The following is a 57671-nucleotide window of genomic DNA, read 5'->3' on the forward strand; positions in this document are numbered from 1 at the left end:
GTGCCATAAAATACTCCATATATTGATGTTTATAACATCATTTGAGGAGCAGAATATCACTTATAGGAGTTGTTCAAATTTACGGATCCATCTCTGAGCGTATGGTATAAATACGTGAAATTGGTCGCGAATTTACACTTTGCTCTACATCAATCCGTACCGCTAAATTGGCAGTACTCCACAATTCAATTTGATCCGTTTCAATTTTCCCACGTAGTCGTATGATTGAATCAAAGGGTTGAGTGAGTGAGGTAATCGTCATTTCGTGATGTTGCATCCCACTCATATGATCTTCTTTTTCTAGTAATTCAACGTTTTGAGTTTTCATAATCTATTACCTTTGGCTCTATTTTATCAATTCGTTATCTAAATTAGCTGTGTTGAAGTACCAGCTTTTTTAACCGATGTCTAAAACAATACCATAATAAATAATGATTATCATTTACAAAATCATAGAAAAGGCAAATTTCCCCCTTTAATAATACGTGAAAAATCTTTCTTTAAATTCAAATAGAATATTATGGTTCAACACGCTCTAAAATACGTGGACCAGAACCCTCTTGCCCCAGTACATCTTCTGGATTTCGCAGAGGACATTGTTTTAACGACAAACAACCACAACCAATACACCAATCCATCTCATCTCTTAAGCGTGTCAGTTTTTGAATTCGTTCATCTAAATCTTTACGCCAACGTGACGACAGTTCAGACCATTGCTCCGCACTTAATTTGCTGCCAATTGGATAAACACTCAATGCCGTTTTTATCTCCTCCAAAGAAATTCCCACTTTCTGTGCAACTTTAATAATTCCGATATAACGTAAAACAATTGCTGGAAAACGACGTTGATTACCATTGGTTCGAATGCTTTTGATTAAACCCTTAGATTCATAAAAATGTAAGGTTGACACAGCCACACCACTGCGTTTGGCAACTTCACCCACCGTCATCATTCGATCAAAATCAATTTTTATGTCTTTTTCCATTGCAATATTCCTCAACATTACTTGAGGTTTTATAGGTTAAGTCGCTTGATTTGTCAATTGATCTACTCACAATCATCCTCAAGCTTTCAAGAAGTTTTTGGTGTTTAAGACCACAGCTTTAGTCTACAAATTTAGCTCAAAACATCGAGATCGAACTATTCTTAAGCAACCTAGAGCAGCTCAATTTTATACTGAAAAAACCGTTGACCTCAATATAACTTGAGGTTTTAGACTGCTTGACACGGTGGTAAACAACACCAACAAGCTATTCTTTTTTAAGAATTTTAATCATTCAGTCTAATTTCTTCTGGAAATATTCTTATGCCTTATTTGGTTAAATTAAGTTTAGAAAGCCAGTGGCTGTGGGTCATTGTCAAATGTAGCCTCGCCTTTTTATTTTTAAGTTCGGGGCTGGGTAAAGTGATAGATGTTGAAGCTGGATATATGGAAATGCAGGCAGCAGGTTTAACACCTGTATGGTTTTTCAATTATGCTTCCGCACTGATTTTACTGGTTGGTGCTTACTGCATTTTATTTGAACGGCACATGTGGCTAGGTTCGTTGTTGCTTTCTATCTTTTTGCTCCTGACCATTTTTATCGTACATACTTTTTGGACAATGTCAGGGCTACAAGCCACAATTGCGTTTTACTTTGCGATTGAACATATTGCTGTGATCGGTGGGCTTTGGAGTATTACCATTGCCAGCCATTTTCGCCAGCAACTCCGTAGTCATGGAGTCATTGCATGAAAAGTAAAACACTGATTTTCACAATGAGCATGATTGTACTGTTAATCGGCTGCGGCAGTTATTTTTATATCAGCTCTAGTAAAGCAACTGAATCACCCTCCTCCCAATATCCACTTGTTAAAGTTGCCCTGAGTACCGTCACTGAACAAACGGTGCCACAAACACTTTCCAGTATTGGTGAATTGGAAGCAATTCGACAAGTTCAAGTCTCTTCTGAAAGTAGAGGAATGATTGAGAAAATTTATTTCCAATCAGGACAGTATGTACAGCAAGGACAGTTATTGGTACAACTCAAAAGTAATGTTGAACAAAGCGAATTAGGTCGTTTACAAGCCAAACTGAAACAGGCAGAAATGACCTATAAACGCAGCCAACTGCTCATCGATAGCCATGCGATTTCACGTGCGGAAATGGATAGTGCCTTGGCTGATCGAGATATGACACGTGCTGAAATACAACAACTTCAAGCCACAATTAAACAAAAATCCATTCGAGCACCATTTGCCGGTGTGATGGGCATCCGCCAAATACATCAAGGTCAATTTTTAGAAGCTGGAACAGGCATTGCCAATCTGGTCGATTCACAACAAATGCTGGCAAATTTCACACTGGATGAACAACTGGCATCAAAACTCAAATTGGGACAATCTGTACAGCTAAAAATTGATGCATATCCTGAAAAAACCTACACCGCGATTGTTAATGCTATCGAGCCCATCGTGAGTAAGTCTCGAACCATTTCAGGACAAGCGATTGTGAATAATCAAGATCGCCAACTCAGACCCGGAATGTACGCTAAATTAAGCATTCAAGAAGCTCAACGCTCAAGTTTGGTTATCCCTGAAACCGCAATCACCTATACCGCTTATGGCAATACTGTTTTTGTTGCCAAACATGACGCTCAAAAAATTACCGTACAACGCGTTACTGTCGAGGTGGGTGAACGCCAACAAGGACGTGTTGAAATCAAATCTGGGTTAAAAGCAGGTGATCAAGTTGTAGTTTCTGGGCAGTTAAAATTAAGTGATGGTATGCAAATTGAGCCTACGCTGAATACGCTCGAACACCTCACATCTTCAGTAAAACCTGAAGTTTAAGAGGGTCATGCCATGAAGTTTACCGATCTTTTTGTTAAACGCCCTGTACTTGCGTTGGTGGTAAGTACCTTAATTTTATTGGCAGGCTTATTTGCCTTAAATAAACTGCCGATCCGTCAATATCCACAACTTGAAAGCTCAACCATTAGTATCAGTACCGAATACCCCGGCGCATCTGCTGAACTACTACAAGGTTTTGTTACTCAACCGATTGCACAAGCCGTCTCTTCAGTTGAAGGGATTGATTATTTGAGCTCATCTACTGTCCAAGGGCGCAGTGTCATTACGCTTAGAATGCAATTGAACCGAGACTCGACTCAGGCATTAACCGAGATTATGGCTAAAGTGAATCAGGTTCGCTATAAACTGCCACAACAGGCTTTTGATCCTGTGATTGAACGTTCCTCAGGTGAATCAACGGATGTTGCTTATATTGGATTTTCCACAGAACAATTGTCATTGCCAGAGTTAAGTGATTATTTGTCCAGAGTTGTCGAGCCAATGCTCTCCACCATTGAGGGTGTTGCCAAAGTACAATCTTATGGCAGTCAACGTTTAGCCATGCGAATTTGGTTGGATGCAGATCGTCTAGCAAGTCGAGGGGTTACGGCTGCTGATGTTGCCAACGCCATTCGCCAAAATAATTATCAAGCTGCGCCAGGACAGGTTAAAGGTGAGTTGGTGATTTCCAATGTCAATGTCTCCACCAACCTCATCAGTATTCAAGATTTTAAAAATCTGGTGATTCAAAATAACGGACAGAATTTAATTCGACTTCAAGATGTCGCTACAGTTGAGTTAGGTGCAGCATCGACAGAAACCAGTGCATCTATGGATGGAAAGCCTGCGATATTTATCGGATTACAAGCCACGCCAACAGGAAATCCATTGGTCATTGTTCAAGGCATTAAAGACAAACTACCTGAAATTCAAAAGACCTTGCCTCCGGGTGTCAAAGTCAATTTGGCCTACGAAACAGCACGCTTTATCGATGCATCGATTGATGAAGTTTTACACACTTTTATCGAGGCACTGTTGATTGTCATTGCAGTGATCTATTTATGTTTAGGCTCTTTGCGTAGTGTATTGATTCCAGTGATTACTATACCTTTGTCCATGTTTGGTGCATTGGGACTGATGTTGCTTTGTGGCTTTAGCATTAACTTGTTGACTCTTTTGGCGATGGTCCTTGCGATTGGGCTGGTGGTGGATGATGCAATTGTGGTGGTGGAAAATGTCCATCGTCATATCGAAGAAGGCTTATCTCCAATAGCGGCTGCGATGATTGGTGCTCGAGAAGTTGTAGGTCCAGTGATTGCAATGACCATGACCCTTGCAGCAGTCTATGCGCCTATTGGTTTAATGGGAGGGCTCACAGGTTCTTTATTTAAAGAGTTTGCATTTACACTGGCTGGCGCTGTTTTAGTTTCAGGCATCATCGCCCTCACCTTATCCCCAGTCATGAGTTCATTTCTGCTTCAATCTAAACAGCAAGAAGGAAAAATGGCAAAGGCAGCTGAATGGTTTTTTGAACAGTTAACGCAAACCTATCGAAAAATATTGGATTTTTCATTGCATCACCGTTGGATCACTGTACTTTTTGCCATCGGTGTTTTTGCCAGTCTCCCCTTACTCTATCAATTGCCACAAAAAGAATTGGCGCCTCTTGAAGATCAAGCTAGTGTACTGACAGCCATTAAAGCGCCACAACATGCCAACCTAAAGTATGCTGAACATTTTAATCTTGAACTGGATAAAATCTTTTGGCGCTTTCCTGAAACCAGTACGACATGGATTATTAATGGGACTGATGGACCCGCTTCTAGTTTTGGTGGAACCACACTTTCCTCGTGGAATGAACGCACTCGCTCTGCTGATGAAATTCAACAAGGTCTACAAAGTCAGGTCGGCAGTGTTGAAGGTACCAGTATATTCGTGTTTCAAAACCCATCGCTACCCGGCTCTACTGGAGGCTTACCGGTACAGATGGTATTAAGGACTTCGCAAGACTATTCTACGCTTTACCAAACCATGCAGAACATCAAACAGAAAGCGCGTGACAGTGGGCTTTTCGTGGTGGTCGATAGTGATCTAGATTTTAATAATCCCATGACACGGATAGAGGTTGATCAATCCAAAGCCAATAGCTTAGGGATACGTATGCAAGATATTGGCGAAGCACTGGCAACATTAGTCGGTGAAAATTATGTCAATCGTTTCAGTATGCAAGGACGTGCTTATGATGTAATACCACAAAGTATTGGTCAGCAGCGCTTGACATCACAAGCATTAACCCAACAATTTGTCCGTACAGATCAAGGCTCACTGATCCCACTTTCGACTGTAGTACATTTGAGTGAACAGGTCGAACCGAATAAACTCACTCAGTTTAATCAGCAAAACTCAGCAACTTTTCAGGCAATTCCTGCTCCGGGTGTATCTTTAGGTCAAGCTTTGGCTTTTCTTGAACAGGTCGCTGTGGAATTGCCAACAGGTTTTAGTTATGACTGGCAAGCAGATGCACGTCAGTATATGCAAGAAGGCAACAGTTTAATGTTTGCATTTTTAGCGGCATTGATCGTCATTTATCTGGTGCTGGCTGCTCAATATGAAAGCCTGATGGATCCTTTTATTATTCTGATCACTGTACCTCTTTCGATTTGTGGTGCGCTGATTCCTTTGGCGTTTGGGCTTGCAACTGTCAATATCTATACCCAAATTGGTTTAGTCACACTGATTGGTTTGATCAGTAAACATGGTATTTTGATGGTTGAATTTGCCAATGAACTGCAAGTTCATGAAGGTTTAAATCGGCGAGAAGCCATTCTAAAAGCAGCTCAAATTCGTTTACGTCCGATTCTCATGACCACTGCGGCAATGGTGTTTGGTCTGATCCCTCTACTGTTCGCCACTGGTGCTGGCGCACATAGCCGTTTTGGCTTAGGGCTGGTGATTGTATGTGGCATGCTGATTGGAACATTCTTCACCCTATTTGTTTTGCCAACCATATACAGCCTGCTCGCACGTCGGCATAACCAAGATGCTGAGTCTGGTCGTTTTAAAGCACTTAAACAATTTGAAACTGTGGAATAATGGAATTTGAGTCAGTACTGAATTAACAAACGATTCAATTCGTATGATTTAATCAGTCAAATAGATACCTTAAAATCATTCATGATTTACTAGTGAATAATTGAATAGTGAATGATTCAGGTATGCAAAAAACTGGTGTTAAATAAGCGTTCACTGTTGTGGCTTTACAAATGGCTTGGGATGGCGACTTTTGTCGCCTCCCAATTCATCACAGCACGATCACGATCTAGTGAGAAGTCTAAAAGACATACGCTAATTTTTTTCAGTAAAAGTATCAATCGGAATTCAGCTTTATCAGAGTTGAATGACCCACGCTTGATTTAATCAATCCCCCTCAGCGACGTCTCTATATTTCAATTTCTTTGCTGACCATTGCTGAAGCTATCGCTTGTGTTGTGGACTTTACCCCCAAACGCTTACGAACATTTCTTAAATGATTTTCTACTGTTCGCTCTGAAATTTTTAAGATTTCCGCGATTTCAATCTGTTTATGTCCGATTGCAGCCCATTTCAGCACTTCTTTTTCTCGTTGGGTCAATTTACGCTGCTGTACCGAAGTATCAGGTCGATAGGATAAAATTTTTCGGAATGCAAACTGACATATCATTTGAACCATTAATTTAAAATCATCACTGACATCAGAGAGGTTTCCAGCAAAGGAAAAAGCACCTTCTAAACCAGTTCGACCAAAAATAGGGACTTGTATTCCGCTGAGCTCATCTTGATACAACGTATTTTTAATAACTCGATAGCTTTCTTTTCCGGTTTTTTTATTTAAAGTCTTTGTCCAAAAAAAGGGTTCATCATATTCAAAAATATGACGAGTGATGGGGCAACGACGTAAATAGATTTCACGCTCATCAATATTTTCAACATTCGACCAAGGTCCTGAAACAAAGAAAATTTCATCCACCCATTCACTTTGATTGTGAGGGAAAACACTACAAACAATAATACGATCAAAATTTAATGTTGCTGCAAAACTCACCAGAATCTGAAAAACCTGTTGCAGGTAATGCGCCTGATTCAATTGATACACTGTCTGAAACAATAGATCAGCCAATTGATGTGGTGCAAATCGTAGCGCTTTATTTGTCAATTTTAATCTCTTGGTTAAAAATCAGCATTAAATTTGTATTTATTATAAACTTTTCAATTAAATTTTTAGCATCGAAAGTAGTCTCTGCAGAGACTACTTTCCTCAAAGTTTAAACCAATTCAGGATCAGCCAGTAAAGTTTCAGCCGCTAATTTACCCAAATTATTTGAAGCTAAAGGACTATCCCCAGTCAGTAGTTTACGGTCTTTATGTACTTGCCCCGTGATACCTTTATTGAGAATTTTTACCCCCAATTTTTCTAGGTTTTCACCCACCAACCACGGTAAAGCACCCGGCATATAACCAATTTCAATATTTGCACCTTGATCTAAAGAATCTGGAAAAACACAAATCTCATAATCTTTAAAAATATAGTTTTCAGGCTTTTCATCTACAGCGGCAGCAAGTAATGATGCCGGACCATGACATAAGGTAATTACATACTTATCATGTTTTACCGCCCACGCTAGTAATTGTTTTACCGCTTTACTTTCTGGAATTTTTGCTAAAACACCATGCCCACCCGGGATAAATATACCAGCATAAGGCGAATTTTCACTGATCGCCTCAGTAAGAATATCGTCAAGCTGCAATGGATTTTTAAGTTTTTCAGCATACTTGTGATAAGTATCTAAAACAGCTTTATCCTCATTTGGCATTGCCCACATTTCAAGTTTGACAGGATTACCCGAAAGTGTAGCCACCTCCACTTCAAAACCAGCAGCATCAAAATGAAATACAGGAAGAAGCATTTCTACAGGATGATTCCCTGTTGAAAAAAACTTTCCATTTTGCATCAAGATATAACGCTCATCCGTTGCAATCATCAGTATTTTTTTATTGCCTGTATACGGTGTCGGATAAGTTGTCCCATCGTAATCAGTTTTTGAAGATGTATATTGACTTAAAGAGTATGGGGATGGGAAAAAAGCATTATCTTCAGCTAAATCTGGGGTTGGCAGTTTACTTAATTCAGTCATGTTACGCTCCAAAAAATCTTTTTGTGGTTAGGCTTAGGAACTAGAGTATATTCTTGAGTAAAACACGTTTTGAATGAGGGAAAACCCCTAGACATACAAATTTAAAACACAAATATGCAGTACATTTAAATCAGATATCATTCAGTGAAAATAGGTATCTGATTCATCTGATGAAATATGACAAACATGATTCAATTAAAAATGTAATTCTGTAGTTATATTTGATTTTTAATATTTAATTGAATAATTTAGACTCGCAGCATTTTTTTCTTTTATTCTTTTTGATCATAATAAGTAGCTACAAAACCAGAAACTTAACCTAAATAAATAGATTAAGTTTCAAGCGCATATCGTATCAATCATAGATCATTTTTACATGATCAAAACAAGGATTAAATTATTTCCATTCCATTTCGCCTGTGAGCACTTTAGAACTCAACTCCAAAGAACTTTCTTCAGCTAAATTTGGATATTTTTCCTTTAATGCAGCGATAACTGATGCAGAATCTTTATGATCCTTTAAAACTTTATCGACATCCACAAGATATTGGTAAGTGAAATCAATGACTTGTGTTGCCTTTGGAATATCACCGATATAATGCCCAGGAATAACAGCACTTGGGCTTAAACGCTTCATTTGTTTCAGTGTTTTCTTCCAAGCATCTCGTTGTTTTTCACTTTGTGTATCTGCTGTCCACAAATGAATTCCAGAAGATACCCCTACCCCACCAAGAATGGTACGGTTATGTGGTACCCAAAGATAAGATGCATATTTGCCAGGTGATTTAATTTCAATTTTTTCACCTTCTAATTCAATTGATTTTGCTTCAGTGGCATTCGGAACAATCACTTGAGTGGGTGCAGCATCTTTTAAAATCGGTCCCCAATAGGCGAATTTACCAACTTTTGTGGCTTCAATATGCTTAACCACTTCTGGCGTAGCGATCACTTTAGCATTTGGAAAAGCTTGAACCAAAGGTTCTAAACCAAAGTAATAATCTGGATCACCTGCGGTAATCACAATATATTGAAGATTTTTACCACTGTCTTGAATCAACTTGACCAAGTTTTTAGCATCATGCGTGCTAAATTGTGCATCAACTAATATTGCATCCTTCTCCCCCGAGATTAGAGTCGAAGTCACAGGAAAAATACCCTGAGTTTGAGGGTTATACACTTTATAGGTAAGTTCTGTCGCAAATGCTGAGGCGCTCAAAGCAACTGAACTGACTAGAATAGATTTTAAAAATAATTTCATTGCCTTATCTCTCTTTAGAATTAAATGAAGTTTTAAGTAATTGTTGCTCTACAAAACGTACCAAATCCTGTGGTTTATTATAAAAACCATGAATAGGAAGCTGACCAATCTCCGCATGTTGGTTTTCAAAAACCACTGTAGGAAAACCTTGTCCTCGTACACGTGATAACAGTTGACGTGTTTGATCTATGTGTTGATCTAGCTGATTTTGATCCACAGCTTCTAAGTATTTTGACCACTGTTCAGGGCTAATACCCAGTTCAGCAACGAGCTGAGCAAGCACACTATATTGTGTGACATTTAAGCCTTTCAGATAGTAAGCTTGTTGTATTAAATTTAATAACACCATCATCGAATCATGACCCAGCGCCTGCTTGATACTTAACAATGCATGTGTTGCAGGAATTGAGTTCATCTTCAAGGTGCTGTCTTTGAGCAAGCCATTTTTATAATCGTCACCAAAGTTTACGCCAGTGAGTTGATGGATTTGCTCATCATAATGAATAATTTGTGCACGCATTGCAGCCGTCATTTGTGGTTGATGATCTTCACTATATAAACCACCAAGATGTAAGCGTTGAAGATTTGGAAAACCTTCCTCAATTGCATTTATCAAAGGCAATGCACCATAACTCCAGCCACAAATCGGATCAATAATCCAGTGCAGAATCGGAGACGCCATAAACTTCCTCTTAGAAATAGATAGACTTTCGAAATATGCAAAACACATTTCAGCTGATATTTGTTATAGTAAAGAAGACAATTACTTTTTGTAAGTACTTACAAAAAAGTAAGTGACTTGATCTTGGAAAATCTATGAAAACTGACACGTCCTGTTTAGCTGCAAATGTTTTATCAAAAAATTGCCCGTCTCGAATGCAACTAATGCATTTAACTAATCGTTGGGGCGTACTGGTGATGTTTTGTTTGAGAAGAGGCACGCATCGTTTCAGTGAATTGAGACGTAGAATTGATGGTATCAGCGAAAAAATGCTGACCCAAACTTTACGTGATTTAGAAAATGATGGTTTTGTTGTGCGTAAAGAATTTCCTGTCATTCCACCGCATGTTGAATACTCATTATCTGAAAATAAAGGCATTGAAGTCGCTGAAAAAATTTATGACTTGGTGCATTGGATTGAGCAAAATAGCAATTAAGTTGCTTGCAGAATGATCCTAACGATCCTACCACGAGGATCGTTGATTCAAAATTATAAATTAATTTTAACAGCCGTGTTTTTCCCCATGGTTAAACGTGGCGAGATGACACACTTAACGTTCACATTCTTTAAGATCTCACATTCGATTTGAGGTCGAACATAAATTCATTTGCAAAATATAAGATTATTTTTTTGTGAAGCAAACAAACGCGCTTAAATTACACAGAAATTATGACGGCTTAATAGATCAACACGTTTAATACTACAGTGCAAATCAATTAGCATTAATCCATAGATTTCGCAGCATTAAAACTTTTAATTTCATAAGGTAAACCGACATAGTTTTCTGCCAATGTGGTTAATCCAGCATTTGAATCTAAAATATAACTCAATTCAGCCTGTTTAATTTTATGATCAAACTCGCTTTCTGTTTCAAAACGATGCAGTAAATGCGTCATCCACCATGAAAAACGTTCCGCTTTCCATACTCGCTTCAAGCATTTTTCAGAATATTCTTCAATGCCTTTCTCCGAGTCATTGTGATAAAAATCAATCAAAGCATGTGATAAATAAGCAATATCAGAGGCTGCTAAATTTAAACCTTTTGCACCTGTAGGAGGTACTATATGCGCGGCATCACCTGCCAAAAATAATTTTCCAAATCGCATTGGCTCTGTCACAAAACTACGTAAAGGTGCAATACTTTTTTCAAGGGAAGCCCCTGTTACTATTTTTTCACGGCTTTCTTCATCCAAACGATTTTTTAATTCATTCCAAAATCTTTCATCCGACCATTCATCAACATGATCTGTCACAGGGACTTGCAAATAATATCGACTCCGTGTTTGAGAGCGCATACTACATAAAGCAAAGCCCCGTTCTGACTGCACATAGATCAACTCATTTGATACAGGGGGTACATCTGCAAGTACACCTAACCAACCGAATGGGTAAATCTTTTCAAAAGTTTTGATTTTATCTTGAGGCACACTTGCACGACAAACCCCATGATAGCCATCACATCCTGCAATAAAATCACATCTAAGCTGGTACGATTGACCATTATGCTGAAAGCTAACATACGGGTTTTGCTCAAAATCATGAATTTGTACATGCTCAGCTTCATAGTAAGTAGGTAAACCTGCCGCTTCACGAGCATGCATTAAATCTTTTGTGACTTCCGTTTGTCCGTAAACCGTAACTTGCTTCCCCTGAGTTAATTTAGCTAAATCGACACGATGCTTTAAGCCATTGGTTAAAATTTCAATACCATCATGTGGCAGTCCAAGCTTTTTTAAGTTCTTGTCCACACCCGCTTGGGCTAATAAATCTACAGAGACCTGTTCAAGTATGCCTGCTCGAATGCGTGCAGCTACATATTCAGCACTACGTTGTTCAATAATCACATGGGAGATACCTGCTTTAAACAACAGTTGTCCAAGCAATAACCCTGCTGGTCCTGAGCCAATAATCGCAACTTGTGTGGTTAAATTTTCCATAATATTTTCTCCATATCCTGACACTTAAATTAATTTCTTTGCTGTACTTTTGATATGGTGAAAACTGGATAATCACCGTATAGTGGTAACAATGACCGTATATCGGTCAAATAGAATCGAGTAAGGATGAACGATGAGATACGATTTAATCGAAAATAAAATTTCAGGTGAAACCATTAAGCAAGACGACTACATCGCTGGACTTGCCAAAGGACTGAGTTTACTTGAAGCTTTTGGTATTGATCGTCAAAAACTCAATTCGACTCAAGTTGCTGAACGTACTGGATTAAGCCGCACAGCAGCTCGAAGATATTTAAGAACTTTAAAATATTTAGGTTATTTAGAAAGTGATGATCATTATTTCTGGTTAACACACAAAGTATTACGCTTATCGAGCTCTTATCTGAGTTCTGCTCATCTGCCTAAAGTTGTACAACCAATTTTAAATTTATTGAGTGCACAAACAGGTTTGACTTTTTCATTGGTGGTTTTAGATGAACACGAAGTTGTGCCAATTGCACGAAGTTATTTACCCCAACAAGATAATCTACGCGTAAGTCCGTACGGCATGCATTTGGGTAATCGCTTACCTGCTCATGCAACTTCAACAGGTAAGGTTTTACTGGCAGCACTGCGTCCAGAAGAGCAAAAACAATGGCTGAACAAATATGGTTTAAAAAGACTTACTGCTTATACCATCCAAGATGAAACTCAGTTTTATCAAATATTGAATCAAGTACAAAAACAAGATTATTGTTTATCAAAAGAAGAGCATGAATTCGGTGTTATTGCGATTGCCGTTCCTGTTTTAAATGGTCAAGGTGATGCGGTCGCAGCGCTAAACTGTATTGCAGAAACTCATCGGGTTACGGATGAACAACTGCTTCAGCAAATTTTGCCTTTACTGAGAAATACAGCTTATGAATTAAGATGTATGATTTAAAATCATGCTTATATTTTAGCCTAATCTGTATCATTATCCCTGCTCAATTGAATGAGATTGCTTCATATTCACCAAGCTTCGCCCGATTAAGCAATTCTCCATTTAATGGAAGAATATATTAATAATAAGCACTATTAACTGTTCGATCTTATTTGAAAAATATTGAGGCTCAATGACTTACCTCAATTAAATAAATTAAAAATTTAAAAAGAGCATAAATCTTTGTTGATTTTTACCCTTATTTTAAATGATAATAATTATCACTAACATCTTTATAAAAAATTTATTCCAATGAAACTTTCAACACTAAGCTTATCTGTACGTCATGTTCTTTTCAGCTCTCTCACCTTGATCAGTTGTACCGCAATCGCAGAAGACTTCTCAACACAATTGCCAACAATCGAAGTAAAAGCTGATACAGAAAAAAACACGGGATATACTGAAAGAAAATCTCGAGCAGCAACGAAGCTTGATCTGACCTTAAAAGAAACGCCACAATCCGTAACGGTGATGACCAGCCAACATATCGAAGATCAAAATTTAAATACCGTTGAAGAAGTTTTATCACAAACACCTGGCATTTATGTACAACGCTATGGTGCACAAGGTGCAGTTGGGAATGGTGGAGAATACACTTTCTATTATGCGCGGGGAAATCAAATCTTGAACTATCAGGTAGATGGTGTAATGACCTCTCCTGCAACCAGTGGCAAAAATGGTTCATCTCTCAGCAATTTAAATCCCATTATTTATGAAAATATTACCGTACTCAAAGGTGCTGCTGGACTCACCAATGGTGCAGGTTATCCAAGTGCCAGTATTAATCTCAATCGTAAACATGCAACCAGTACTACACCAACAGGTCAGATTCAACTCAATGTAGGATCAGATCAAGCGATTCGCTCAACGTTTGATGCGCAAAGTGCCTTAACATCGTCAGGAGAGGTCCGTGGACGAGTCGTCGCTGCTTATGGTCAAAGCAATTCATGGCGTGATTGGGGAGATCAACGTGATGCCACACTTTATGCAGTAGTTGATGCAGATCTCAGCGAAAAAACGCAGTTCAGTGTTGGTTCTCTACTCAGTCGCTCTCGTCTCAATGGACAAGGTGTACACGGGATTACTGTATTTGGTGATGATGGCACATTGATGCCGTTCAATCGTGAATTTAACCCCAATGCACGTTGGGCTTATAGCAATGTGGATACACTCAATTTATTTACTGAGTTAAAACATGAATTCAACAATCGTTGGAAAATTCAAGCCAATTATAATTATACCAAACAAGACATTAATGCTTTATATGGTGTCATTGGTGTTGCCCAAGTCGACTACACCAAAATGACTGCATCACTTGCAGCATCACAAAATGATTTCAGCCCAGAAGAACATAGCTTAGATCTTTCAGTCACTGGCGACTACTCTCTTTTGGGACGTGAACATGAATTAATGCTTGGTGCAAGTTATCAAAATCTAAAGAGTAATAACAATGCTTATGCAGGATATAGTAGTAAAGATACGATTAACTTAAACACATGGAATGGGCAAATTGCTCTCCCGCCAGAAGCTCGCATTGCGACTGGTGTAAGTAATAAAGACTATCAGCAAAGTGGCTACTATCTTGCAACTCGACTTAATCCGATTGATTCCTTACATATTATTGTGGGTGGGCGTTTGTCCAATTATGATTTAAAAACCCATTCTACAAATACAGTTAGAAATACAGTTTCAGATTCTAAAATCAAAGAATCCAATCAATTTACACCTTATGCAGGGATTACTTTTGATATCTCCTCATATCTTACTGCTTATGCGAGTTATACCAATATTTTCTTACCGCAAACCAACCGTGATTATGCATACAATATGTTAGCCCCACAGCAAGGTGACAATTATGAAGGTGGGTTTAAAGCAAGTTTTTATGATGACCGATTAAATATGAGTGCCGCTTATTTTCAAGCAAAAATGGATAATGTTGCTGAATCTGCTGGAAAATATAGTGATACAGATCAAGCTGTCATCAATGGATGGACAACAGCGGGATCAACTTATTATCACGGCGTCAAAGGTGCAAAAACGCAAGGTTTTGAACTTGAAATTTCAGGGCAAATTTTACCTGAATGGAATATTCAAGCAGGCTATACCCAAGCTGAAACGAAAGATAAAAATGGTCAACGTATCAATACCGATCGCCCTACACAACAATTTAAATTATTCACCACCTACAACTTACCCGTGATGGAAAATAAATTAACCGTTGGTGCAGGTGTAAATTGGCAAAATGAATTTTATGATAAAAGTAAAACAGGTCTAAATTATGAAGCTTTTCGTCAAAAATCCTTTGGCTTAGTTGATGTAATGGCTCGTTATGCAATCAACAAAGATCTTAATCTTGGACTAAATGTCAGTAATTTAACTGATGAAAAATACCGTCTAAATACGTGGGCAAATACTTATGGCGATCCACGACGTTATACCGCATCAATTCAATATAAATTTTAAAAATGAATTTGATTTAAAACGTCATTAAAGCACCATGCATGGGTCCAGTCCCATCATGGTCAATACTCTAAGTATTGATTTACATATAATACCTGCTGCTGATTGAGCAAGTGTTTACTTTTTAAATTGGTGTGATGACATCACAAATATAGAATGGATCTTTCTATGATCAAGAAAACTTTTCTCTACTTGGCTTTGGGCGTATTGTCTATGCAAATCTCAATACCAAGTTTTGCGGATAGCAGCATCAAAATTGGAGAAACACACAACTTCGTGTCCACTGTATTAAATGAAAAAAGAGCAATTCAGGTCTATCTACCAGCCAGCTATAATCAATATCCCAATCAAAAATACCCTGTTGTATACCTTTTAGACAGTGAAAGTAACTTCCATTATGTGACAGGGATTATTGAAAAATTATCTAAGTCTCCTTATCCCTCAATACCTGAAATGGTGGTTATCGGCATAGTCAATACAGATCGAGCACGTGACTTAACACCTACACCGCAAAAGCCTCAAATTAAAGAAGGACGGCTGATCGAAGGTAAAACTGGTGGAAATCTTGCTTTCTTTAATTTTTTAGAAACAGAGCTTATGCCTGACGTAGAAAAAAAATATCGTACTAATGGCTTAAATGTATTGATTGGTCATTCTTTTGGAGGAATCACTGCACTGAATCATATGCTCAACGGTCACAAAAATATTCAAGCTTATATTGTGCATGATCCCAGTATTTGGTGGGATGATGAAATCATGCTCAAGCGTTTTAAGGAAGTAAAGCACAAAGATTTTCAACATAAAAAACTATTCTTAACACAAGTCGGCAGCAGTGAAAATACCGCCAGTTTGGACAGCCATTACAATGGTATTCAAAAATTCAATCAATATTTAACTCAACAACCCTTTGCACATTTGAACTATAAATATATCCAATATGAAGGTGAAGATCACGGCACTGTACCATTGAAAGGTAACCTTGACGGTTTGCGTTATATTTTTGAAGGTATGCAGATCAATATTAAATCAATTCCTGAAAATCCAGATCTGGTCAAACAGCATTACACTCAACTCAGTCAAAATTTAGGCTTTGAATTACAACCGAGTGAAGTTTATTTAAATGCCGTTTTTGACTATTTAAAACGCTCAAATAATCCTAAAGTAACACAACAGTTTCAGCGCTATATTCTGTCGATTTACCCACAATGGCAATCCAAAAGCACATCCTAAAAGCTAGTTTTTCCTCATAGTATATGGCTGTCATTTTTATTCAATATAGGGTGGTATTTAGACCTCTACTACCACTCTGTCATTGCTTAAGTTGCTTATCTCTATAATTCAAAATTAATTAATTTTTATTAAATAAATCAGACTATTGTGAATTCACTTCACCCCAAGATTATTAATTAAAACGATATATCCATCATTTTATTCAGATCAGTATGCTTATCATAATTTAAACCTCTTACCATTCACTTTTTAAAATATACGATTCCACAAAAACAAAAATAAAATCACAAATTATTATTTTTACCTTATTAAAATCACAAATTATTCATATAATGACTACAATTTATAATTCCACGATTAAAATAAGTCATACGCATTACTACTAAATAAAAAAAATTGAAATATTCATATATTGGCTATAATTTACCTACGGATACACATTAGCAACAGCATTAAGACAAAAAATAAAACATAAATAAATTACCTAAATTTTCATATACTTAACAAAAATAAAAAGATAATAAAACTGCTTTAAAAGCAACAAAAAACTATTAAATTATTATAATAATTTTTTTAATTTAATTTAATTATTTAAATTTACTTATTAAAGATAGCCTCTAAATAATAAATTATTAGACAATTAAAACTGTAATCAATCATAAGAATGCAATCCCTTAAGAATAATTTTATATTCGCTGTATATTTAAATTCAACAAAAAATGATGATGAAATAATTTAAATATAAACCTAAAAATTTACAGCGCTTTAACTAAATAGTATTTTCATTGAAGGCAAAAATTTAAATATCTTATTTCATTATCAAATATAGATTAAATAATAAAGGTGGGCCGTAAAATGATTGAATGGCTACAAGGCGAGTTAAAACATAGTCCAGAAATCCTATTATTCTTATCTTTAGCAATAGGTTTTTGGATCGGTCAATTTCAATTCGGTAAGTTTCAATTTGGGGGGGTTGCAGGATCATTGCTTGTCGCAGTAATTCTGAGCTTGATTGGTGTTCCCATAGACAATGGCGTAAAAGCCATTCTTTTTGCTCTATTTATTTATGCAGTTGGCTTTGAAAGTGGTCCACAGTTTTTTAAATCACTCGGTCCACAATCGATTAAAGAAATTCTGTTAGCGATCTTTATGGCAGTATGTGGTCTGATCACTGTTTTAGCAATGGCAAAAATCTTTAATCTGGATAAAGGTTTAGCCGCTGGGCTTGCAGCAGGTGGAATGACTCAATCCGCAATCATCGGTACAGCAGGAGATGCAATTTCTCGTTTAGATTTACCACTTGCAGAAATCCAAAAGCTCCAAGCCAATGTTGCGATTGGATATGCTGTAACTTATATTTTTGGCTCATTGGGTGCCATTATTGTCTGTGTAAATCTTCTACCAAAATTCATGGGTCGAGAAATACATGATGATGCGTTGAAGGCACAAGCAGAACAGTTAAAAGGTGCTTTTGAACTTGCACCAGGTCAAGAACTGGCAATGCCTGAAATTGTTGGACGAATCTACAAAGTCAAACAAGCCGCGGGACAAACTATTGCAGAACTTGAAACCATTGCCCCAAGTGTGACCATTGAACGATTGAAACGTAAAGATCAGTTTATTGATGTTAGCCCTGACATCAGCTTACAAAAAGATGATGTTGTGCTCGTAGTGGGTCGACGAGCAAGTATTGTTTCCATCTCTGCGTCTATCGGATCTGAATTACAGTCCTCACAAGGCATGGAAATGATCATGGATACGACCGATGTTATTTTGAGAAATTCAAAATATGCCAACCGCACACTTGGTGATATTAAGACCAATACGCCAGATTATTTAAAACATGGCATTTATGTCCTTGCGATTAAACGTAACAGTGAAGCTCAAAGGTTGAGTGATGATACTGTACTTCACCAAGGTGATGTCGTGACTGTCTATGGAACAAAAAGTGATCTTGATCGTTTAGTCAAAGAAGCAGGAAAAGCCTTACCTGAGAGTTTAAAAACAGATTGGATTTTTCACGGTGCTGGCTTAGTCGTTGGTTTGGTCATTGGTTTATTTGTTATCCGAATTGGGGATGTACCTTTAACGCTTGGCGCAGGTGGTGGTGCTCTGCTTTCAGGTCTACTCTTCGGTTGGCTTCGTAGCCGAAATCAAGTGCATGGCAACATGCCCTTAGCCGCTTCACAACTACTTAAAGATCTCGGTCTTGCTGGTTTTGTTGCTGCTGTTGGACTGCAATCAGGGCTACAGGCTATTCAAACCATTAAAGAAAGTGGCTTATCGCTCTTTATGATTGGGGTTGTGGTTACCCTAGTCCCACTTATTCTTTCCATGCTCTTTGCCCGTTATGTCCTTCGTTATGACAATGTCGCCGTAATGGCAGGAGCATTAACAGGCTCACGAAGTGCCAATCCTGCTTTTGGTGGCGTACTAGACAAAGCTGGAAATTCGATTCCAACTGTTCCATTTGCAATTACCTATGCACTCGCAAATGTATTTTTGACCCTGCTCGGCCCACTGATTGTTGGTTTAGCATAAATAAATTTATAAATCCCAAACACATTGATATCAATATAATGAAGGAGACTTCCCATGGGGAACGTTGATTATTCAAAATACGCAAAACTCAGCCCATTTGAACTTAAAGATGAATTGATTGCTTTGGCGCAAAGCCATACTGACCGTATGATGCTCAATGCTGGACGAGGCAATCCCAATTTTCTCGCAACCATTCCACGTCGTGCCTTTTTCCAATTGGGTCTATTTTCAGCCACTGAATCAGAATTTTCTTTTTCCTATATGCCAGAAGGGCTTGGTGGATTTCCCCGTGCAGAAGGATTGCAATCACGCTTTGACCATTTCGTTTTAGAAAATCGCGACAAACCTGGTGTTGTTTTTCTTGGGAAAGCGATTTCTTATGTGCGTGATCAATTAGGACTAGATCCAGATGCTTTTTTACTTGAAATGGTCGAAGGTATTCTCGGCTGTAATTATCCAGTTCCTGATCGAATGCTCAAAGTCAGTGAAAAAATTATCAAAGAATACGTTTTACGTGAAATGGGCGTACAAGGTATGCCTAAAGAGGAACTCGATTTATTTGCAGTTGAAGGTGGGACGGCTGCAATGGCTTATATCTTTAACTCATTAAAAGAAAATAAGATTATTTCACATGGTGATCGTATTGCCATAGGTTCTCCTATCTTTACCCCTTATCTTGAAATTCCCAAACTTAACGATTATCAACTTGAAGAGGTGTTGATCGAGGCTGATCCAAATCTAGGTTGGCAATACCCTGAATCAGAGTTAAGAAAATTAGAAGATCCATCAATCAAAGCCTTTTTCTTGGTCAATCCAAGTAACCCACCTTCGGTTAAAATGAGTGATGAAGGCTTAGCGATTTTGGCTGATATTGTCAAAAAACGCCCTGATCTGATTATCTTAACTGATGACGTTTATGGAACATTTGCTGATAATTTTAAATCTTTGTTTGCGATTTGTCCTGACAATACCATTCTGGTTTATTCTTTCTCTAAATATTTTGGCGCGACAGGTTGGCGTTTGGGTGTCATTGCCTTGAGTAATCATAATATTTTAGATAAAAAAATTGCGGCACTTTCTAAAAAAGACAAGAAAGAACTCGAAGAACGTTACTCATCCCTCACCACAGATCCATCTAGTATTAAGTTTATTGACCGTCTGGTCGCAGATAGTCGAAACGTCGCATTGAATCATACAGCTGGTTTATCCACACCTCAACAAGTACAAATGGTCCTGTTTGCATTATTCAATATGATGGACTCTCGTCAAAGTTATAAAAAAGCAGTGAAATCTGTGGTAAGAGAACGTGATGCTGCCCTTTATAGACAGCTTGGCGTTGAAGTTCCACAAGATCCAAACGCTGTTGATTACTATACCTTGGTCAATTTAGAAAATACCTCAAGAAAACTATATGGTGATGCGTTTGCTGATTGGGTGATGAAAAATAAGAATCCAACAGAATTACTTTTCCGAGTTGCTGATGAAACAGGTGTAGTACTGCTTCCGGGTTCAGGTTTTGGTGTTCAACACCCGTCTGCACGTGCCTCGCTTGCCAATTTAAATGAGTTCCAATACGCTGCGATCGGAGCTTCATTACGCAAATTTGCTGAGGAGGCATATGAAGAATATAAAAAAATCAGCAAAAAGAATAAATAAGCATGGATAGCTTAAGTATTCGTTATAAAAGAAAAAGATCGCATGAATGCGATCTTTTTTGTTTATCAATGATATGAATTGAATAGCCACATATCACTTTATTGATCTGTTGCTATCAAATCTACAAATTAAATCAAACAGCATTAATTTTGCACTTTACATTTTATTGCCTTTACTGGAGTAATATTACTCGCTGAAACTAATTGAGTTGAATCAAAACCTTCAGTTTCCTCTATAAATAAATGATAGTCTTTAATTTGAATCGTTGCCTGTCCTTCATATTGGCAATAACCTTTTTTAATATTGTCTGGTAACTTAAAAGTCTTTTTTGCTGCATCAAAGTTGCTAAAGCAAAACCATACATCTCGTGTGTCACCTTTTGGACGTGGTATCAGTGCAGCCGAGGTTTTATTGGGTTCAAAGCAAATATCATCCCCCATATAATCCACATATTCAGGGTCTAAATTACGTGAAAATTTTCCTGTTAAAGTAGCTTGTCCCTGATAATTTTTAAAACCAGACTCGGTGTTTGTGTATTTGAAGCTTTGTGCTTGTGCAAATACTGGCAATACCGCTAAGGCAATCAGTAAAATTTTGTTCAACATGCTAATTTCCATTTTATAAAGTGCTAAATTTGCTGTAATTTTACCCAATCTTAACAAATAAAAGAACCACTTAGCTGTCTATTGCATTAGTCTTTTTCTCAACGGCTTAGCTTATTCTACTCATTGAGCTCTCACAACGATTTTTAGACTTTCGCCAAAACCCATGTATTGAAAATGGATTTTAACTTAGACGCTTACTGAACTCCCCCCTTAAGTAGAACATACTTAATCGAGGGAGTTTTATATCAAAACATTAGTCTTGTGAGTCAGGATACAAAGGACGATTTCCGGGGCTAATTCGATTGATATGTAAAAAGGTCATATGACGTTCGTACTTATCTAAAATATCATTAATCACCTGCTCTTTGGTGTATCCGACCAAGTCATTGTCCTGCGAACCTTCGTACAAGAAAGTTTCTAAACGATAGTAATATTGCATACCGCGTTTACCACGCTCACTAAAGGTCGGTGTGATATAACGCACAGGCCAGATCTGATAAATAAAATTAAACTCTTCTTCGATGTAGATGGTTAAATCAAGATGATACAAGGTATCACTATCTTCGACCTCTCCTTGCGTTACTTCGATACTCATGCCACGTTTAACCAACTCATCTGCAACCGTCTGAACCGCAGGTTTACACACGCTATCGAGCATACTCAGTGTTTCACGACTACCAGGATGAAACATGACACGAGACAAACGTTGCTTCCAGTTTAGAATATCAACATTCCCTACTACAGGTGCTGCATTTGGACTACGACTCGCTTTACGATAATCTTCCAAGCGCAAGGATTTATACAAACCTGCCATCACTAACAACATGACAAAACTGAAGGGTAATCCCATAATGACTGTTGCACTTTGCAAGGCGGTGATTCCGTTCGCCATAAGCATGGCTACCGTCAGTAAGCCAATTGCAGTAGCCCAGAAGATACGCAACCAACGTGGGGCATCATGATCAACACTAGAAAATTTGGTCGTGAAGTTCCCGAGTACCAAAGCGCCTGAATCTGCTGAAGTAACGTAGAAAAGTAAACCTGTAATGGTGGCAATACTGGCAATAAAGGCAAAGCCTGGATACTGAGCAAGTAAGTCATAAAAGCCATGTGCAGGATTGGTTAATACGGTTTGTGCCAGTGTGCTATTACCATCAAAGATCACACTATGTAAGGCACTATTACCGAAAATAGACAACCATGTGATAGTGAACAACAGAGGAATGATCAAAGTTCCACAAACGAATTCACGGATTGTACGACCGCGAGAAATCCTCGCCAGAAATAATCCGACAAATGGAGACCAAGCTACCCACCATGCCCAGAAGAACAAGGTCCAGCTATTCATCCAGTCTTTTGGTCGATCAAAGGCAAAACTTTCTAAAGCTAAACTCGGGAAGCGACTAATATAATCACCAAAGTTTTGTACCAGTGCATTGAGCAGAAATTCGGTATTCCCAAGGAACAATACGAACAGCATCAAGCCAATTGCGGCATAGATATTAATTTCAGACAAAACCTTGATGCCTTTATTTACACCAGCGGTGACTGAAATAATAGTCACAATCACAGCAACTAAAATCAGCGCAATCTGAATCCAGAGATTCTCTGGGATATCCAACAGCACATGAAGACCATAATTAATCTGAACTACTGCAATACCACAGGTGGTAGCAATACCAAAGATCGTTCCGATCACAGCAGCAATATCAACCGTATGCCCAATAGGACCATCAATTTTTTTACCAAAGATTGGATATAGTGCAGAACGAATCGTTAATGGCAAATTATAGCGGTAACTAAAATATCCCAATGCCATCCCCACCAAGGCGTACATCCCCCACCCTGTTAAGCCATAGTGGAATAATGTCCAAACCATGCCCTGACGTGCAGCTTCATAAGTCTGTCCTTCACCTATGGGTGGATTCATATAATGCGATAACGGTTCTGCAACCGAGAAGAACATTAAGTCGGTCCCAATTCCAGCAGCGAACAGCATCGCAGACCAACTTAATAGACTAAACTCAGGTTTCGAATGCTTTGGACCAAGTTTGATATCGCCATAACGTGAGAAAGCGATAAAAATCACAAAGACTAAGTACAATGTTGCAGCTAATAAATAGTACCAGCTGAATTTGTCACTGACCCACGCCAACACGACATTCAATAAATGATTAGCAAAGTCGTTAAATAAAATCGTAACAAGTGCAAATGTTAAAATAAGTAGAGCTGAAATATAAAAGACCACACGATTTAAATGGTCTTTATTTGCTAATGCAGCATCATCAACTGCTCTTGGATTATCTGTTGCCATACAATCCTCAGGAAGTTAGAGAAGAAAAAGAAAATATTCATCTACATCTTTCCATCGCTTAATCAATGAAAATAAATATCTGAATAGAAAATGAAAAACAAAAGTTATTTACCCAATTTAAAATGTTTCTGATTTTTCAGTGATGTAATGATGTGATAATTGAGTTAACTTCGTGATCACTCGCATTGCTAAAGGATTAAATTGATTCTGTTTGAGTGCATTGGCTAATGCCAAACACAAAACAGCAAAATAATGATGGAGAATAATAAACCAAAGCGCATCACCGCATTTTGTAAGCCGAAGCTTGCTATTAACAAATGTCAGATAAAGACGATACTAATCACTACAGACCAAAAAATGAGTAATCAAATTGCTGAGACACTTTTATTACTTCCCCTTTCGAGGAAAGATTTGCAACCTGAGTATAACAGAACCTACAAAGTCAAAAACAATATGAAACAAATCACAACACCCCATTAACATACGGGTTCAAAGATAGATTGGAAAAGCTTAATTCAAGATAAACGGAATGAATGAAACAGAGTCATTGAAACCTTTTTGATCTTTAGTACTTGTGTGGAGGTGATTATGATAATAAGAATAATAGTATTGATAAAGAAGCTTACTGTAGAAATCAATAGATAAGCCCTCATCATCAAGAGAATATTATTGTTCTTTTGCTTTTAGATTTTTACTTGTGAATCTAAAAGCATTTAGCACCTGTTACACGTGTGTCACTCCTGTGTAACATCATATCTTGATAGTACGTTATTCTCAAATGATGTTAGTGATAGTAATTTAGGCATTAAAAAGCCCTAAACTGTTGAAGTTTAAGGCTTAGTTATTCATATAAAGTTATAAGAGTTTATATGATTTTAGATATATGGTGGAGATGGCGGGAGTTGAACCCGCGTCCGCCAACACTACACTCGAGAATACTACATGCTTAGATATCGTCAATTATTTTAACGCTAAGTGACCCGACGAACAGGGTACAAAACGCGATCCTCTAAATTTAGTACAAAGCCCCGAGGCTTGGCTTTATACGGACTTGTGTGCGTGCGCTTCGGTCGGGTTCACTGACCACAAGTATTCAGTGAAGCGGACAAACTGCCCTTAGGCAGCTAGAGCGTAAGATTCGTCGTTTGCGACTAAAATATGCAAATTTTATTTACGAGAGAAAATGCGCTCTCGGCATGCATCTATGAGCTTCATCATCAGCGTCGAAGCCAATAACATCCCCAGATAACAAACTCATCATAACATAAATGTTGTAAATTAAGCAGATAATTCACGACATTTATTCTAAATGATGCGCCTAGTCCTATAATTACGCTACTATCAGTATTTTTCAAGGGACAAATATAAAAAAGATGAGCTATTTACTCTCACTTGATCAAGGAACGACCTCTAGCCGTGCAATCATCTTTGATGAGCATGGAAAAGTATATGCTTCAGCACAACGTGAAATCCAAATCAAAACGCCGCATTCGGGATGGGTAGAACAAGATGCGATGGAAATATGGACCACACAAATTGCCGTGGTTCAACAAGCAATTGCCTCTGCCAGATTACTTGCCAAAGACATCAAAGCCCTCGGCTTAACCAATCAACGCGAAACAACCGTTGTATGGGACAAAAGAAATGGAAAGCCACTTGCCCCTGCTATTGTTTGGCAAGATCGACGTGCAACTGACTGGTGTAATCAATTGAGCCAGCAAAATTTATCTGAAAAAATTCACAAAAAAACAGGATTAAGAATTGATCCTTATTTCAGTGCAGGAAAGTTGGTTTGGCTATTGGACAATGTTGAAGGATTAAGACAACTGGCTGAGCAAAACCATGTTGCTTTTGGAACAATTGACAGTTGGCTGATCTGGAATTTAACCCAAGGCTCAGAACATGTGATCGAAGCCAGTAATGCGTCTCGTACCATGTTGATGGATTTAAAAACTCAGCAATGGGACCAAGAACTCTTAGAAATATTTAATATTCCCCCAAGTGTGCTTCCTCAAATTATTCAATCAGACTGTTATATTGCCAATACTGCGACAGGGTTATTGGGTGCTGAAATTCCAATTTGTGGTGTATTAGGTGATCAACAATCTGCGCTATTTGGTCAATCTTGTTTTGAAGCAGGTACAGCAAAAAATACCTATGGCACGGGCTGCTTTATGCTATTCAACACAGGAAACGAAATTCAGTATAGTCAAAATAAACTGCTCACGACCTTAGCATGGAACTGTCAAAACCACTCTAACTATGCCCTTGAAGGCAGTGTGTTTATGGCAGGAGCAATCGTGCAATGGTTGCGAGATGGTTTAGGCATTATCAAAAACAGTGCTGAAGTAGAAAAGTTGGCATGCCAAGTCAACACGACTGATGGTGTTGTGCTTGTACCTGCATTTACAGGTTTGGGGGCACCGCATTGGGACAGTGATGCGCGTGCATTACTCTGTGGCATGTCACGCGGAACCAATAAGTCACATATTGCCAGAGCAGCTTTGGAATCTATCGCATTTCAAGTTTCCGATGTCCTTACAGCAATGCAGTCGGATATTTCTCAGCCTTTAAAAGAACTCCGTGTAGATGGTGGAGCAAGCCAAAATGATATGCTGATGCAATTTCAAGCTGACATTTTAAATGTCCCTGTATTACGTCCAAAGCTTTTAGAGTCTACCGCATGGGGAGCGGCAGCTATGGCAGGTCTTAAAACCAATGTATTTACTAATCTAAATGAAATTTCAGAATCTTGGCAGTTAGATCGAGCTTTTGAGCCGAATATGAGCAATGATCAACGTGAATATCATTTAAGCTTATGGAATGATGCTTTACAAAGAGCAAAGTCTAGTTAAAGTGTATTCTTTGAAAACTGGGCTAAATGTTTGATCAATGCACATTCTCGCCCAGTTGCTAAATTAAATTCGCTCGACGAAAAGCACACCATTTAAATGGTCAATTTCATGCTGAACAATTCGAGCAGGAAAACCATGAAAGGTCTGAATCACTTTCTGACCGTTTAAACTAAAAAACTGCACTGTAATCTGTTCAGCCCGAGCCACTTGCCCACGTTCATCAGGTACGCTCAAACAACCTTCTTCTCCCAATACAGTTTGTAATGATTGCTCAATGATTTCAGGATTGACCATGGTGATGGCATCCATTTCAGGCGCATCAGGATAACGAGGATTAGATCGTGAAGCGACGATAATCACACGCTTAGAAATATAAACTTGCGGTGCTGCAATCCCGACTCCATTTCGCTCCAACATCGTTGTCTTTAGTGCTTTGGCAAGTTCTTCCAACCAAGTACTTGAAAACTCAGTGTCAGCAACAGGGGCTGCAATTAATTTTAAAATATCTTCACCACGTTGGGCGATGGGTAAAATGATACTCATGGTCTTATCTGATTTATTAGCATATCGTTCAATGCCTTGATTTTAACATTTAGCGATTCAATCGCAATTGAATAATTCCATACAAGCAATTCACTTTTTGCGCTCAACTCTTATTGTTCAAATATCAAATTTAAAACTGTTTCTTTAATTCAATTTTAATCATGATCTTGTAAATAACAGTCACTCACTCATGAGATTGTACCAATGAATAGTACCACCTTATTTCTCGGTTTGATTTTTAGTTCGATTGGATTAGGTTATTTTATTTATGGAAAAAAACAAAAAATGATCGTGCCCTTCATCTGTGGTATCGCTTTAATGATTTTTCCCTATTTCATTGAAAATAATCTGTTGATCAGCGCTATTGGAATGATTCTTAGCCTCATCCCATGGTTTATTCGCATATAGTGGCATCTTTTTTCCTAAAGCTTTCATAAGCGAAGACATAAATCATCAGACACCCATAATAATTTTTTGACACGATCAAAATAAAGATTGATTATTCAAGGAAAAAATTGTTTATTAAAATTTTATTTTCGACTATTTTTAGATATTACAACATGGATGAAAAAACAAATCTTAATCAGGAAGATAAACGCACGCTTGGTCTCTCCTCTTTGGGTGGTGCACTCGAATTTTATGATTTTGTGATTTATGTATTCTACGCAAAAATCATTGCTGAACTATTTTTCCCCAGCACACTGAGTCCTTTTTGGGCGATGTTGAACACCTATGGAATTTTTGCGGCTGGGTATTTCTTCCGTCCTTTGGGCGGAATTGTCATGGCACATTTTGGGGATTTAGTAGGACGTAAGCGTCTATTTAGTCTATCTATTTTATTAATGGCACTGCCAACCTTAATGATTGGTCTCATGCCAACCTATACTGATATAGGTCTTGCCGCTCCGCTATTATTACTGCTTATGCGTGTGGTACAAGGGATTGCCATCGGTGGTGAAATTCCAGCAGCATGGACTTTTGTTTCAGAACATGTCCCTGAAAAGAAAATTGGCTTTGCCAATGGTCTACTCACAGCAGGCTTATCGTTAGGAATTTTATTGGGATCACTAACATCATTATTGATTTCACTCAAATTTAATGAAACAGAAATTCACGCTTGGGCTTGGCGTATTCCCTTTATTTTGGGCGGAATATTTGGATTAATTGCTTTATATCTAAGAAGCTATCTCAAAGAAACACCTGTGTTTAAAGCCATGCAAGCACGTAAAGAACTCTCTAAAGCGCTACCAATCAAACAAGTCTTAAGCTCCCATAAGTCAGCGGTTTTGATAGGAATGCTGTTTACTTGGTTTTTAACGGGTTGTGTCGTGGTCATTATTTTAGCGATGCCTAATTTACTCACGGGGACTTTTGCTTTTCAACGTACAGATGCATTTCAAATGCAAAGTGCTGCAATCTTAATGCAGATGTTGGGTTGTGTGATTGCAGGAACATTGGCTGATCGCTTTGGTGCAGGTCGTATTATGTTCTGGGGTTCACTGTGTGTCGCTGTTATTTCAGCTATTTTTTACAACAGTTTGGAGCATGTAACTACATCCACCATTTTTAGCCTCTATATGCTATTGGGTTTATTTTCAGGTACGGTAGGTATAGTTTCTTATAGCATGGTAAAAATGTTTCCTGCACAAATTCGTTTTTCAGGAATTTCTTTTTCTTATAACGTTGCTTATGCCATCGCAGGTGGATTAACGCTCCCATTAGTACAATGGCTCAGTTTATATAGTGATATTGGTGCAATGTACTATATTGTCGTGTTGTGTTGCTTCACCCTACTGACCAGCTTAATTTACCGAAAAAAATTTGAAATACATTAAATCACTTGTTTAGATTCCATTGAATGGGTAATTTTAATTTCCAAGAAATGACGAACTTGATTGCGCCCATTCTTTTTTGCCAAATATAGCGCTTGATCTGCCTGACGAATAATTTCTTCTTTGGTAATTCCAAAAGGATTGATTGAGGCTGCAACGCCAAAACTTGCAGTAATGCTAATTTTGCGTTGAGTATCCAGTAAAATCACTTCTTTCTCAATTGCTTTACGGCATCGCTCAGCGATATCAATAGCTTTGGCGAGCTGACCACCTCTGGTCAAAATGATAAATTCCTCACCACCAAAGCGTCCAACAATATCCTCTTCATGGATATTTTCAGTCAATATCCCAGCAATTTGTTGTAAAACGATATCGCCTATATCGTGACCATATTTATCATTAATATCTTTAAAATAATCAAGGTCTAACAACACAATCGCAAAAGAGCTCTGTTGTTGTTTGAGCATATCAATATTTTCACTGATTTTACGGCGATTAAAAATGCCAGTTAAAGGATCAATAATACTCACTTGCTCAATCATTTTTTCGCGTTTACGCCACTGTGTAAGAAGAACCTCAAACAAAACTAAACTTGCAAAGAAAATTGGAAGATAAAAATACAGCATGCAATATACCCAAAATGCATTGCGATACAAGGGCATTACCAGCAGTTCTTCACTGAAAATCGGGGCATATCTAATCTGACCGCTAAGACTCAATACAATACAAATCAACATAAAACAACTAATTGGAATAACTGTTAAATAAACAACCCGCCGTTCAAACAACACCAAACCAACCGTAATCAAGCTGACAAAACCAGCAGTCGAAGCTGGACTAAAGATACCTATACAATAAGCACCATAAATAAAAATAGTGCCAAAATATGCAATCGTTATATAAGGGATAATTTTTTCAAAAATAGAAATTTTTTTTAAAGATCGAATCAGAAAAATGAGCACAAAAAAACCAATTGTGGCAAGCGACAACATCCGAATATACGTTGGATAAAAGGCTTGATTAATCCAAGGTTGTATATCTACTTTTGCTTCACTGAAATACCACCATATGATCCACAACAAAACATCTATACCACCAAGTAATAGGACCAAGCCGCACTTTTTATAATTACTCCAATTCATGATCATATTGTCGTGTATAAAAACTTCAGCGGAGGAATGTATTACCCCTCTATTTTTTTGCTTCATATTACCATTCACCCGTCAAAAATAGTGAATTACTCTCTATTTTTATTTTTCATATCGATGATTAAAATATAACACTTAGAAAAGTCAAAGTAAGTCAATTTTTTAAATACTACCATTTCTTAATTCTATTTATTTTAATATTAAGACTGAATTGAATGAAATAAGTTGGTTTGTTTTGATTTCACACATTACACAGCATTCGTTTAAACCATTAGATATATTTAACCTATTGTATTTATTTAAATAAACCAAAACAAAAAGAACTTTGTATTCAATAATAATGTATAATTACAGTAAATAAAATTCAAAAAATAATAAGCTATTTTTTTTAAAATATTTTGATACATATACTTATAGATATATTTTTTTCTAAAATGAATAAAAAAATATTCAAAATTACTGTATTTATTTAAGTTATAAAATTTAATTTTTTAATTTTAGTGTCTTGTGTTTTTTTGAATCATAACACGAGTATCAAAATCAAAAATTAGGATGTATCGAGAACATATCATCAAACTGTCTGATTAAAAAAATATGTGTTTTAATATCAATCACATCCAATAAAATTTATGCTTTTATACAGATGATTCAAAGATTTGGTGATTCAATTATTTTTTACTTTTGAAGGTTGATTTCTCTTTGAGAAAAGTTCAGCGCTCAAAATTTTTCTATTGAAATATGATTAAAAATTATCCAATATGATCAATATAGATAGCAAACATGACAATTGTATGAACGAAATGAAGCATCTGAATCATCGAGCGATTATTCTCTTATTGCATAACGAACCTTGATTAATTTTTGCACACCTTGCACATCGATCGATAAAAAATGATTTTTATATTCAATATGAATACAAAAGTCTTCTGCACCATCATCAAGACCAGATACAGTCCATGTCGTTCCTTGAGGAAAATCATTGAGCCATTGAGCTTTATAAAAATCGGATACTGAATCAAAATCAAGATACTTTTCAGGTCTATCTACAATATTTTGTGCCAGATCTTCAAATTTCTGTTTGTGTATTTGAACAAAGTCAATCAGCATGCTCGACCTTTATATCCACTAGATTTCATTATACAACTGACTCAATTGTTTCGTTTTCACTTGTTCCCATTGCCACCATCCAAATGCCGCCATAGCCACAAATGCTGCATATAAACCTGCAGTCAAAAATAAATCTTTGTACAGAAACATCGCCACATAGACAATATCAACAAATACCCACAGTACCCAAGTCGCAATGTGTTTACGACTGGTCCAATAGGTTGCTAACAAACTAAATGCCGCTAGTTGCGAGTCTAGCATCGGCAAAGCTGCATCAGTAAAATAATGCAATGACAAGCCGAATAAAAGCCCACCTAAGGCAGCAATCAACATTTGAGTAAACACGGCACCTATCGCAATGGGCTCAATTCGAATTTCATGATCTTGCTGTTTACCTTTAAACCAGTGATAAAAACCATAAAAATTCACCAGCATAAAAAATAGCTGTAAAATGGTTTCACCATATAATTTAAAGGTAAAAAATAGATAAGCGTATAAGACAAATGCAAAAAAATTAAATAACCAACACCACATATTGCGCTTTATTGTCAAACCAACACCAATCACACTAATAATAACGGCAAAAACTTCTAATGCTGACATGATAAAAAGCGCACAAATATAAGAAAGCTTATTATGAAAAAAAACACTACAAATGCAAGAAAAATGACATACCAAATTCAATTCAAAACGGCGCATACACTCAGCCATCATGTTTTATGATGATCATATAAATAGCAGTTTTATTTATACATTAAATTGGACACGCACATACATTTGAGTCGAAGATTAAAGTAAATTAGGAACATGGATTGTTTGTCATGTAAATCGAAGCTTATCGTCAAAAATAAGTTTTTAGAAATTTAATTATTTTTATCACTTCAATACAGCAATTTGAGGTGATTTTAATTTAAACTAAGCAATCACCAATAAACAAAGCGAGCCAACGCAGTTCATTTCAGCAAAACATTCATAACATCGCTCAAACTAGCACTAATAAATGCTTTTTAAGATGTTAAAAAATAGCCAAAATCTAATTTTTTCAAACCGTGTATTTATCATTCGTTAAAAAATACTGTATATGCTTAGATTGTTTGTTTATGCAATATAACTTAAAAATCTCTATAAAAAACATAGATTAAAATTAAGTTTCTTTCATTGATACTGTTCACATTTTAACCTTATTTACGAGATTTAACACTTGTTTACGTGAATACCAATGAATTAACAGACAGAACCGTCTACTATCTAATTAAGTTATGAATCTTCCCCAAAATTCATAACATTTCTCCTTAACCGAACTGTGAAAGCAGATTCGTTGTTCTACGCAATGATCACCCCAATCATTGCGTATTTTTTTGTCTACAGTTCCGTCTGTTAACTTCAACAGTTATAAGGAATCATTGAACAAAATGCAAGCAATCATTTTCAAACAACTTTTCCACTATTAAAAATGATAAGATATTGATTTTAATTAAAATCAAAAAATATTTAGTTGCAATATTTCGACAAAACCGATAGACTTTATTTATTAATTGAATTAATTGATGATAATTGTAGGATTAGTTCAAATTTAAAATATGATCTATAAAAATTTTTTAACAATAATTTTGAGCAAAACAATATGTGGGAATTATTTACACACTCATCGAACTTAGTTTTTAGCGTAAGTCTTTGCCTCATGTTGTTGTTGGGACTGGTGGAGTGTTTGCTTCTCATTATTGGTTCGAGTAGCCAAGGTTTTTTAGACCAATTTGTTCCTGATCAGCTTCTAGAAGCCCATAATCCAGATATTGATCTGCATACAGAACATGGTTTTTTTGTAAAACTTTTAGATTGGCTCTATTTGGGACGAGTTCCTGTCTTAGTTTGGTTGATTATTTTTTTGACTGTTTATGCCCTATTTGGCTTTATTGTTCAAACAATTTTCTATCACTTTACAGAACATTATTTTTCAATTTGGGTAATTGCACCAGCCAGTCTTTTTTTATGTATGCCCATAGTCCGTCTCTGTGCAGCCCTGATCTCCAAAATTTTACCCCAAGATGAAACCACTGCCATTCATAGTGACGAGTTGATTGGTCGTACAGCTCAGATTGTTTTAGGCGAAGCAAAGCAGAACTACCCTGCTCAAGCCAAAGTCATCGATCAATTTGGACAAACACATTATATTTTGGTTGAACCTGAATTAGACCAAGTCTTTTCACAGGGTCAATCGGTAATTCTCACCCAGCGAACAAAAGTAGGTTTTCAAGCAATTCTTGATTAATTTTTTAATAACAAACGAAGGCATAATAAAATGTTGAATTCAAATTTATATCAAATACTGGTTTTAGCGGGCATTGTGCTCGCTGCACTGATCATTATTGGCGTGATCATTGCCCGTTTATATAAACGTTCGAGTAAAGAAGTTTCCTTTGTTCGTACTGGTTTTGGTGGTGAAAAAGTCATTTTGAATGGTGGTGCAATTGTACTTCCTGTTTTACATGAAGTGATTCCTGTCAATATGAATACACTACGACTTGAGGTTAAACGTGCGACAGATCAAGCATTAATTACCCGAGATCGTATGCGTGTGGATGTGATGGCGGAATTCTATGTTCGTGTAAAACCAACTGCAGAATCAATTGCTACCGCTGCTCAAACGCTGGGTAAAAAAACCATGTCACCGCAAGAACTAAAAGACTTGGTTGAAGGTAAATTTGTGGACTCACTTCGTGCAGTTGCTGCTGAAATGGCAATGGAAGAGTTACATGAAAAGCGGGTTGATTTTGTCCAAAAAGTTCAACAAGTGGTCTCAGAAGATTTATTTAAAAATGGTTTAGAACTTGAAACTGTTTCTTTGACAGGTTTGGATCAAACCAGTTTTGAATATTTTAATCCACAAAATGCTTTCGATGCTGAAGGTTTAACCAAATTAACCGAAACCATTGAAGACCGTCGTAAAAAACGAAATGACATCGAACAGGACAATGACCTGGCAATCAAAGCCAAAAACTTAGAAGCTGAACAAGCGCGTTTGCAAATCCTTCGCGAAGAAGAATATGCAAAAATGCAACAAGAACGTGAAATTGCCATTCGTAAAGCTGAACAGTCTGCTGAAATCGCGACCCAAGAAGCGGCAAAAAAACGAGAAGCCGAAGAGGCGCGTATTGCCGCTGAACGTGAAGTTGAAATCAAACGGATTGCTTCAGCACGAGATGTTGAAAATGAAAATATTCAAAAAGCACAGTTGATTCAAAAAGCCCAAGTAGAACAGAAGAAAACCATTGAACTGGCTGAACAAGACCGTGCCATCGCGATTGCTGAAAAATCACGCGCAGAATCTGAAGCAAAAGCCTTAGCAGATCAAGCGCGTGCACAAGCGGTAAAAGCGGAAGAAGAAGTGACCACAGTTCGAGAAACTCAGCGAGCTGAGCGTTTAAAAGCAGTTGAGTTGGTTGCTGCGAAACAAGTTGCTGAAACAGATGCGATTGCCATTACTGTTGCAGCAGAAGCATCAAAACAAGCGGCAGTAGATGATGCAGAAGCTGTACGTATTGCAGCACAAGCGGAAGCAGAAAAGGTTCGATTAAAAGCCAAAGGTGAGGCTGATGCAAAAATGCTGCTTGCAGCCGCTCAAGAGAAACAATATCAAGTGGATGCTGAGGGTACGCGTGCAGTGAACGAAGCCAATAATGTCCTTTCAACTGAACAAGTTGAAATGCAAATTCGTTTAGCGTTATTGAAATACCTACCTGAAATCATTCGTGAAAGTGTTAAACCGATGGAAAATATTGATGATATTAAGATTCTCCAAGTCAATGGTTTAGGCGGTGTTGCTGGCTCGACTGGAAGCTCAGAATCAGGTGAACAAACTCAAGTTGCGCTTTCTGATCAAGTCGTCAACAGCGCACTTCGTTATCGCTCACAAGCACCGTTAATTGATAGTTTAATGAATGAGTTAGGCATCAAAGGTGGTGATATCAATGGTTTAACCCAATCATTAAAACCTAATAATGATTAATTTACTCATTATTTAGACATAACATGAATATTGAGCCTCTAAAGTTAGGGGCTTTTTTATTGGCTGAAATTCAATGCAAGAATGACGATTTGAATCTCAATTTTAATCTAAATAAATAATGAAGCCATTCATTCATTTCTTTTAGAATCGAGTGCTTGATCTCATCCTTTTGGTCGGAATACCATGCCCCTTTTCCAGCTCGATATAACACACTAAAAAATGACTTGGTTTATTTTCATTCTCGGTGCCATGATTGCAGGCTTTGTGCAAGGTTTAACAGGTTTTGCCTTTGCTTTAATTGCGATGTCTTTTTGGGTTTGGGTATTACCACCACAACTGGCAGCACCGTTGGTGGTCTTTGCTTCTCTATGGAGTCATCTCATCGCACTGGGGCGAGAGCAAAAACATGACTTTTCTTTTTCTTTGGTATTACCCTATTTAATTGCAGGACTCATCGGTGTTCCATTAGGAACTTACCTTTTACACTTGGTTGATGGCAATAGTTTTAAAATTATACTCGGGCTGTTTCTCATGCTTTGGTGTCCAATCATGCTTTTTGCACCTGAATTCCCACGCATTCAAGCATTGGGGAAAATCGCTGACAGTTGCATCGGCTTTGTAGGTGGAGTTTTAGGTGGATTAGGTGGTTTTTGTGGTGCAGCACCTTCTGCATGGGTGATGCTTAAAAACTTACCCAAAGCCCAACAACGCTATATTCTGAGACACTTTAATTTTGCCATTCAGTTATTTACCCTATTGGTCTATCTCTACCAAGGGGCAATTCAACGCTTACATTTACCTTATTTTGCACTGATTATTATTGCAGTGAGTATTCCAGCAATGATGGGTGCACAAATGTTTTACAAAATTTCTGAAATTCAGTTTAAACGTATCGTCCTTAGCTTGCTTTTCGCTTCTGGGTGTTTCTTGTTGTTCACAACATTGATCTAAATGATGCCATTTTTGAAAACTTGCATCATATCAATAAGGCACTTTTACAACCTTGTATTTTGAGAAAAATTTCGATTTGTGTCAGTCTTATCAATGAATGATAGATATTGAATTGAACACGACCACCAAGACTAAGGTGTCATACTGTTCACAGATAAAAGATACTGTCAAAATCATCAAGTAAATTATTTATCTAGCTATCAATTTTCCCATTCTGAATATAAGTAGATTACATATTTCAGAATGGGTGTATCTGGATTTGCACAATCAAGATGGGTCTTGACTGGAATTCTCTTGCTGGGGTGCTTGCTGTGAAATTGGTGGTTGAGGTTTAAAATGATCCTGTAACAACGCCTTTCTCATACCAAACATATACAACAAAATAATCACAGAGAATGGCAATCCACAAAGTACTACGGCGCTTTGCATGGAATGGAAGCTCCCTGCCAACAACAGACCAACACTGACCAATGTAATCACCACTGACCAGAAAATTCGTAACCAGATCGGTGAGTCACTTTCACTACTTCCACCTTTTGTTGATAAATTCGCAATCATCAATGTCCCTGAACCTACTGGAGTTAAAAATAGGACAAAACAGATCACCACGACAATACCAGCCACATAAGGATTGAAAGGTAAATATTCTAATAATTTAAACAAAGACAAAGCAGGATCAGTTAACACCATATCCCCTAGAATTTTTTGCTTTTGATTCAAAATCAAATCAATTGCAGTATTTCCAAAGATAGAAAGCCAAGCCAGTGTAAAACCAAGAGGAATCAGACATACACCCAATACCACTTCGCGAATTGTACGACCTTTTGAAATTCGGGCAATAAACATTCCTACAAATGGCGCCCAAGCAATCCACCATGCCCAGTAAAACACTGTCCACGAACCTAACCACGCACTGGCTTTTTGATTGTATAAATACACATCAAAACTTTTAACGACAAAATGATTAAGATAATCACCAATATTTTGTACCAGACCATTCAATAAATGATTGGTGGGTCCTGTTAAAAATACAAAAAGCAATAAAGCATAGAGTAAACGTAAATTAATCCTTGAAAGCCAAGCTAAACCTTTTTCAATACCGACTACCGTGGTAATCGTCGCAACAGCCATCATCACCAAGACCACACTAATCAAGGTAATATTATTATTGGGAATTTCTGGGAGTAAATAACTAATTCCTGAGACCAGAACCAATGCACCAATCCCTAAATTGGTGACCAAAGAAATGACAGTAGCTAAAATACCAAAGCCGTCAACACAGTCACCAATCAAACCATAGATCTTTTGACCAAAAATTGGATACAGTGCTGAGCGTAGTGCTAAAGGTAAGTCTAGGCGGAAGGCAAAATAGCCCAGAGTCACACCCAATAAGGCATAGAGCACCCAACCATGAATGCCCCAATGTAAAAAGCTATACATCATGGCATCACGTGCTGCTTGAATGGTTCCACCCTCACCTTCTGGCGGTCGTAGGAAATGATCAACCGGTTCAGCAACACCATAGTAGAGTAAGGCGATCCCAATACCTGCAGAGAACAACATGGAAACCCAAGCCAGATAGCCAAACTCAGGCTTATCGTCATCTTTACCTAAAGGAATTTGACCAAACCTTGAAAAAGCTAACCAAGCAACGAAACCGATGCAGCCGACGATCACCAACATATAGTACCAACCAAATAGCTGGTTGGCTTGCTCTTGTACATAGGTCAGCCAAAATTGGCTTTTTTCAGGAAATAACACAAATAATAACCCAAAAATACCGATACTGACTGCTGAACTTCCAAATACAAATAAATTTAATCGAACATGTTCGGATTCGGATCCTTCATGACTTTTTGACACCATGCTCTTGCTCCTTGCAAACGGTGTATTTTCTTTAAAAATAAGATGATAGGCACTTTTTTCGACTTAGCACACCGACCTTCAACGAACTTGATTTAGCCATTTAGATCTTATATTGCCCATCAAAGAATTATTGATTTTTGCAGATTATACTTTTTATTGATTGAACGTTCAATCAATAAAAAGTATGATTAAAATGTTATGATGCTCTACATCGAGAAATGTTAGATAAAAACCCTATTTAGGGCGAATGGAAAAGCATGACAAAGCGTAGAGTAAAACCAGAGCATGTGCGACGTGAAGAAATTATCAATGCCGCATTTCATGTGATTTATGAAGTGGGATTGTCCAATACAACCATTGCACAAATTGCAAAAAAAGCTGAATTATCAACAGGTATTGTCAGTCACTATTTTGGTGATAAACAAGGATTAATCAATACCTGTATGCAAGAAATGCTCAACGTTTTGCGTCGAAAAACCGACCAGAATAAAGCTGAAGCAGATACGCATCCAGAAAGCCAGATTAAGGCAATTATTGATTCCAACTTTGATATCAGTCAGGTCAATAAACAAGCAATGCGTGTCTGGTTAGACTTTTGGTCTGCAAGTATGCATCTCCCTGAATTGGGACGCTTGCAACAAATTAACGACCAACGTCTATATTCAAACTTGAAGTTTCATTTCCTCAAGTTATTGAACAAAGAACAGGCAAGTATTGCTGCGCGTGGATTGGCAGCTTTGATTGACGGATTATGGTTACGTGGCAGTTTAGCCAGTCATGATGAATTTGACAGTGAACTGGCACGATCCATTGCTTATGATTATGTAAAAACGCAATTGCAATTTGCGCAAAAACCTTTGCAGGAGAGACAGAATGAGTGATTCACAAGTTCATCAATTGTATATCCATGGTCGCTATGTTGCCGCGACCAGTGGTAAAACATTTAATAGTATTAACCCTGCCAATGGTGAGGTGATTGCAACACTTCAGCAAGCATCACAACAAGATATTGAAACAGCTGTTCAAAGCGCACGACAAGGTCAGAAAATTTGGGCAGCCATGACGGCGATGGAACGTTCACGTATTTTACGCCGTGCTGTAGATATTCTTCGTGAGCGTAATGACCAGTTAGCGCACTTAGAAACACTGGATACAGGTAAAGCATATAGCGAAACGTCAACTGTTGATATTGTCACAGGGGCTGATGTTTTAGAATATTACGCAGGACTTGCCACTGCGATTCAAGGTGAACAAGTTCCCCTTCGTGATTCCAGCTTTTTTTATACCCGTCGTGAACCATTGGGTGTGGTTGCAGGCATTGGTGCTTGGAACTATCCAATTCAAATTGCACTTTGGAAATCTGCTCCTGCCCTTGCAGCCGGAAATGCTATGATTTTCAAACCAAGTGAAACTACCCCGCTTACAGCATTTAAACTTGCAGAAATCTATACGGAAGCAGGTCTGCCAGATGGCGTATTTAACGTTGTACAAGGTGCAGGTCGTGAAATTGGACAATGGCTGACTGAACACCCTGTGATTGAAAAAATTTCTTTTACAGGCGGTGTAGAAACAGGCAAGAAAGTCATGGCCAGTGCAGCAGGTTCAACCCTTAAAGAAGTCACAATGGAACTCGGTGGTAAATCACCATTGATCATTTGCGATGATGCCAATCTAGACCGTGCCGCCGACATTGCCATCATGGCGAATTTTTTTAGCTCAGGACAAGTATGTACCAATGGTACACGCGTCTTTGTGCCTAAATCTTTACTCGCTGACTTTGAAAAAGCGATTGTTGAACGTGTTAAGCGAATTCGCATTGGCGATCCAATGTCAGAAAACACCAACTTTGGTCCGCTCACCAGCTTTCCACATATGGAAAAGGTATTGTCTTTCATTGAGTCAGGCAAACAACAAGGTGCAAAACTGCTTATCGGTGGTGGGCGTGCGACTGAAGGTGATTTAGCCAAAGGGGCTTATGTATTACCGACTGTTTTTAGTCACTGTCAAGATGATATGCGCATTGTTGAAGAAGAAATTTTCGGACCTGTGATGAGCATTCTCAGTTATGACACTGAGGAAGAAGTCATTCGCCGTGCTAACGACACGACTTTTGGTCTTGCAGCGGGTATTGTGACTCAAGACATCACCCGAGCACACCGTATTATTCACCAAATCGAAGCAGGAATTTGCTGGATCAATACTTGGGGTGAATCTCCTGCAGAAATGCCAGTTGGCGGTTATAAGCAATCTGGTGTGGGTCGTGAAAATGGCTTGACTACACTCGCACATTACACACGCATTAAATCGATTCAAGTTGAATTAGGTGAGTACCAAAGCATTTTTTAATGCACTCACCCCTTCCCTCTCAATCCATCCTATGTGCCATGTCATCACTTGATTGCATTGGCACCTTTAAGAAATACAAAAAGGATAATTATGAATACTCAATCCTATGACTACATTATCATTGGCGCAGGATCTGCCGGAAATGTATTGGCTACTCGTTTGACTGAAGACAAAGATGTCACTGTTTTATTATTAGAAGCAGGCGGTCCTGACTATCGTTTAGATTTCCGTACCCAAATGCCTGCTGCCTTGGCATATCCATTACAAGGTCGTCGTTACAATTGGGCGTATTTAACCGACCCAGAACCCCATATGAACAATCGCCGTATGGAATGCGGTCGTGGTAAAGGTCTAGGTGGCTCTTCGTTGATTAACGGAATGTGCTACATCCGTGGTAATGCTATGGACCTAGATCAGTGGTCAACCCACAAAGGTCTGGAAGACTGGACTTATGCGGATTGTTTGCCTTATTACAAAAAAGCCGAAACACGAGATATCGGTGGTAATGACTATCATGGTGACAACGGTCCAGTGTCTGTGGCTACGCCAAAAAATGGTAACAATGTACTGTTCCATGCCATGGTTGAAGCAGGCGTACAGGCAGGTTACCCACGTACTGATGATTTGAACGGCTATCAACAAGAAGGCTTTGGTCCAATGGACCGCACTGTAACACCAAAAGGTCGTCGTTCAAGTACAGCGCGTGGTTATTTGGATATGGCGAAAGGTCGACCAAACTTAACCATTGTCACCCATGCAACCACCAATAAAATTCTTTTTAACCAGAAACAAGCGGTCGGTGTAGAGTATATTCTGGGTGCTGACCAAGCCAATTTAAAACAAGCGCAAGCAAAACGGGAAGTTTTACTGTGTGCAGGTGCGATTGCTTCACCACAAATTTTGCAACGCTCAGGCGTAGGTCAAAGTACTTTCCTCAAATCAATGGATATTGCTGTGGTTCATGATTTGCCAGGTGTGGGTGAAAATCTACAAGACCATTTGGAAATGTACTTACAGTATAAGTGTAAGCAGCCTGTTTCTCTGTATCCAGCACTAAAATGGTTTAATCAACCTGCGATTGGTGCTGAATGGCTCTTTAATGGCACAGGCATTGGCGCAAGTAACCAGTTTGAAGCAGGCGGCTTTATCCGTAGCTCAGATGAGTTTGATTGGCCCAATATCCAATATCACTTCTTGCCTGTGGCGATTAACTACAATGGTAGTAATGCTGTTAAAGAACATGGCTTTCAAGCGCATGTCGGTTCCATGCGCTCACCGTCTCGTGGTCGAATCAAGCTCAATTCAAAAGATCCGTTTCAACATCCAAGTATTTTGTTCAACTATATGTCCACTGAACAAGACTGGCGTGAATTTAGAGATGCAATTCGCATTACTCGTGAAATCATGCAACAGCCTGCTTTGGATGCCTATCGAGGTGATGAAATCAGTCCTGGTAAGAAAGTACAAACCGATGCTGAGCTAGATGATTTCGTACGGAACCATGCAGAAACGGCTTATCACCCTTCTTGCAGTTGCAAAATGGGTGAAGATGAAATGGCCGTGGTGGATGGTCAAGGTCGAGTGCATGGCTTAGAAGGTTTACGTGTCGTAGATGCCTCGATCATGCCATTGATCATTACTGGAAACTTAAATGCAACCACCATTATGATCGCAGAAAAAATTGCAGATCAAATCCGTGGTCAAAAGTTACCACGATCTGAAGCGGGCTATTACAAGGCAGGAACAACGCCTGTACGCCAAGCACCTTTGCGTGCAATCCATTCATAGAGGTCTATATTGCGCCAGCTGAGTAAGCACTGAGCTGGCGCATTACACAAGGACGAATAAGATGAAAAAGCAACTATTATTTCTCATTCCTTGCAGCATATACGTTCAAGGCATCTATGCAGACGAATCGAGTACAGTCACGACATCACCGTATAGCGCGAATCTAACCATAGCAAGCCAATATATTTCACGTGGTTTCCAACAAACTTGGGGGAAACCTGCTGTACAAGGTGGCTTAGATTACAATCATAGCAATCGCTTTTTTGCAGGAACATGGGCATCTACAGTCAGTGATGATTTTATCCGAGATGCGACTGTCGAATGGGATGTATATAGCGGATATCGCCGTAGTTTCGGTGAGCTTACGCTAGGTACAAAAGTCGCGTATTACTATTACCCTGGTGCAAAAACTACAGCAGAAACGGCACATACCCGATTTAATTATGGTGAGATCATTCCTGAAATCAGTTATGGTCCATTCAGCTTGAAATATGCCATCACCTATACACAAGACTACTTTGGCAATAACTCTGACACCTTAGCCATTGGCAACAATCAACACTCTCGTGGCTCTGGATATCTAGACTTGAATTGGTATCAACCCATTACTCAAGGTTGGTCTGTAAATGCACACTATGGTCACCAACGTATTCGAAATTTTTCTGAGGCTAACTTTCAGGATGCAAGTTTGACCATCAGTAAACAATTGCCTTATCAGATTTCAAGCAGTTTGAGTTATAGCAAAGCCTGGGATAAAGATGGTTTCTATCAGAACTATAGTAACGGTAACCCAAATGCTAAAGTTTCTAATCCGATTGACTCAACCTTGACTTTTGCACTCACCAAAAGTTTTTAGTTTTCAGGCTCAATTCTCAGAGCTTAGTATGGCTATCCTATAAAAGGGACTAAAAACCTAAATATTTTTGAATTCAGTTCCCTCTTTAGCATGACTCATCCTCATGCTTTTTTTATTGATCTATAAGACTTCCCCTCCAGCACATACATAAAATGGCTAGCTCCACACCAACCAAAACCAATAAAAATTATTTTAATTACAACAGCTTAATAAAAACATTCTCCATTTATACTCTATGTGCTTGGTCTTTGTAAACCGATGATCTCACTATAATTTTTAAAATTTTCGATGATTTTATCGACAGTCTGACATATTTTGTGACGTGATATTCCCTATTTATTTTCAGGTTTTTTATCGTTTTTATGATTTAGCAATGTATTCCTGCGAACTTTTACTTTAAAATGCACCTACTATCTTTTCGTAATTCGTCACCACCTTGCGCCAAAGCAACTGTTTTATGCGTGGTAGCACGAATAAACATGCCTTTGAAAATTCGCGTGGCTAATAATCGTAATGACTCAAGCAACTCATCATCCTATGGAATCCATTTCCAACATCCGTGTATTGGATGAATGGCAAGAAGAAATTCCAGAGGATTTATACATTCCTCCTGCTGCATTCGAAATTCTGCTTGAACATTTCGAAGGACCACTCGACTTTTTAATTTATCTGATTCAGAAAAACGGTTTTGATCTTTTACAATTGGATATTGCTCCAATTGCAACGCAATATCTGTCTTATATGGACAATATGAAATCGCTTAACATTGAACTCACTGCGGACTACATGGTCATGGCAGCACTGTTAGCTGATTTAAAATCGCGCTTGTTGTTGCCAAAACCGAAAACAATTAATATCGAAAAAGATCCAAAACAAGATCTTATTGATCGTTTAGAAACTTATTTACGAATCAAACAAGCAGCTGAACGTTTAGGACAAATGCCTGTTTTAGACCGAGATACTTTTGCCAGTCATGTGGCAATTGGTGAAATTCCAAAAGTATATGAGGGCTATGATGTCAACATGTTAAAAGATGCCTTGTACTGCATTTTTAACCGCCCTGAACCAATTACCCATAAAATTGAACAAGAGCCTGTCCTGCTTGAAGAACGTATTGCTTATATTGAATATATGACCCAATCTGGTGGAGTACTCAGTTTTCAAGAATTGCTTAAGCCAAACCAAGGTCGTATGGGCATGGTGGTAACTTTCATGGCAATCTTAGAGCTGACGCGTCAGCAAAAAGTTCAAATTATTTCATCTGGTGTCGAAGCTCCTCTTTCCATTCAAGGTGCAAACGCATGACCATAGATCAAAATAATGTATTTAATGTTGATGAATTACATCATGAAGTTTTGATGCAACTTGAAGCGATTATCTTTGCCAGTGACGCCCCTGTCTCTCTAGCACGTTTAAAAGAAGCATTTCAAAATCAGTACTCTAAACAGCAGTTGCAACAGTATTTACAACAACTGTCTGTTTTACAACATGGTCGTTCTATTGAGCTGATTGAAACCGCTCAAGGTTATCGTTTTCAAGTTCGTGCTAAATATCGCAATATGATTGCACAAGTTTGGCCTGATCGACCAACCAGATTATCGCCATCACTGTTAGAAACTGTTGCAGTGATTGCTTATCATCAGCCTGTAACCCGCGCTGATATTGAGCAAATACGAGGAGTGACAAATAATAGTCAAATACTCAGGACTTTATTTGATTGGAACTGGATTAAAGAATCTGGTTACCGTGAGCTCCCAGGAAGACCCGCGTTGTTGGTAACGACGCCACAATTTTTAAATGCCTTTGGTCTAGTGTCTTTGGATCAATTGCCTCCCCTACAGGACGCCAAGGAAGCTTTTATGGCTTTGGATGCGCAAGCGCCAAAGTCTTAAATAGGTGCACTGTTGATGATTATTTCTAAGGTTATGCTGTCATGAGTGAAAAATTGCAAAAGGTACTCGCACGAGTTGGTCTGGGCTCTCGCCGTTATATGGAAGAGGTCATTGCCGCTGGTCGTGTAAGTGTCAACGGGCAGGTTGCTCAAGTGGGTGAACGTATCGAACCAGGTGATGAGCTTCGCATCGATGGTCGTAAGGTTCAGTTCCAAATTGAAGACGAAATCCGTCGTCGTGTATTGATTTACTACAAACCAGAAGGTGAAATCTGCTCACGTAATGATCCAGAGTCTCGCCCGACCGTGTTTGATCATTTACCGCCAATTGCCAACGACCGTTGGGTCATGGTAGGTCGTTTAGACATTAACTCTACCGGTTTATTGCTTTTCACAAACGATGGTGAACTTGCCAATCGTTTAATGCATCCCTCAAATGAAATCGAACGTGAATATGCTGTTCGTGTCATGGGAGAAGTCACGCCTCAACTTAAAAACAACATGACAAATGGCGTTGTTTTAGATGATGGTCCAGCTAAATTTGAATCTTTCTCTGAAATTGGTGGTGAAGGGATCAATCGCTGGTACCAAGTCGTTGTAAAAGAAGGTCGTAACCGTGAGGTTCGCCGTATTTTTGAATCACAAGGTTTAAAAGTAAGTCGCTTGCTACGTACACGTTACGGTACTGTGATTTTGCCTCGTGAACTTCGTACAGGTCGTTGGATGGAACTGGATAAAACTGATATTGATAATTTAACCAAAGCGGTTGAACTAAAACCACGTCAAGGTACGGGTCTATTTGGTATGGCAAAACGCCGTACAGAACGTATGCAAGACAAACCAATGGCTGCACGTCGTGGCGGTTTCCTTCGTCAGCAACGTCGTGACAATGAAGGTGAGCAACAAACTAACCATAATGAACAACGCGACTATAAAGCGGGTTCAAATCAATATGGTCAAAACCGCAGTGAAAATCGTGCTGATCAACGTAATGAACGTTCTGAAAACCGTTTTAATAAAGCGCGTTCTGGTGGCAACCATTACAATCAAGATCGTGCAGATAATCGTGGCAACAGCTTTAACAGCAACCGCTCTGAAAACCGCTATGGTTCACCACAAAATCGTAACCGCTCAGATGAACGTTACAGCAATGATCGTCGTGATTATTCAGACCGTCAAGAACGTAGTGAACAACCTGAAAAGAAAAAACCTTTTGTAGTGAATAAAGGTTTTAAAAAGTTTTAAGTCATACATAGACTGAACGCTAAAAAGCCACTCGATTGAGTGGCTTTTTGATGTGCATCGGATCAGAACAGTTACTCAACAACAGCTTTTGGAATGGCACTCAACAAGCGTTTGGTATACTCATGTTTAGGTGACTGATACAGTTCATCAGAATTGGCAATTTCGACAATATCACCATGATTCATCACCATGATTTGATCAGAAATATATTTCACTACAGATAGATCATGTGAAATAAAAATATAGCTCAATCCAAACTCATCTTGTAAATCCTGAAGTAAATTTAACACCTGAGCTTGAACAGATACATCCAATGCAGATACTGACTCATCACAAATTAAAATTTCAGGCTTTAAGGTTAAACAACGAGCAATTGCAATCCGTTGACGCTGACCACCCGAAAACTCGTGTGGATAACGATCAAAAGCCTGTACAGGTAAGCTGACTTTCTCCAATAAGGCTAAAGCAAACTGTTTGCGCTCTACATCGTTTGCACCAATGCGATGAATCTGCATCGGTTCCATCAAGATCTGTCCAACCGTAAAACGTGGGTTCAGTGAAGCATATGGGTTTTGGAAAATAATCTGAATTTTACGTTGATATTGGGTGAATTCTTTTTCAGACATTGCCAAAATATCTTTACCTTGAAATAATGCCTGCCCGCCTGTAGCCTGTTGTAGACGCATCAGCAATAAGCCAATCGTGGTTTTACCAGAACCTGACTCACCGACCAAGCCTAATGTCTTTCCTTTTGCCAATTGAAAAGATGCACCTTTTACCGCTTGATATTCCTCTTTTCCAAAGAACCCTTTACTGCTAAAAAATGATTTTTTTAAGCCTTTGACTTCTAGGATGATTTCCTCACCACCGACTAAACCACGTGTTCTTTCTGGTATTTTTGTTTTTGCTAAATCTCCGCCTTCGACCCAATGCCCTTCTTGTTGTTTAAGAAAGTCACTGATGACAGGTAAACGATAAGGACGTTGTGATAATGTTGGTCGGCATAACAATAAAGCTTTGGTATATGGATCTTTGGGATGTTCTAGCACCTCGTTGGCTAAACCTTGCTCACGAATTTCACCATGACGCATCACAATGACTTGATCAGCAATTTCATTCACCAAAGCCAAATCATGAGTAATAAATAGCATCGACATTTGGCGGCGTTTACGCAAAGCCTCTAACAAATCTAAGATTTGTTTTTGAATCGTAACATCTAATGCTGTGGTGGGTTCATCAGCGATCAGTAATTTCGGTTCACAGGCAATTGCCATTGCAATCATGACCCGTTGCTGCTGACCACCTGAAAGCTGATTGGGATATGCATCAATCTTGGTTTCTGGTGATGGGATCCCCACTTCAGTGAGTAACGCAAGTGCACGTTGTCGCGCTTGTTTTCGTCCCATGTTTAAGTGAATACGTAGAATTTCAGCAATTTGATCACCGACAGTAAAGACAGGATTAAGCGATGACATCGGTTCCTGAAAAATCATGGCAATATCTTTACCACAAATCTTACGCATTTGTTTGGTTGTCAAACCCAGTAAATCTTGACCTTCAAACATAATTTTACTTTTTTCACCGATACGAGACTGATCTTTGGGTAATAGTCCCATTGTTGCCAAAGACGTCACAGACTTACCACTGCCAGACTCACCCACCAATGCCACGGTGGTATTGGCAGGAATCTGAAAAGAAATGCCTTTTACAGTTTCAATGAATTGCTTATTTTCCCCCTTAAAACTCACACTCAGATCTTGAACACTGAGCAATACAGGAGGTGTCACATATTGTTCTGACATTGATGTGCTCCTTATTTTAATTTCGGGTCTAGTGCATCACGTAATGCATCTGTAAACATTGAAAATGCCGTGACGAGTACTGCCATTGCGACTGATGCAGCAACCAATTGCCACCATTTACCCAGTATGAGCTCGCTTTGTGCTTCATTTAGCATACTGCCCCATGACACAACCCCTACAGGAACACCAAAGCCAAGGAAACTTAAAATCACTTCTGATTTAATAAATCCAACCACTAAAATTGACATTTGAACCAGTGCAATATGACTGACATTGGGAAAGATATGCACAAACATTCGTCTCAGGTGGCTCACCCCAATAGCTTTAGCCGCAAGCACATATTCACGTGAGGTATGCTTCATATATTCAGCACGAATTAAACGAAACACACCTGTCCAACCAGTTAAACCTAAAATCAAAACGATAGACAAAATTCCTTTTTGTTGTAATACAGCTGCTATCGCCAAAACCAGTAATAAATAGGGAATAGAGGTAAAAATGCTATAAAACCAGTTTAGAACGTCATCGACCCATCCACCAAAATAGCCTGCAATCGCCCCAAGAAAAGTACCAATCACCACAGCAAGCAATGCAGAAACCAACCCTACAACAATCGAGGTTTCAGCGCCTTTAATGGTCTTTAATAAAACATCCTGTCCCCATTTATCAGCACCAAAAGGCAAAGTTTTTTTCAACTCGCTTTGCTGATCGAGCAAATGTCCACCCAACTGCTGATCAATGACCTTCATATCCTCAGCGAGTGGATCTTGAACACCATAATAATCCACTGCACCACCTGAAGCCTGCTCAGTGGCAATTTGAGCATTTAATTCTTTGATAACATCTTTTAAAGGATCAACAGGATTTTCAGGTAAAGCTGCTGTATTTGCTGTCTTTTGAGCAGCATTTTGTAGTGTTTGATCTGCTCCCATAAAGGTAGGAGGTGCATAACTTTCGGCAACCTCTTTGTTCCAGTTAGAAGCGATGACACCTGTCATGGATAAAATCAAGATGATGAAATAACAGAACAATACCCCTAACGACACCATGGCGACACGATCAGCTTTTAATCGTCGCATAGCCAAGCGCCATAACCCCGGAGAAGCTTGCTGTTGTGTTTCTACTTTTTTAGATAAAATTCCAAGCATCATCCCACCTACTTCAACTGTACGCGTGGATCAACCACTTTATAAATCAAATCAGCGATGAGATTAAAAATCATGGTTGCGGCTGCGACATACACAGTAATGGCTTTAATCACAGGAAAATCACTACGCTCAACTGCAATGATGATTTCACGCCCGATCCCTGGAATCCCAAAAAAACGCTCAATTAAGAATGCACCGATTAATAAACCAGGCAGACTTGCCATCACATCAGTGATAATCGGAATTGAAGCATTACGAAGCACATGAATCCCCAAGATACGTCCTTCCCCTACGCCTTTTGCACGAGCAGTTCTGACATAATCCTGATTGACTTCATCCAAAATAAAGCTGCGATAAAGCCGTAATGTAGGCGCAATACTGACCACTAACATGATTAAAATTGGCAATAAGGCATACTCAAATAAATTCCCCGTCAGACTGTCACTCCATCCTTGCACAGGGAACCAACCAAGCTGATAAGCAAGACTGTATTGAAATACAATGATATAGACCAATATACTGATCGACATACCGATGGTACACAACAGCATCACCATGCGATCTGTTAAAGAACCACGGACCGATGCAACAGCCAACGCCAAAATGATTGAAATCACAGTTTGTAAGATCGTCAATGGAATAATGATGGTGAGTGATGGTCCTAGACGGGTCAAAATAATATTTGAAACAGACTCCCCGGTACTCCAACTAAAACCATAATCAAAAGTGATAATTTGTTTAATAAAAATCCAAAGTTGAATGTAATAGGGTTGGTCAACGCCCAATTGCTGGCGAATATTTGCAATTTGTTCTGGATTCGCCATTTTGCCTGCAAGGATATATGCAGGATCGCCCCCGACCCAATTAAATAAAAAGAAAATCAGCAACACAACTCCCAACATGGTAGGAATCATTTGCCATATACGACGTATGATATATGCCAACATAGTTCTTATTCCCTTTAGTTACGTTGTCCCGTAATTTCTTGAAAGAATGCCTTGTTATCTGGTGCTCTGCCTAAGAAATCGACCACCAATTGTTCAGCTTTCTTCTGCCCACCTTGCGACAAGATTGTCTTCCGATAACGTGCACCAACTTCAGGATTATTTAAGTTATCGCCAAATGCTGAAAGCATGTCTAAGGCCAAGACTTCAGACCACATATAACCGTAATAGCCGACTTGATAGCCTCCCATAATATGACCAAACTGACCTGGGAATTCTGTCGTAGGCACATAGCCTAGAGCCGTTTGAGCTTCTAGATTTTTCCAGACGTCCATGGGTTGGGTTTTTAATGCATTGGCAGTATGTAGTGCCATATCATATTGCGCATACAAGGTCTGACGAGAATAGAACAAACCACGTCCATAGTTTTTAACCGCTTTGAGTTTTGCAATCAGTTCATCATCAATGCGTGGACATGCAGGCTTACAATAATCCGCCAAGGTAGAAAGCGTTTCTTTACGACGTGCCCATTCCTCATACATTTGGGAAGGTGCTTCCACAAAGTCACGCTCTACAGAAGTCCCTGATTGCGAGGCATAACGCGTATTTGAAAGAATTCCATGTAAAGCGTGACCAAACTCATGGACAAATGTTTCCAGTTCATCACTGTTTAAGCCTTTACGATTAAAGTTGGTGACCAAAGCAGAAATGGGCTTACGCTGGGTCAGTGTACTTCCGCCTCTCACTCCCCAAACCGCAGCGTGACCATATTTACCTTCACGTGGAAACTTATCCATATACAGACCACCTAAAAGTTGACCTGTCTGCTTATCGATTACATCGTAGTACTCAACTTCATCTTGCCAAACATCGACTTTAGCAGGCTTAAACTCGATTCCATATAACTGAGATGAAATGGCAAATAACCAGTCTTGCGACGCTTGGGTTGGAAAATACTCACGCATTTTTTCTTGGTCAATTTTGTACTTATCTTGGCGTAATTTTTCACTCCAATATGCTTCACTCCAGCGATTAATTTCAGCTTTTTCCACAGGAATGTTCAACGTTTTGGCTTTGAATTCACGGAGAGTCTGTACTTCTTTTTGTTCTAATGGTGCAACGGTATTGTGCACGTCTTTGAGGAACTTATTGACTGTTTCAGGATTTTGCGCCATGCGGTTTTTCAATGCCCAATCGGCATAGCTGGTTTTACCAAAGAGTTGTGCCAACTCATAACGCAGATCAATGGCTTGTTTAAGCAGGACTAAATTCTTTTCAGTTCCGCGACGTGTATAAGCAATTTGATAACGTTTACGCGCATCATCGCTGTCTGCCAACTCCATAAATGGACGATATTCGGGATAGTCAAATCCCAATAAATAGTTACCCTTTTCATTTTTCTTTAAATTGGCGATATAACTTTCGGGTAAACCTTTTAGCTCGGCAGGTGTGAATTCTAATTTTTCTGGATTATCACGAATATTACGCGCATATTCTTGTTGGATCTTGGTCAACTCATCCAAAATGACCTTTAAACGGGCTTGTTTTTCTGCGGAGAGCTGAACACCAGTATCTTCAAAACCATCTAAAATATCTTGGCGATATTTACTGTCAATCTCATTATTGGCTTTGGTTTTTTTAATCTGCTGATATAACTTGGCATCTTGATAAACTTCAGTCTGGAATTGGCTAATTTTAACCTCACAATCCTCAGCAGCTTTGCGTAATGCTGCATCTGGATCGACATTGCTCATCAAATTGATCGGTCCATAAAAATCTTCAAACTCAGCAAAAATTTGATCCCACTTTGCCAACACATTACCAGCAGGCGCATTATTTTTTAATTTGATTTTGGCAAATTCAGCAAGTTTACTTTTTACATCAGCAATTTTTGCATCACATTGGGCTGGAATGTCTTTCGCTTGAAACTTCGGTAAAGTACTCCGTTCCGATTGTGCATATGCCCACTGTCCTAAACCTATTGATAACATACATAACGCACAGAGCTTAAATCGCTTCATTTTCATCTTTAACTCCAATCTTCAATTTATTTTTCAAAATTTAATCTGTTTATTTTTTCAACCACTGCAATAAATTACTTTTTCATATCAAAATACATCCATTCTGATGGAAGAATAGGATGCTTTTTAAATCCAATCACACGCGGTTGCGCCAAAGCATTTCGATAACGTGTTGATGCCATTTGTACAGGCATATAAACTTCTAATATTCTTGCCATTTTGCGATAGAGTGCATCGCGTTCAGGACCCGGCTTTAACTTTTGGGTTTGTTCATAGAGGCGGTCATATTCAGGAATTTTCATACAGGCATTGTTGGTCGCATGAATATTTTTGCTGTAGAACAATTGCATAAAGTTGTCAGCATCAGGATAGTCAGCAACCCAAGCAGAACCTTTAAACATGGTTTTACATTGCTTTTCAGCTTTTAGACCTTCTGCAAAAGGTAAGGATTTGGTGGTCATTTTGACTTTAATATTGTCTAACGTTTTTTTCCAAAATTCGGCACTCTGCTGACTACGCGCACTCCCCCCATAAACTGCTAATTCGATCACCAACGGCTTACCATCGGGCAAAGTTCGCCAACCATCTGCCCCCACCTTATAGTGATAACGATCAAGAAGTAAATTGGCTGCTTTGACTGAATAAGGGATACTGGTTTTGTAATTTGGATCATGCCCCACTACCCCATAAGGGACAGGGAATTGTAATCTTTGTGCATCCCCTTTCATTAAAATTTTAATTTGGTTATCTGGGGAATACGCCATTGCCATGGCACGACGTAAAGCAATTTTTTCTTTACTTAAACCACCAACAACAGGATTCTGCATATTCCAGTAATAATAATCAATCGAAGGATCGACAATTCGAGAAAGTTGAATGCCTTTTTTCGCCAGTTCAGGCTTGAGCTGACCATCCTGAATCGCTTGAACAGTTAAATCACCATCAAGGACGAATAAGTCTGTTTCATCTTTGCTAAACGATAACCAGCGTGATTGCGCTTCTTCCATCACTTGAATATCAACCACACCGATTTGCGGCATCTTTTTGCCTTTCATCGCATCGACAATTTTCTGATCTTCGGGTGTTGAAGCTTTGAAATCCCAAACATAGCCACGATAGTCAGGATTTGCTTTTAAAATAATACGTGAGCCAGGAATCCACTTGGTCAAAATATAAGGACCTGTACCTACAGGATGAGCCATAGCAAAACCGGATTTATCGCGATAATGTTCAATTACTTCCCGAGCCACCGCACCTGCTGGCTGATGTGCCAAGAGCATTGGAAAGTTTTGATCAGGCTGTTTTAACTTAATCACCAAAGTATAACGATCTGTTGCCTGAAGCCCTGCAACAGGTTGATCATAATCAAACTTCCCTGTTTTTTTGGCTTGATCAAGGAGTTTATCTATACCCACGATCTTGTCATCCAACAACCAACTATTGGGTGAATGTAAACCTGGATCTAATAAACGTTTATAAGAATAAACATAATCTTGTGCAGTTAACTCTCGCGCCTTACCTTTAAACACTGGATCTTTTGCAAAATAGATACCTTTTTTAATTTTAAAGGTATAGGTCAACCCATCCGCACTCACTTCAGGCAATGCTACAGCAGTACGCGGGACTAATTTGGCAGGTGATGCTAGATAATCATAGGTATATAAGCCTTCAAAGATTGAATTATGCACATGTGCAGAATACAAATCTTGTGTTCCAGCTGGATCAAATCCCGTTTCCGCAACGGGAAAAACATAACGTAAAACCTTATTTGGATCTGCTGGATTTTTGGCAAAAACATTCATCGTGCCTGTAAGCATCATACTGCCCAACAATACACTTAACCCAATCTGTTTAAGTTTCCTATTTAAATTATCCTTCATCATTTCCTTCAACTTTATCAGTTATTTTTTGATTGACTGTACATCAAGATATTGCCAAACGGTATTCATCATTGGGTGCGCTTTATAGCCTTGAACTTGTGGTTGCAATAACCAATTACGAATTCGGGTGGTATGTATAATCCAAGGATTATCGGCTTCAATCTGACGACTGATTTTTTCATAAAAAGGCTGTCGTTGTTGTGGTGGTAAGGTTAAGGCTTGCTGATAAAGTGAATCGTAAGCTTTAGATTGATAACAACTTAAATTGCCTTTTCCTGAATTAGGACCATAAAGCAACTGAGCAAAATTTTCGCCTTCAGGGAAATCAGCAATCCACGCACCACCCCAAATCATATGCTTACATTGCATGGCTTCTTTTAAATTATCAGCAAAGTTACTGACTTTAAATTCAACACGCACCCCAATCGCGTCCAAATTTTTCTTCCATAACTCAGAATGAATGACTGAACTGGAACTATTTTCCGTATTGTATTTCAATGTCAATGGCTGCCCATTGGGTAAAGTTCGGTATCCATCCTTGGCTTTTTTATAGCCAAATCGATCCAGTAGTTTGTTCGCCAATAGAGGATTATAAGCCACGCTACTGCGATATTGGGCATTATGCCCTTGTACACCATCTGGCACGAGCATTTCAGCTCGGACAGCTTGTCCCTTATAAAGCTGCTTAATTGCTTCTTCTTGGTTATATGCCAAGGTAATCGCTCGACGCAAGGCGATTTTATCTAAACTATAGCCACCCACAATTGGATCTTTCATGTTGAACATGGTGTAAGTAATTTCTGGATCTTTATTGGGAAAGTGCTGAATACCTTGTTTCTTTAATTCAGGTTTTAATTGTGTACCATTGAGTGCCTGTGGAACAGCATTAGAGGTTAATTTATCAAAGTCCAATTGCCCAGATTTAAACGCTAACCATCTGGATTGCTCCTCCTCAATAATACTGACCACAACCTTACCGACTTGGGGCATTTTTTTGCCTGTCATTTCCTTGACCAACTGATTATCCCAAGCTGTTCCTGTAGATTTATAATTCCAGATAAAACCACGATAGTCAGGATTTGCCACTAATTCAATTTTACTACGTGGCACATATTTACTGAGTTGATAGGGTCCAGTACCTACGGGATGTTGCGCTATACGATCTCCATAAAACTCAACAACTTCTCGTGCTGTTCCGCTAAAAGTGACATAAGCTAAAATATATGGAAAATTATAGTCAGGACGGGTAAGGGTAAATTGCAATGTATATTTATCTAAAGCTTTAAGCCCTGCAATCGGTGCATCATAATCAAACTTTCCGGTCTTTTTTGCCTGAGCAACAACAGATGCTAAACCTTGAATCTTACCATCGATAAAAGAGTAAGTTGGAGAGTGATTTTTCGGATCACTGATACGCTGTATTGAGTAAATATAATCCTGCGCAGTCAATTCACGTCGTTTTCCCTTAAATGCAGGATCTTCAGTGAAATAAATTCCAGGCTGAATTTTAAAGGTATAAACCTTACCCTCTTGTTCTATTTTTGGTAAGGACTGTGCTGTATTGGGCACGAGTACCACTGGTCGAGCCAAATAATCATATTTTAACAAAGGCTCAAATATCGCTTCTGCGATATTGCCGCTGTAGTAATTATAGGTTTTAACCATATCAAAACCATCATCTGGCGCTTCAAAGGCCAAATTCAAAATTTTATTGGGTTGCGCAGGAGTTTTCGCAATGGCGAGTTCCCCACAACCGATTGCATAAGCACACAACGCAATACGTAAAAGCTTAGATTCCAAATTCATACCTATGTATTTTTATAAGAGTAGCAAACCTTGAAAAGCGCCTCAGCTCTGAATCAGATCATATGAAACAGTATGCTAACGGTACGATCATCCTGTACATTACCGCTTTGGTACGAAACCAAATATCAAATTAACAATAGTGAAAAACTGCACAAGATAACAGCCCTAAATCGAAAGCGAATTTCATGCCACCCATAATCAACGTTGTAAATTTTGTTTATTTTTACCGCAATAAATCGACAATTATTAAAGATTTATCAAAGTTCGACATATACTAATTTGTACGATAACTGATATAAATATTAAATTCGTATAACCTTTATCAAAATGACTTATATTGCACAATTTAAGCACACCAGTGTTCCAAAATTGCTCACTTATTTTATCAAACACTTTAAAATAATTAATAAATATATGATTATTATAAAATAATATAAAAATTTAAATCATAATAAATTTATATAATACTCATAACTTATATTAAACATTTGATTTTAAAAACATTGCTTAAACATAATCACCATAAAACAACACCTTTAATTACAATCTTTTCATCTTTCCTTAATATTTTTTAAAAATTATATTTTTTCAATCAAGCCACGGAAGAATAAGATAATTAGACACTAGTAACGTAATTTATTAGCAATTTTTTGTATATTTTTACAACATATAATTAGATAGTTGGCACTTGTATTGCTAGAAAGCATTGCAGCAATATCGCTAAGTACAAAAAAAAACGGATGTCTGAAAATATGAAAATGAACAAAGAGTTTCGTTCTTTGGAATCGCCAATAATGGGGAAAAATATTCTTAAATTAAGCATACTTAGTTTAAGTTTGATGTACCTCTCTGTAGCAAAAGCAGCGGAAAATGAAGAAAGCCCTCAAACAACCAAAGTGGCAAAAGTGACGGTCACAGGCTCTTCGATCAAAGGGGTTGCTGCCCAAAGTGCGTCCCCCATTACAATTATTAAAGGAGATGATTTAGCGAAACAAGGGGTCACCACAGTTGAAGAAGCGTTGACCAAAGTCAGTTCAAACCAAGCAGGATTTTCAACTTCACAAAACGTCGGAGCAAGTAATACAGAGGGTTCTTCTGCCAACCTTCGTGGTTTAGGAACAGATAAAACATTGGTATTACTCAATGGTCGTCGTTTGGCTTATAGCCCTTTCAGCACATCCACCACCAATCTTAATATTATTCCAATGGCAATGGTGGAGCGTATAGAGATTCTCCGTGATGGTGCTTCCGCCGTGTATGGCGCAGATGCAATAGGAGGTGTAATTAATTTCATTACAAAAAAATCCTTTGAAGGACTCAATATTAGTGTTGGTGCTACTCAACCTGAAGCCAGTGGTGGAGATAAACAAGACATTTCTATTTTTGGGGGATATGGTAATTTAGACGAACAAGGCTTTAACGTTTACGGCGTAGTTGATTATCGTAGAGCCAATAATATCATGGCGAAAGACCGTAAAATCAGTCGTCGCGGGGGCGTAATCCCTGAACTGGGACTAGATGCCAGTTCAGCAAATGCCTTTCCTGCAAACTTTTTTGAGCCAAAATCCAATATTCTTGCAAACCCATATGGCAATACAAATTGTAATAACACACCCAATGTTATTGCAGATGGGGGCTTATGCTATTTGAACACGCAAGCACTGATTGGCATTACCCCAGAAGTTGAAACAATTTCAGCACTTGGTCGAGGTACATTTAAACTTTCAGATCAATTTAATTTAATTGGGGAGTATATTTTTTCTCGCAATGAAGTGACAACTTCGATTGCCCCTGATGTATACAGTCGTTCTGTAACACTCCCAAGTACAAGTCAATATTATCCAGGCAAAGGAATCACCCCAGAAGTGAGTGGCTTGAATGATGCAGATTTACAACTTTATCTGCGTTCACAAGGTGGCAATCGCTC

At 38.4% G+C, this 57671-nt stretch carries 42 protein-coding genes, 1 other RNA gene and 1 pseudogene (1 of these 44 only partly in view); 23 read left to right on the forward strand and 21 right to left on the reverse strand.

Translation table 11 applies throughout. The features are described from left to right. Positions 1 to 79 precede the first annotated feature (79 nt). Positions 80 to 328, reverse strand: coding sequence for a hypothetical protein (locus F938_RS15745; RefSeq protein ID WP_005033311.1), 249 nt, complete (start codon positions 326 to 328; stop codon positions 80 to 82). Positions 329 to 518: 190 nt separating this feature from the next. Continuing rightward, positions 519 to 986 carry a redox-sensitive transcriptional activator SoxR gene (gene soxR / locus F938_RS15750; RefSeq protein ID WP_005033313.1) on the reverse strand — a complete coding sequence of 156 codons (468 nt, stop codon included), beginning with the start codon at positions 984 to 986 and terminating at the stop codon, positions 519 to 521. Between the two features lie 321 nt (positions 987 to 1307). Here soxR and F938_RS15755 point away from each other — a divergent pair, with 321 nt between their 5' ends. The 3 genes from F938_RS15755 to F938_RS15765 are packed head-to-tail and all read left to right on the forward strand — an operon-like array spanning position 1308 to position 5926. Next, positions 1308 to 1736 (forward strand): DoxX family protein, encoded by a 429-nt coding sequence (locus F938_RS15755; protein ID WP_005033315.1) that lies wholly within the window; start codon positions 1308 to 1310, stop codon positions 1734 to 1736. Further along, positions 1733 to 2833: an efflux RND transporter periplasmic adaptor subunit gene (locus tag F938_RS15760; RefSeq protein ID WP_005033316.1), complete on the forward strand. Its 1101-nt coding sequence runs from the start codon at positions 1733 to 1735 to the stop codon at positions 2831 to 2833. Before F938_RS15755 ends, F938_RS15760 begins: the two co-directional genes overlap by 4 nt. A gap of 12 nt (positions 2834 to 2845) precedes the next feature. Then, positions 2846 to 5926: a MexW/MexI family multidrug efflux RND transporter permease subunit gene (locus F938_RS15765; protein ID WP_005033318.1), complete on the forward strand. Its 3081-nt coding sequence runs from the start codon at positions 2846 to 2848 to the stop codon at positions 5924 to 5926. A gap of 346 nt (positions 5927 to 6272) precedes the next feature. Here the strand turns inward: F938_RS15765 and F938_RS15770 are convergent, their stop codons facing one another. From F938_RS15770 to F938_RS15785, 4 genes are all read right to left on the reverse strand, one after another. Next, positions 6273 to 7025 carry a PA1136 family autoinducer-binding transcriptional regulator gene (locus tag F938_RS15770; RefSeq protein WP_005033321.1) on the reverse strand — a complete coding sequence of 251 codons (753 nt, stop codon included), beginning with the start codon at positions 7023 to 7025 and terminating at the stop codon, positions 6273 to 6275. A gap of 109 nt (positions 7026 to 7134) precedes the next feature. Continuing rightward, positions 7135 to 8004, reverse strand: coding sequence for a glyoxalase III HchA (gene hchA, locus F938_RS15775; RefSeq protein ID WP_005033323.1), 870 nt, complete (start codon positions 8002 to 8004; stop codon positions 7135 to 7137). 397 nt (positions 8005 to 8401) lie between these two features. Continuing rightward, positions 8402 to 9262, reverse strand: coding sequence for a Vmh family MBL fold metallo-hydrolase (locus F938_RS15780; RefSeq protein ID WP_005033326.1), 861 nt, complete (start codon positions 9260 to 9262; stop codon positions 8402 to 8404). A gap of 4 nt (positions 9263 to 9266) precedes the next feature. Next, positions 9267 to 9944, reverse strand: coding sequence for a DsbA family protein (locus tag F938_RS15785; RefSeq protein WP_005033328.1), 678 nt, complete (start codon positions 9942 to 9944; stop codon positions 9267 to 9269). 134 nt (positions 9945 to 10078) lie between these two features. Here F938_RS15785 and F938_RS15790 point away from each other — a divergent pair, with 134 nt between their 5' ends. Beyond that, positions 10079 to 10420: a winged helix-turn-helix transcriptional regulator gene (locus F938_RS15790; protein WP_005033331.1), complete on the forward strand. Its 342-nt coding sequence runs from the start codon at positions 10079 to 10081 to the stop codon at positions 10418 to 10420. Positions 10421 to 10706: 286 nt separating this feature from the next. Here the strand turns inward: F938_RS15790 and pobA are convergent, their stop codons facing one another. Then, positions 10707 to 11921 carry a 4-hydroxybenzoate 3-monooxygenase gene (gene pobA, locus F938_RS15795; RefSeq protein WP_005033332.1) on the reverse strand — a complete coding sequence of 405 codons (1215 nt, stop codon included), beginning with the start codon at positions 11919 to 11921 and terminating at the stop codon, positions 10707 to 10709. 133 nt (positions 11922 to 12054) lie between these two features. On the opposite strand from pobA, the gene F938_RS15800 reads away from it, so the two are divergent. From F938_RS15800 to F938_RS15820, 5 genes are all read left to right on the forward strand, one after another. Then, complete coding sequence (locus tag F938_RS15800; protein ID WP_005033333.1) at positions 12055 to 12864, forward strand: IclR family transcriptional regulator domain-containing protein; 810 nt, start codon at positions 12055 to 12057, stop codon at positions 12862 to 12864. A 291-nt stretch (positions 12865 to 13155) separates the two neighbouring features. Continuing rightward, on the forward strand, positions 13156 to 15366 hold the full coding sequence (locus F938_RS15805; protein WP_005033334.1) for a TonB-dependent siderophore receptor: 2211 nt from the start codon (positions 13156 to 13158) through the stop codon (positions 15364 to 15366). A gap of 165 nt (positions 15367 to 15531) precedes the next feature. After that, positions 15532 to 16593, forward strand: coding sequence for an alpha/beta hydrolase (locus F938_RS15810; RefSeq protein WP_005033336.1), 1062 nt, complete (start codon positions 15532 to 15534; stop codon positions 16591 to 16593). A gap of 855 nt (positions 16594 to 17448) precedes the next feature. Beyond that, positions 17449 to 19134: an aspartate-alanine antiporter gene (gene aspT, locus F938_RS15815; protein ID WP_005033337.1), complete on the forward strand. Its 1686-nt coding sequence runs from the start codon at positions 17449 to 17451 to the stop codon at positions 19132 to 19134. 54 nt (positions 19135 to 19188) lie between these two features. Continuing rightward, positions 19189 to 20790 carry a bifunctional aspartate transaminase/aspartate 4-decarboxylase gene (locus F938_RS15820; RefSeq protein ID WP_005033338.1) on the forward strand — a complete coding sequence of 534 codons (1602 nt, stop codon included), beginning with the start codon at positions 19189 to 19191 and terminating at the stop codon, positions 20788 to 20790. A 143-nt stretch (positions 20791 to 20933) separates the two neighbouring features. Here F938_RS15820 and F938_RS15825 read toward each other — a convergent pair whose 3' ends face one another. From F938_RS15825 to ssrA, 3 genes are all read right to left on the reverse strand, one after another. After that, on the reverse strand, positions 20934 to 21395 hold the full coding sequence (locus F938_RS15825; protein ID WP_005033339.1) for a hypothetical protein: 462 nt from the start codon (positions 21393 to 21395) through the stop codon (positions 20934 to 20936). Positions 21396 to 21648: 253 nt separating this feature from the next. Continuing rightward, positions 21649 to 23709 carry a choline transporter gene (locus F938_RS15830; protein WP_005033340.1) on the reverse strand — a complete coding sequence of 687 codons (2061 nt, stop codon included), beginning with the start codon at positions 23707 to 23709 and terminating at the stop codon, positions 21649 to 21651. Between the two features lie 884 nt (positions 23710 to 24593). Next, positions 24594 to 24952, reverse strand: a transfer-messenger RNA (tmRNA) gene (gene ssrA / locus F938_RS23935). Positions 24953 to 25082: 130 nt separating this feature from the next. Between ssrA and glpK the strand changes: the two genes are divergently transcribed. Further along, entirely contained in the window at positions 25083 to 26564 is a 1482-nt protein-coding gene (gene glpK / locus F938_RS15840; RefSeq protein ID WP_005033341.1) for a glycerol kinase GlpK, read from the forward strand. 63 nt (positions 26565 to 26627) lie between these two features. Here glpK and def read toward each other — a convergent pair whose 3' ends face one another. Next, a complete protein-coding gene (gene def, locus F938_RS15845; RefSeq protein ID WP_005033342.1) occupies positions 26628 to 27107 on the reverse strand; it encodes a peptide deformylase in 480 nt (159 codons plus the stop codon). A gap of 204 nt (positions 27108 to 27311) precedes the next feature. Here def and F938_RS24780 point away from each other — a divergent pair, with 204 nt between their 5' ends. Beyond that, positions 27312 to 27515, forward strand: a complete 204-nt coding sequence (locus tag F938_RS24780) for a hypothetical protein (RefSeq protein ID WP_005033343.1) — start codon at positions 27312 to 27314, stop codon at positions 27513 to 27515. Between the two features lie 152 nt (positions 27516 to 27667). Further along, complete coding sequence (locus F938_RS15855; protein ID WP_005033345.1) at positions 27668 to 28942, forward strand: MFS transporter; 1275 nt, start codon at positions 27668 to 27670, stop codon at positions 28940 to 28942. On the opposite strand, the gene F938_RS15860 is transcribed toward F938_RS15855, so the two are convergent. The 3 genes from F938_RS15860 to pnuC all read right to left on the reverse strand — a co-directional run bounded on the left by F938_RS15860 (position 28939) and on the right by pnuC (position 31797). After that, complete coding sequence (locus F938_RS15860; protein WP_005033347.1) at positions 28939 to 30081, reverse strand: GGDEF domain-containing protein; 1143 nt, start codon at positions 30079 to 30081, stop codon at positions 28939 to 28941. The genes F938_RS15855 and F938_RS15860 overlap by 4 nt on opposite strands. An 831-nt stretch (positions 30082 to 30912) precedes the next feature. Then, positions 30913 to 31194, reverse strand: a complete 282-nt coding sequence (locus F938_RS15865) for a hypothetical protein (RefSeq protein WP_005033350.1) — start codon at positions 31192 to 31194, stop codon at positions 30913 to 30915. Between the two features lie 18 nt (positions 31195 to 31212). Continuing rightward, on the reverse strand, positions 31213 to 31797 hold the full coding sequence (pnuC, locus tag F938_RS15870) for a nicotinamide riboside transporter PnuC (RefSeq protein ID WP_026040281.1): 585 nt from the start codon (positions 31795 to 31797) through the stop codon (positions 31213 to 31215). Between the two features lie 1021 nt (positions 31798 to 32818). Between pnuC and F938_RS15875 the strand changes: the two genes are divergently transcribed. The 3 genes from F938_RS15875 (at position 32819) to F938_RS15885 (ending at position 36151) form a co-directional block, all read left to right on the forward strand. Then, entirely contained in the window at positions 32819 to 33463 is a 645-nt protein-coding gene (locus F938_RS15875; protein WP_005033355.1) for a YqiJ family protein, read from the forward strand. 30 nt (positions 33464 to 33493) lie between these two features. Beyond that, entirely contained in the window at positions 33494 to 35200 is a 1707-nt protein-coding gene (locus tag F938_RS15880) for a flotillin family protein (protein ID WP_004829766.1), read from the forward strand. Between the two features lie 219 nt (positions 35201 to 35419). Continuing rightward, positions 35420 to 36151 carry a sulfite exporter TauE/SafE family protein gene (locus F938_RS15885; RefSeq protein ID WP_005033358.1) on the forward strand — a complete coding sequence of 244 codons (732 nt, stop codon included), beginning with the start codon at positions 35420 to 35422 and terminating at the stop codon, positions 36149 to 36151. 267 nt (positions 36152 to 36418) lie between these two features. On the opposite strand, the gene F938_RS15890 is transcribed toward F938_RS15885, so the two are convergent. Continuing rightward, positions 36419 to 38017, reverse strand: a complete 1599-nt coding sequence (locus F938_RS15890) for a BCCT family transporter (protein ID WP_005033360.1) — start codon at positions 38015 to 38017, stop codon at positions 36419 to 36421. Positions 38018 to 38274: 257 nt separating this feature from the next. On the opposite strand from F938_RS15890, the gene betI reads away from it, so the two are divergent. From betI to rluB, 7 genes and pseudogenes are all read left to right on the forward strand, one after another. Next, positions 38275 to 38898, forward strand: coding sequence for a transcriptional regulator BetI (betI, locus tag F938_RS15895; RefSeq protein ID WP_005033361.1), 624 nt, complete (start codon positions 38275 to 38277; stop codon positions 38896 to 38898). Then, a complete protein-coding gene (gene betB, locus F938_RS15900; RefSeq protein WP_005033363.1) occupies positions 38891 to 40363 on the forward strand; it encodes a betaine-aldehyde dehydrogenase in 1473 nt (490 codons plus the stop codon). Before betI ends, betB begins: the two co-directional genes overlap by 8 nt. Before the next feature lie 90 nt (positions 40364 to 40453). Further along, positions 40454 to 42151 (forward strand): choline dehydrogenase, encoded by a 1698-nt coding sequence (betA, locus tag F938_RS15905; RefSeq protein ID WP_005033368.1) that lies wholly within the window; start codon positions 40454 to 40456, stop codon positions 42149 to 42151. Between the two features lie 61 nt (positions 42152 to 42212). Continuing rightward, positions 42213 to 43007 (forward strand): TorF family putative porin, encoded by a 795-nt coding sequence (locus F938_RS15910; protein ID WP_005033370.1) that lies wholly within the window; start codon positions 42213 to 42215, stop codon positions 43005 to 43007. Positions 43008 to 43520: 513 nt separating this feature from the next. Next, the gene (locus F938_RS15915; protein WP_005033372.1) at positions 43521 to 44312 is read left to right on the forward strand and encodes a segregation and condensation protein A; all 792 of its coding nucleotides are present in this window, start codon (positions 43521 to 43523) and stop codon (positions 44310 to 44312) included. Beyond that, positions 44309 to 44899: an SMC-Scp complex subunit ScpB gene (gene scpB, locus F938_RS15920; RefSeq protein WP_004829778.1), complete on the forward strand. Its 591-nt coding sequence runs from the start codon at positions 44309 to 44311 to the stop codon at positions 44897 to 44899. Before F938_RS15915 ends, scpB begins: the two co-directional genes overlap by 4 nt. 41 nt (positions 44900 to 44940) lie before the next feature. After that, a pseudogene (gene rluB / locus F938_RS15925) lies at positions 44941 to 45799 on the forward strand (23S rRNA pseudouridine(2605) synthase RluB); the annotation flags it as partial. Between the two features lie 415 nt (positions 45800 to 46214). Here the strand turns inward: rluB and F938_RS15930 are convergent. From F938_RS15930 to F938_RS15955, 6 genes are all read right to left on the reverse strand, one after another. Beyond that, entirely contained in the window at positions 46215 to 47945 is a 1731-nt protein-coding gene (locus F938_RS15930) for an ABC transporter ATP-binding protein (protein ID WP_005033377.1), read from the reverse strand. Positions 47946 to 47956: 11 nt separating this feature from the next. Then, positions 47957 to 49093, reverse strand: a complete 1137-nt coding sequence (locus F938_RS15935; protein WP_005033379.1) for an ABC transporter permease — start codon at positions 49091 to 49093, stop codon at positions 47957 to 47959. 8 nt (positions 49094 to 49101) lie between these two features. After that, positions 49102 to 50040: an ABC transporter permease gene (locus F938_RS15940; RefSeq protein ID WP_005033381.1), complete on the reverse strand. Its 939-nt coding sequence runs from the start codon at positions 50038 to 50040 to the stop codon at positions 49102 to 49104. Positions 50041 to 50054: 14 nt separating this feature from the next. After that, on the reverse strand, positions 50055 to 52064 hold the full coding sequence (locus tag F938_RS15945; RefSeq protein ID WP_005033384.1) for a M3 family metallopeptidase: 2010 nt from the start codon (positions 52062 to 52064) through the stop codon (positions 50055 to 50057). A 68-nt stretch (positions 52065 to 52132) separates the two neighbouring features. After that, complete coding sequence (locus tag F938_RS15950) at positions 52133 to 53938, reverse strand: ABC transporter substrate-binding protein (RefSeq protein ID WP_005033387.1); 1806 nt, start codon at positions 53936 to 53938, stop codon at positions 52133 to 52135. Between the two features lie 21 nt (positions 53939 to 53959). Next, a complete protein-coding gene (locus tag F938_RS15955) occupies positions 53960 to 55750 on the reverse strand; it encodes an ABC transporter substrate-binding protein (protein WP_026040282.1) in 1791 nt (596 codons plus the stop codon). A 746-nt stretch (positions 55751 to 56496) separates the two neighbouring features. Between F938_RS15955 and F938_RS15960 the strand changes: the two genes are divergently transcribed. Beyond that, positions 56497 to 57671, forward strand: partial view of a TonB-dependent receptor gene (locus F938_RS15960; RefSeq protein WP_010590888.1) — the start only. The gene runs 1501 nt beyond the window's last position; only the first 1175 of its 2676 coding nucleotides appear in the window; its start codon is at positions 56497 to 56499; its stop codon lies beyond the right edge, outside the window.

Source organism: Acinetobacter bereziniae LMG 1003 = CIP 70.12 (genome assembly GCF_000368925.1).
GTDB classification, from domain to species: Bacteria; Pseudomonadota; Gammaproteobacteria; order Pseudomonadales; family Moraxellaceae; genus Acinetobacter; species Acinetobacter bereziniae.

Coding starts and splice junctions, on each gene's coding strand:
- F938_RS15780 (WP_005033326.1), bottom strand. CDS start 9,262: ATGAAATTATTTTTAAAATCTATTCTAGTCAGTTCAGTTGCTTTGAGC.
- aspT (WP_005033337.1), top strand. CDS start 17,449: ATGATTGAATGGCTACAAGGCGAGTTAAAACATAGTCCAGAAATCCTA.
- F938_RS15760 (WP_005033316.1), top strand. CDS start 1,733: ATGAAAAGTAAAACACTGATTTTCACAATGAGCATGATTGTACTGTTA.
- F938_RS15930 (WP_005033377.1), bottom strand. CDS start 47,945: ATGTCAGAACAATATGTGACACCTCCTGTATTGCTCAGTGTTCAAGAT.
- F938_RS15800 (WP_005033333.1), top strand. CDS start 12,055: ATGAGATACGATTTAATCGAAAATAAAATTTCAGGTGAAACCATTAAG.
- pnuC (WP_026040281.1), bottom strand. CDS start 31,797: ATGTCAGCATTAGAAGTTTTTGCCGTTATTATTAGTGTGATTGGTGTT.
- F938_RS15830 (WP_005033340.1), bottom strand. CDS start 23,709: ATGGCAACAGATAATCCAAGAGCAGTTGATGATGCTGCATTAGCAAAT.
- F938_RS15865 (WP_005033350.1), bottom strand. CDS start 31,194: ATGCTGATTGACTTTGTTCAAATACACAAACAGAAATTTGAAGATCTG.
- def (WP_005033342.1), bottom strand. CDS start 27,107: ATGAGTATCATTTTACCCATCGCCCAACGTGGTGAAGATATTTTAAAA.
- betB (WP_005033363.1), top strand. CDS start 38,891: ATGAGTGATTCACAAGTTCATCAATTGTATATCCATGGTCGCTATGTT.
- soxR (WP_005033313.1), bottom strand. CDS start 986: ATGGAAAAAGACATAAAAATTGATTTTGATCGAATGATGACGGTGGGT.
- F938_RS15885 (WP_005033358.1), top strand. CDS start 35,420: ATGACTTGGTTTATTTTCATTCTCGGTGCCATGATTGCAGGCTTTGTG.
- hchA (WP_005033323.1), bottom strand. CDS start 8,004: ATGACTGAATTAAGTAAACTGCCAACCCCAGATTTAGCTGAAGATAAT.
- F938_RS15805 (WP_005033334.1), top strand. CDS start 13,156: ATGAAACTTTCAACACTAAGCTTATCTGTACGTCATGTTCTTTTCAGC.
- F938_RS15935 (WP_005033379.1), bottom strand. CDS start 49,093: ATGCTTGGAATTTTATCTAAAAAAGTAGAAACACAACAGCAAGCTTCT.
- F938_RS15890 (WP_005033360.1), bottom strand. CDS start 38,017: ATGGTGTCAAAAAGTCATGAAGGATCCGAATCCGAACATGTTCGATTA.
- F938_RS15855 (WP_005033345.1), top strand. CDS start 27,668: ATGGATGAAAAAACAAATCTTAATCAGGAAGATAAACGCACGCTTGGT.
- F938_RS15790 (WP_005033331.1), top strand. CDS start 10,079: ATGAAAACTGACACGTCCTGTTTAGCTGCAAATGTTTTATCAAAAAAT.
- F938_RS15945 (WP_005033384.1), bottom strand. CDS start 52,064: ATGAAAATGAAGCGATTTAAGCTCTGTGCGTTATGTATGTTATCAATA.
- F938_RS15785 (WP_005033328.1), bottom strand. CDS start 9,944: ATGGCGTCTCCGATTCTGCACTGGATTATTGATCCGATTTGTGGCTGG.
- betA (WP_005033368.1), top strand. CDS start 40,454: ATGAATACTCAATCCTATGACTACATTATCATTGGCGCAGGATCTGCC.
- F938_RS15910 (WP_005033370.1), top strand. CDS start 42,213: ATGAAAAAGCAACTATTATTTCTCATTCCTTGCAGCATATACGTTCAA.
- F938_RS15940 (WP_005033381.1), bottom strand. CDS start 50,040: ATGTTGGCATATATCATACGTCGTATATGGCAAATGATTCCTACCATG.
- F938_RS15810 (WP_005033336.1), top strand. CDS start 15,532: ATGATCAAGAAAACTTTTCTCTACTTGGCTTTGGGCGTATTGTCTATG.
- F938_RS15950 (WP_005033387.1), bottom strand. CDS start 53,938: ATGAAGGATAATTTAAATAGGAAACTTAAACAGATTGGGTTAAGTGTA.
- pobA (WP_005033332.1), bottom strand. CDS start 11,921: ATGGAAAATTTAACCACACAAGTTGCGATTATTGGCTCAGGACCAGCA.
- F938_RS15825 (WP_005033339.1), bottom strand. CDS start 21,395: ATGTTGAACAAAATTTTACTGATTGCCTTAGCGGTATTGCCAGTATTT.
- F938_RS24780 (WP_005033343.1), top strand. CDS start 27,312: ATGAATAGTACCACCTTATTTCTCGGTTTGATTTTTAGTTCGATTGGA.
- F938_RS15745 (WP_005033311.1), bottom strand. CDS start 328: ATGAAAACTCAAAACGTTGAATTACTAGAAAAAGAAGATCATATGAGT.
- F938_RS15765 (WP_005033318.1), top strand. CDS start 2,846: ATGAAGTTTACCGATCTTTTTGTTAAACGCCCTGTACTTGCGTTGGTG.
- F938_RS15875 (WP_005033355.1), top strand. CDS start 32,819: ATGTGGGAATTATTTACACACTCATCGAACTTAGTTTTTAGCGTAAGT.
- scpB (WP_004829778.1), top strand. CDS start 44,309: ATGACCATAGATCAAAATAATGTATTTAATGTTGATGAATTACATCAT.
- F938_RS15820 (WP_005033338.1), top strand. CDS start 19,189: ATGGGGAACGTTGATTATTCAAAATACGCAAAACTCAGCCCATTTGAA.
- glpK (WP_005033341.1), top strand. CDS start 25,083: ATGAGCTATTTACTCTCACTTGATCAAGGAACGACCTCTAGCCGTGCA.
- F938_RS15755 (WP_005033315.1), top strand. CDS start 1,308: ATGCCTTATTTGGTTAAATTAAGTTTAGAAAGCCAGTGGCTGTGGGTC.
- F938_RS15860 (WP_005033347.1), bottom strand. CDS start 30,081: ATGAATTGGAGTAATTATAAAAAGTGCGGCTTGGTCCTATTACTTGGT.
- F938_RS15880 (WP_004829766.1), top strand. CDS start 33,494: ATGTTGAATTCAAATTTATATCAAATACTGGTTTTAGCGGGCATTGTG.
- betI (WP_005033361.1), top strand. CDS start 38,275: ATGACAAAGCGTAGAGTAAAACCAGAGCATGTGCGACGTGAAGAAATT.
- F938_RS15915 (WP_005033372.1), top strand. CDS start 43,521: ATGACTCAAGCAACTCATCATCCTATGGAATCCATTTCCAACATCCGT.